Source organism: Ginsengibacter sp. (assembly GCF_057362405.1).
Window position 1 is genome coordinate 1 of sequence record NZ_JBMQQG010000067.1, and the last position, 57,671, is coordinate 57,671.

A 57,671-nucleotide genomic window follows, 5' to 3' on the forward strand; every position below is an offset into this window, starting at 1 on the left:
GGTGAAGGCGGTCCTGAATCGATTATCGTCTCACGGCCAACCATAGACGTATGGGGCAGCAGGGTTAGAACGAAGCTGGATTATAACCCTGAAGATCTTCTCCGGGCATGGAACTTATTTGTAAAGGCAATACCGGAATTGCAGGCGAGCGATGGCTTTCAATATGACCTTGTTGACATAACACGGCAAGTACTTGCCAATTATGCAACCCCCCTTCAACAGAAATGGGTACTGGCATATTTGCAACATGATACCGTTAGTTACGATGAGTATACCAATAAATTTCTTGATTTAATGAACGACATGGATGAATTACTAAATACCCGGAAAGACTTTTTGCTGGGTAAATGGATAGAGGATGCACGGTCAAACGGTATTACCGAAAGTGAAAAGGACTTATATGAATTGAACGCAAGGGATATCGTAACACTCTGGGGCGATAAAGAAAGCGGGCTTCATGAATACAGCAACCGCCAATGGGCGGGATTAATTAAAGGGTTTTACAAACCGCGCTGGGAAGAGTTTTTTGTTTATATGAGACAAAAGATGATTAATGGCGACAGAATGGAAACTGCCGATTTTGAAAAATCAATTAAAGAATGGGAATGGCAATGGGTAAATGCACATGACGTTTATTCAGCAACACCTGCAGGTAATACAATTGAAGTAGTTAATAAGATATTTGAAAAATATGAACCTGAAATACGCGGGGAAAATAAATAGCGGTGGAGGAACAGGAAGTCTTATATCAGGAGCCAATTACTTATCAAAATAAAGTAACTTAAAAATCGGATAACATAACACAGTACCTGTATTGCAAATATTGAATCTGCAATAATTTTTTAAAAAATATAAACTTAAATGATGAAGTGCACCACGGGAATTCAACGAATTATATTATCATTTCGATCAAAAGAATTACTCAGGTTATTTGCAGTCATTACTACATTTATTCCATTTTCATCAAATGCACAGACCTCACCAGTCCCTGTTGGGCCCGTGCCTGATGCCAGGCAAATTGAGTGGTACCACCGGGAAATAATTGCTTTTTTTCATTTCGGCATGAACACATTTACAGACGTTAATGAAGGTAATGGCAGGGCGGGCACACAATACTTTAATCCATCGGCATTAGATTGTAATCAATGGGTTCACGTATTAAAAAATGCCGGAATCACTACCGCTATTTTTGTCGCAAAACACGCTGATGGCTTTTGCAACTGGCCTTCGGCTCATACTGATTATTCCGTAAAAAATTGTCCGTGGAAAAATGGCAAGGGTGATGTTGTTAAGGAATTTACAGATGCCTGCAAGTTGGCGGGAATTAAAGCAGGCTTATATCTCGGCCCTTATGACCGACATGACTTCAGGTACGGCACACCAGCTTACAGCGATTATTACGCCAACCAACTATCAGAACTTTTACGAAACTATGGTCCCGTTTGGGAGATATGGTGGGACGGAGCTGGCGCTGATCAATTGCCGGAAACTTTTTACACCCGATGGGCGGACACGGTTCGAAAGCTACAGCCCAACTGTGTTATTTTCGGAACGAAGAACTCTTACAAATTTGCTGATTGCCGCTGGGTTGGAAACGAATCGGGAATAGCAGGTGATCCCTGTTGGTCAACTATTAATCCTTTATCAATCCGGGACGAGCCTGAACATATTTACGAACTGAATCATGGCGAAACTAACGGTACCGCTTACGTGCCGGCAGAAGTTGACGTATCCATTCGCCCAAGTTGGTTCTATCATGCGGATGAGGACTCGCAGGTAAAAAGTGTTAAAACTTTGTGGGATCTTTATTTTAATTCAGTTGGACATAATAGTGTTTTACTGTTGAATTTTCCGCCAAACAAACAGGGATTAGTTTCTCCAATCGATGCCCGCAGAACTGATAGCCTGCGTAAATTGATTGATGGTACATTTGAAAATAATCTTGCGGGCGGCGCTACCATAAAGTCGCTGCATCCCCGCGGACCAAATTATAAACTTTCCAATTTGGTAGACAAATCTGAAAAAACGTATTATGCTACCAGGGACGCTTTTACAACTGATACGATAACATTTAACCTTGGTGCAGTAAAAACTTTTGATGTGCTGATGTTACAGGAAGTGATAGAACTTGGTCATCGCACTACCGGTTGGTCTGTTGATTATTCACCGAATGGCAAAACCTGGATTCCAATTAAAGAAGCGACGGGGAAACAATCTATCGGTTATAAATGGCTCGTGAAATTTGCGCCGGTTTCGGCCAGGAAGATACGGCTAAGGATTACTAACGGTAAAGCATGTGTGGCGATTCATACATTTGGTATTTATAAACAACCGGCTTTTTTTTAAGTCGCTGGCCCGTTGGGTACATTGGTGCTTGCCATTTGTTATATGTCGCTTTGCTGGTTGGTAGGTTTCAGGTTAGATAAAGAAGATTTATCCTAAAATTTAAGACGAGCTTCGTCCCCTCTGCTGAGCCTGTCGAATGACAGTGATGGGGGTTGGAATGAAATTATGAAAATAGCCATCGCGATATTTATTTCCAGCATTTTCATTTGCAATGATGTTAACGCACAGGAGTATGATGTATTATCTTATGTAAACCCCTTTATTGGCACATCTACCAGTGACGTATATACGAAATGGGGTAATGAGGGAGGTTGTTATCCCGGTGCTGTGGCTCCTTCAGGTTTTATTCAATTAACGCCGCAGACAAGAAACAATGGCTATGACTATAAGGATAGTTCAATTCTTTATTTTAGTTGCCTCAATCATTCAAGCGGATTTCCCGGTGGTTCTTCCGGGGATTTGTACCTGATGCCGCTGAATGAGCCAGATCAACCAAAGCCTTTGCTTACCAGCCGGCCCTTTAGTCATAAAGATGAAAATGCTGAACCCGGTTACTATCGTGTTGCTCTAAACGATGATCATACATTGGTTGAGGCGACGACATCAATTTATAATGGAATTTTCAGGATTACTTTTCCAAAGGGTGTAGTGCCGAAAATATTTATTGGTGATGCGGGACTCATAACATTTCACGCCAACAACTGCTTATTTGGAACGAAAAATGATGCAGTAATAAAATTCAATCGATCGTATAACAGTATACAACAACTAACGGAAGGGGTTATCCTAACGTTTCCGGCAGCAGCTGCACGACCAACCGTACTGTTAATCCGCTTAAGCACATCACATATTGGAACAGCCAACTCTTTGAAAAATCTTAAGACAGAAAGCAAAAAGTCTTTCGATGAAATTAAAAACAGCACAAGAACCTTATGGAAAAAATATCTTTCAGTAGTTGATGTGGACGATTATAATATCATCAATAAACAAAAATTTTATACTGCATTATATCATTCATTATTGGTTCCATGGATTATCTCTGATGCTGACGGAAATTATAGAGGAGCCGACGGATTAATTCATAAGACAAAGGGGCATTACGAGTATGGGAAATTTTCTCCCTGGGATACTTACCGTTCCCTGCATCCAATGCTGAGTCTTTTATATCCTGAAAAGCAGGCAGATATTATGTTGTCTATAATGGACATTTACAATCAATCAGGCCATTTACCTACTGAATCTATGACGGGTAACCATACTATAGATATTCTTGTGGATGCGTATCTGAAAGGTTTTAAACTTATTGATAGTCTTGATCTATACCAGGCGATGAAGAAGCAAATTATTACGGGCCCATTTATTCAAAAGGATATGACGGGGTATCTTACTAACGGATACATTTCTTCGGCCCACCCGGAGTCTGTCACCAGAACTGTTGAATATGCTTATGATGATTGGGTTCTTGCTCAATTCGCTAAAAAAATTATGAATGATAAGTTAGATTATGATTCCCTGGAAGTTTTGAGTAATTCCTATAAAAATCTTTTCTACGCAGACAGCATGTTTTTGTTACCACGGGATGAAAATGAATTTTTGAAAAACCCGGGTACCATTGGTTATAAAGAAGGAGATAAGTGGGTCTATTCCTATTCTGTCCCTTTTGATGCAAGAGTCCTCGTAAATTATTTTGGCGGTGACGAACAGTTTGCCTCGCGGTTGAACAACGCTTTAAGCAATCAACAGATAATTTTCGATAATGAAACCGTTTTTCATGTGCCGTATCTTTTCAATTTTTCGCATCGTGAGGATCTTACCCAAAGATGGATAAGACGAATTATTGATAAAAGATTCTCCACTACTCCTGGAGGCCTTCCGGGCAATGATGATCTTGGCGCTACTTCAAGCTGGCTGGTATTAAGCGCATTGGGTATCTACCCGTTTTGCCCGGGAACGCCAGACTACACAATTGGTTCGCCACTATTTTCTTCGGTAACACTTCATCTTGCTAACAACAAAACATTTCGCATAAAAAGCCTGCATGCAGGTGCTGGCAATTATTATGTGCAGTCATTAAAATTGAATAATCAACCATTCAGGCGATTATCGATATCAGATGCTGCTGTTATGAAAGGTGGTGAAATGGTTTTTAAGATGACCGGTAATTCAACAAATGCATGGTTTGATAAAAAACTACCTGACGTGTTTAGTGAAACAAAGGAACATCCTGCATTTGAAATGTCAGATTATAAATTGTCAGCAAAGCAAGTATTTCCGAACGATAGTTTTTGGCTCCGCTTTTCTATAAAAAATAAAGGAGCGGCAGGAACTAAAGTTGTAAAGTTGATGATTGATGGCAACGAATATAATTTTAAAAATTGTTTTGTTAATAAAGATGCTGTTATTGTAGACTCTATAAAAATGAAATTATATAAGATTGGAACAACCGGGATAACTATAGATCGAGAAGTGGTTGCGCAGCTATTTGTTTTAAAACCTCCTTATCCATATCCGCTGCATCCCGACATTTCTTCTCTAACGGTAACGCCTATAGTAAAATTAGGTAATAGCGCAATTGTCTCTTTTTCAGCACAAAATATTGGCGGTGACAGGCGTACGTTTTTCATCCCGGTGCAACTAAATAAAAAGATTATTGCAACAGATACCGTGGAACTCTTGCCGGGAGAAATCAAAACGATAAGCAATACTATTCAATCAAAAAAAACCGGCTTGCAGGAAATTGAAATATTTAAAAATAACAGTAAGATTAAAATTTACAACAATTATAAAGATGCAGAAATTCTTCAGTTGCAGTTAGTTGCGCCAGGGATAAAAGACAATACAGTTGAGGATAGATCGGGATTTGGAAATAACGGTGCCGTCCACATTGACGAAAATGTTGCGCAAACGGATTCGTTGCTTTTAAATGAAAACTGTTATGTGGATGTTCCCAATTCTTACACTTTAGATCATATGGATTCGACTATCACCGTCATGGCTTGGATGTACCCTAAGTCGGTTTCAAATGGGTTAACCGACATAATTACCAAAGGTGACAATCACGTTTTACAATTGGTGAATGGCAAACAACTTACTTTTTTTGCAGGAGGCTGGGGCAGGGGTGCTTGCACGGTCGGCCTGCCAGGAGATTGGTTAAACCATTGGCATCATATTGCCGGCGTTTGCGACGGAAGAAACCTGGAGGTTTATATTGACGGAATGCTGAAAGGCGCCACTCACTTACAGGAAGCGGTCAATCTTTCCAATACCAATAAATGGATCATTGGGAGAAATGAAGAGTTTCCGATGCAACGGATTTTTACCGGATACATTAATCATGTAAAAATATTTGCCTTGCCCCTAAATCAAAATGAAATTGAAGCGGAGATGAAATGATGTAACCACGCATTCAATAACATTGTTATTTGGCTTATTAAATTGTTCTGCGTCTATTGCCGGGGAGGCTTATTTCTGCGGACTCTATTTCCCATGAGAATAAGCACTAGTAAAAATTTGCAAGGGGGCGATCTTAAAACCTGAGGGGTTGGAATAAATTCAGTTTCCAAAAAAAATCTCCAAAATATACCTTTCTGTATTGTCTTTCCGAATGAATGTTATACTTTCCGTTTGGAAGTTAAAATCTGCTTTTAGATTTTACATTTTTGTTGCTATGGATAGGAATACAACTACTCGTGGCTGTTAGTTACAGGTCGCCTGTCAAAAAAATAATCTCAGTATGAATTAATTTGCTTTATGAAGCTTATGCAAATGAATCAATCTCCTTTAGCGCTGGCCCGGCATCCATTATCAATTCTCGCAAGTTTTTACAATTATCCATTCAAACCAATATTTCATGAACAAATTATTTAAACTTATTTCACTTTCAATACCGTGTTTCCTATTCGTTCAACTGCACGCTCAAAATAAAACCAGGGTTAATTTCGACAAGGGCTGGAAATTTAAACTCGACAGTGTTCAATCCTACAACGAGCCGGGCATCAATGATGCAGACTGGCGAAAACTCAATCTTCCCCACGACTGGAGCATCGAAGGAACATTTAGTAAGGACAATCCTGCAACGCCGGGCGGAGGTGCATTGCCGGGAGGAATTGGCTGGTACAGAAAATCGTTTACTGTGCCCGTTAGTAAAAAAGATGATGTCGTTTTAATTGATTTTGATGGTGTTTATATGAATAGTGAAGTATGGATCAATGGTCATTATTTGGGCAACAGGCCCAGCGGTTATATTTCGTTTCAATATGATCTCACGCCGTACCTTAAGTATAGCACTGAAAAAAACGTGATTGCTGTAAAAGTTGACAACTCGAAACAACCCAATTCACGCTGGTACAGCGGATCGGGCATTTACAGAAATGTGTGGTTGACGACAGTAAATAAAGTGCATGTTGATCATTGGGGAACTTTCATTGCAACGCCAGAGGTTTCTAATCAATCAGCAACTATTGATATTTCTACCAATATCAAAAACCAGTATACAACTAATAAATCCGTCGTTGTAAATACAATTCTATTGGATGCAGCCAACAAACAGGTAGCAAAGGTTTCCTCACACTTAAATGTTGATGGAACAGGCGCATCTGCTAATGCTATGACTAATCCTGTAAAGCAAACTGCGTTAATCAGAAACCCCTCTCTATGGTCTATTGAAAGGCCTGTCCTTTATAAAGCAATTACTCAGTTGCAGGTCGATGGCAAAGTCGTAGATACTTACGAGACTGCATTTGGCATCCGTTACTTTAATTTCGATGTTAACAAGGGATTCTTTTTAAATGGAAAGCATGTAAAAATTGTTGGCGTTTGCGACCATCACGATCTCGGAACTTTAGGATCGGCCGTAAATACAAGAGCATTGCAGCGCCAGTTGGAACTATTAAAAGCAATGGGTTGCAATGGTATCCGCACTTCTCATAACCCGCCTGCGCCGGAGTTGTTGGATTTAGCAGACAGGATGGGTTTCGTAATAATGGATGAAGCATTTGATATGTGGGCCGAACAAAAAAATCCTTATGACTATCATTTGTATTGGAACGAATGGCACAAAAAAGATTTGCAGGACCAGGTGCTTCGGGATAGGAATCATCCATCTGTTTTTATCTGGAGCGTTGGGAATGAAATTGGAGAACAGGGCGGAGATGCGGCCAAAGGTGATACGTCAGGGCGTGTAATAGCGAGAGAACTGGTAGGCATTGTGAAGGCGTTAGACACTTCGAGAGAAATTGTAACCGCTAACAACAACACCGGGCCTCACAACAATATTGTTTTATCGGGTGCCTTCGATTTAGTCGGTTTTAATTATAACCACAATGCGTGGGAAAAGTTTCATGAAATATGGCCCGGCAAAAAAATGATTGTTACCGAAAGTACTTCGGCTCTTGAAACACGTGGCCATTATGATCTCCTGCCTTTCGATTCAATCCGTCGATGGCCTAAGAGATGGGATATTCCTTTTGAAAATCCAAATGGCGGTTACACAGTTTCGGCATACGATAATGTAAGTACCCCCTGGGGCTCCACACACGAAGAAAGTATAAAAGCTTTGCTTAAAAGTGATCACGTATCCGGCATGTATATTTGGACGGGCTTTGATTATTTGGGCGAGCCAACACCTTATTCTTGGCCCGCTCGCAGTTCTTACTTTGGTATCATTGACCTTGCAGGTTTTCCTAAAGACGTTTATTATTTATACCAAAGTGTATTTACAAAAAAACCTGTTTTACATATTTACCCACATTGGAATTGGAAGAAAGGTGATACGGTGGATGTGGTGGCTTACTATAATAATGCCGATAAAGTTGAACTTTATTTGAATGGAAAATCATTGGGAATAAAAAGTAAATCTGGCGACGATTTGCATGTGTTATGGCATGTGCCGTACGAGCCGGGAACACTGAAAGCAATATCCAGGAAAAATGGTAAAGTTGTTTTAACCAGCGAAGTGCGGACCGCAGGCAAAGCAGCTAAAATTATTTTGAAAGCCGACAGATCTTTGATACACGCAGATGGCAATGATCTTTCATTTATAACAGCAACGATAGTTGATAAAGATGGCGTAACGGTTCCCGATGCTGGTAACCTGGTGCATTTTAAAGTAAGTGGTGCAGGTTTTATTGCTGGAGTTGATAGCGGTGATCCGGTAAGTCATGAACCGTTTAAAGCTGACAAGCATACGGCATTAAACGGGCTTGCACTGGCAATCCTTCAATCAGATGGTAACAAGGGAAAGATAACGCTCACCGCATTTGCCGATGGTTTGACATCTTCAAGTATATTAATTGAAGCAAAATAAATGACCTTTATATTTTAATAGAAACATTACCGTTAAAAAAAAATTATTAAATCTTTAAAACCAAATTCATGCCTTCGAACTTTCTTGAAAAACTTTTAGTATTTGCTTTGTTGGTTTGGAGCAATTGCCTTTCAGCACAAATGCAGCCGCTCATTAACGAACCGGTTGACATTAGTCCTGAATTTAGAAATTTTGCCAACGTCTATTTCCTGGCAGATAGCCTGAATGATTTCAATCCGTCATCCGTCTCCGGTAACATTGAATTTCAACGCAACCGCTATGGTAGACGAATGGCGTTTGACAACGAATTGGCGTTCCTGCATCCGGACGGTGGTAATGTGTTTCCTGAAGCGGAATACCCGGTAAATCCCATTCTGCCATTTTCAATTCAATTTATATCTCCGCGTACATTGAGGCTTCGCGTAAAGTCAGCAACCGACATGAAAGAAGAAAAGGATAGTCTGATGCTTGTAAAAGATCCTGTTTCTGATAACGCCGATTGGAAATATTCAAAAATTGATGGTGGCTATCAATACACCAGTGCGTTTGGTTCTGTAAGAATTCTTGCCTATCCGTGGCACATTGAAATAAGAGATGCCGACGGAAAATTATTAACATCCACCTTCCATGCAAAAGACAATGCCGGAACCTATACTCCGGTAATGCCTTTTTCTTTCGTGGAAAGTTCCATTAATATGTCGAAGAGTTTTGCCGCTTCATTTACGCTTTCTCCCGACGAAAAAATATTCGGATGTGGTGAAAGTTTTACCAAATTGGATAAACGTGGGCAGAAGATTGTGTTATGGACAGACGATGCCAATGGTGTTCAAAACCCGACTATGTACAAGCCGATCCCTTTTTTTATGAGCAGCAACGGCTACGGTATGTTTATGCATACCACTACACCCATTACCTGCGACTTCGGCGTATCGTTTAATAGTGTTAACACCATGATGATTGGGGATGACCAACTCGATCTTTTCATTTTTTTAGGATCGCCTAAAGAGATATTAAATGAATACACGAACCTTACCGGGAAGTCACCAATGCCGCCACTTTGGAGCTTTGGTCTTTGGATGAGTCGTATTACGTACTCTTCTGAAAAACAGGTAAGAGATGTATCAGCCAAACTCATCGAAAACAGGATACCCTGCGATGTGATTCACCTGGATGTTGGCTGGTTTGAAACAGACTGGAGAACCGACTATAAATTTTCGACTACCCGTTTCAGTGATCCCGCCAAAATGATCAGTGATCTTAAGAAAGTTGGTCATAGAATTTCACTTTGGCAATTACCTTATTTTGTTCCAAAGAATCGTTTATATCCTGAAATAATGGGTAAGGGTTTGTATGTAAGGGATGCCAATGGTGATTCGCCTTACAAGGATGCGATACTTGATTTCTCTAATCCGGCAACAATAACATGGTACCAAAGTCAATTGGACACCTTATTGAAAATGGGTGTAAGCGCTATCAAAGTTGACTTCGGAGAAGCAGCGCCGCCGTATGGTTTATATCACTCCGGCAAGACCGGTTTTTACGAACACAATTTGTACCCGCTTCGCTACAATAAAACAGTTGCGGACATTACGAAAAAAGTGACTGGTGACAATATTATATGGGCAAGGTCCGCATGGGCGGGCAGCCAACGTTATCCTGTGCATTGGGGTGGCGACGCTGAAAATACGTCCAATGCTATGCTGGCAACATTGCACGGAGGTTTATCATTTGGGCTTTCCGGCTTTTCTTTCTGGAGCCACGACATGGGAGGTTTTGTTTTGAAGACACCGGAAGAATTGTACAGGAGATGGACGCCTTTTGGTTTCTTAACATCGCATACACGAAGTCATGGTGCACCGCCTAAAGAACCATGGGAATACAGTAAATCATTTTTAAATGAATACCGGCTAAGCGACGAAATGAAATATAAGTTGATGCCTTACGTATACGCACAAGCGAAGCAATGCACTGAGAAAGGATTACCCATGGTAAGGGCATTATTTGTGGAATATCCCGATGATCCAGGTGCATGGCAGGTAGAAGATGAATACTTATTTGGATCAGATATCCTGGTGGCGCCTTTTTTCCAGGACAGTGTTTATGAAAGAGATGTTTATTTGCCCGGTGGCAAGTGGATCAACTTTCAAAGCGGTGAAGTGTATAACAAGGGATGGAACCATATAAAAGGTGGAAAGATAGCCTGCGCAATATTGGTGAGGGATGGAGCAGCCATACCAAAAATAAGACTGGCGCAATCAACACAGGATATGGATTGGAAAAATATTGAATGGGTTGTTTATAGCACTGATAAAAAAGCTGCTACGGGGCTTATTTGTTTACCATCTGATAATGTGTTGCATGCAGTTTCCGTAGAGAATAACCGCCTTGCAAATGATCCTTACAGCGGTGCCGTAAAATGGAATATTCATTCCTATAAAAGCAAATAATTGAGTATGAGAAGGGTCTTATTAAATTTCTTTTCATTATTTCTGATCGTAAATATATTTACTAACGGCAAGCTGTATGCGCAGTATCAATACCCTTTTCAGAATCCAAGACTTGATGTCGAAAAAAGAATTGACAATATCATCTCTTTACTCACGCTTGATGAAAAAATATCCTGCCTTGGAACCAATCCGACTATTCCACGGTTGGGAATAAAAGGTTCAGGACAAATTGAAGGCTTGCATGGAGTTGCCTTAGGCGGGCCGGGCAATTGGGGAAGACGGAAGTTGGTTACCACCACTACTTTTCCTCAATCATATGGACTTGGTGAAACCTGGGATACTGCTTTAATAAGAAAGGTAGCAGCGACCGAAGCTTACGAAGCGAGATACATTTTTCAAAGTGAGAAATATAAAACGGGAGGTTTAGTAATCCGGGCGCCAAATGCAGATATTGGCCGCGATCCTCGCTGGGGCCGGACCGAAGAATGTTATGGTGAAGATGCCTGGTTCAATGGCTGCATGGTGCAGGCTTATGTGAAAGGATTGCAGGGGAACGATCCTAAATATTGGATGACTGCTTCGTTGATGAAGCACTTTTTGGCTAACAGCAATGAAGATAACCGCGTGCGGTCTTCTTCAGATTTTGATGAGCGTTTGTTTCGTGAATATTATTCGCTCCCTTTCAAAATGGGTATAGATGCTGGCTCGCGTGCTTTCATGGCATCGTATAATAGTTACAATGGCATACCGATGATGGTGAGTCCGGTGTTAAAAGATATTGCCGTAAAAGAATGGGGACAGAATGGAATTATATGCACTGACGGCGGGGCATTGGGCTTACTTTGGAAGGCACATAAATATTATCCGGACAGTGCGTGGGCGGCAGCAGCTGCGGTAAAAGCGGGTATCAATCAATTTCTTGACAGGTATCTTAATCCGATTAAAAGTGCCTTGCATGACGGACTTCTAAAAGAAAGTGAAATAGATGAAGTGATTCGCGGCGACTTCAGGGTAATGATAAAACTAGGTTTGTTGGATCCGCCTGAAATAGTTCCCTATGCGTCTATCAAAGATGGGGAAGAACCATGGCTTGGCTCAAAAAATAAAGAGTTTGTAAAAGATGTTACCCGGAAATCAATTGTGTTACTAAAGAATGAAAACAATTTTCTTCCTCTTGATAAAAATAAAATTAAGTCTGTTGCGGTAATTGGACCTTATGCCAACCAGGTTTTATTGGATTGGTATAGTGGCACACCACCATATGCTGTTTCACTTTTGCAGGGAATTAAAAATAAATTAGGCGATAATGTTGCTGTTCAATGGACAACGGGAAAAAATGAAGATAGTGTACAAGCATTGGCGGCTTCGTCCGACTATGTCATTATGGTTGTTGGTAACCATCCCTGGTGTAATGCCCCCTGGGATCAGTGCCCGGTGCCAAGTGATGGACGAGAAGATGTTGATAGAAAAACAATTTACCTCGAACAGGAAGATTTGATTAAAGAAGTTTATCGAATCAATCCTAAAACTATCGTCGTATTAATTGCTAATTTTCCTTATGCGATAACATGGACGAAACACAATATGCCCGCCATCATTCAATTGGCACACAACAGCCAGGAAGAAGGAACAGCAATAGCAGATGTGTTGTTTGGAGACTATAATCCGGGTGGCCGATTGACGCAAACATGGCCTCTGTCAATGGATCAACTTCCGCCTATGATGGACTATAATATTCGTGATGGCCGTACCTATATGTATTTTAAGGGCGAACCTTTATATCCGTTTGGCTATGGTTTAAGTTATACAACTTTTAAATATTCTAATTTTAAATTGAACAGTAAGGTTATAAAATCAAATGGAGAAGCACAAGTAACCTTTGATATAACCAATACGGGTACACGAACTGGTGATGAGGTAGCACAATTATATATACAACATTTGAATTCTGTCGTTGCCCGTCCAAAAAAAGAATTGAAAGCTTTTAAACGTATTACGTTACAGCCAGGCGAAAAGAAAACCATTCAGTTAAAATTTAAGGCTGCTGATTTAGAATACTGGGATGAAAATCTGCATCGTTATATACTGGAAAATGACCATATCAAAGTCATGTTAGGAACGTCTTCAGCCGATTTTAAGTTCCAGGACAATATGGTTGTCAGCGATTAGCAGGTCCATCGAAAAGATAACATTGCAAAATAATTTCTTTTCTTATTTTCACTGCCTGTTTTTTGTTTTCGAAACAAGCTTCCCTCAAAATTTTACGGCGAATAAATTGATAAATATTTTGCGATGAAAAAGATTATCGTGCTTTTTAATGGAATAAATGCTCCCTGGCATTTAACGACTTTTGCTTTAAATATTGCCAAGCAAAATGAGGCCGAAATACATGCCCTATTTTTAAAGGATGAGACAACGGGCTATATTTTTCCGAGCGACATAGCGTCGGTGCAACAAGAGCTTTCACCAAAAGAGGAGAGGCCCGACAACGATACACTGGAAGAAAAAAATATACAATTGTTCAAAACTTTCTGCGACGAAGAAAATGTTCAATGTTCTTTTGAGAAGGAAGTTTCTTTGAAAAGATTGATTGATTTAAGTTCGGAAGCAGGTTGCATCGTTACTGATTCGCGTGACGATTTCAGAAAATATTCTCTCAAAGATATCCTCGGGGAAGTTAAATGTCCAATATGCCTGATATCGGCCAATGCAACTAAGATTAAAGCCTCCATTCTCTTATACGATGGAAGCGATGATGCTTTGCTCGCGATTAAAACCTATAGTAACCTTTTTCCGAAATTTTGTAAGAAAAAAGCTTACCTGGTGACTATTAATGAAAAGGAAAAAATAAAAAAGAAGCACCGGGCAGCGGTTTCTCAAAAACTTGAAAAAAGATTTTCTGATCTTGAAGTGATCTCACTTACAGGAAAGCTTGAAAAGAAACTACTTGAATTTCTCGACGATCATACAGAAAATGCGATGGTAGTTATGGGTGCTTATGGGCGCAGTGCTATTTCCCTTTTATTTAAACCCAGCCTTTCGAATGTAGTGCTTAACCAAACGAGAACTTCATTGTTTATAACGCATGGTTAACCGGGAGTTGTGATAATCTATATACCTAACTTTTACCTGCGTTAATTCTAATGTCAGCCATATCAATGGAAGAATGGCTTTCATTGTAGACGCAGGTTCCGTTTTGTATAATCAATACCTGTGGAGATTCATGTCGAACATGGAAATCGTGGGCGATCCTGTTGGAAATATTTCTGTGGTTGATAATGTCGAGAAAATAGAAATCGATCCCTTCCGGAGATTCATTTCTGTCAAGCCTGTTTCGAGCCATACTGCTGACAGCACAGCGGGTGCTGTGTTTAAATATCACTTGTGGTGTATGCGAGGATTTTTTTTTTATATCTTCAAGTTGCTCCTCATTAAGTAATGGAATCCAGTTCATCGAGAAAAAATCGGTGCAATATTTTAAAATCAGTGGATGATATTTTGTGTCATCGGGCATCCCGTTCTACGCGAACTACTGCACGATGCAAAGCTTACTACAATTGCACCTGCCAAAGCAAAAACGATAATCAATTTTTTCATAACGATAATTTAGGTTAAAACTTTATTTTGCACCCGTTTGCAAACTTAAATCTAACTTTTTTAAGTTGCTAATCAAAAAAACGAATTATATTTCAATCTATTGTTAAAGTCGCTTAAAAACATTTTTTACCATTCATGCGCATCCATTTTATAGCGATTGGCGGTAGCGTTATGCACCAGCTTGCAATTGCGCTTCATCGCAAAGGTTACCAGGTAACGGGCAGCGATGATGAAATTTTTGAACCCGCATCAACAAATCTTGAAAAAGAAGGAATTATGCCGGTTCAAGCAGGCTGGCATCCCGAAAATATTGGGCCTGGTATTGATGCCGTCATTCTTGGGATGCACGCCAAAGATGATAACCCCGAAATAAAAAAGGCGAGAGAAATAGGGCTGGAAATATTTTCATTTCCGGAATATATTTATAAAGAAAGCAAGAATAAAAAAAGGGTGGCAATTGGAGGCAGTCATGGCAAAACTACTACCACCGCTATGATTATGCATGTACTCCGGGATTCTGAAACTGATTTTGATTACATGGTGGGTGCCCGGTTGGATGGATTTGATCAAAGTGTGCAAATTACCGAAGCACCACTAATCGTATGTGAAGCTGATGAGTACCCCGCAAGTGTTATAGAAAAACGTCCAAAGTTTCATTTTCTTTTTCCACATATAGCAGTAATAACCGGCATCGCATGGGATCATATTAATGTATTTCCGACATTTGAGTTTTACCTTGAGCAGTTTAAAATTTTTATTAATAAAATTGAGAAGGAAGGCGTTTTAATCTATAATGAAACTGATAGCGTTTTAAAAAAATTAGTTGATGAAAATAAGAGGAATGATGTAAGATATCTGCCTTATCATTTGCCAGGCCATACAATTGAAGAGGGTATTACAAGTGTAATGATTGGAAAAGAGATAGCCCAATTAAAAATTTTTGGAAACCATAATCTTTTAAATTTGCAGGCGGCTTACAATGTTTGTAAAGAACTTGGTATAAATGATGTTGATTTTGCAAAGGCAATTGCCGGATTTACGGGAGCGGCAAAAAGGCTTGAAATACTTGTTCAAAATAAAGAGTATAATATTTATCGGGATTTTGCCCATGCACCGAGTAAGGTAACGGCAAGCATAAACGCAGTTAAGCAACAATTTCCCCGGAGAAAACTGGTGGCCATATTGGAATTACATACCTTCAGCAGCCTTAACGCAGATTTTATGCACGAGTATGCGGGAGCTATGGATAATGCCGACGAAGCAATTGTCTTTTACAGCAGGCATGCTTTAGAACTAAAACGGATGCCGATGCTTGATCCACAAATTGTGAAGGCCGGATTTAATAAAGCAAACCTTGAAGTGATAACTGTAAAAGAAGAACTTGAGAAGAAACTAAGTAGCATTAACGCGAAAAATGTCAATTTTCTTTTTATGAGCAGCGGCAACTTCGACGGAATCGATATTCTGCAGCTTATTGAGAAAACATAACCGGCACTGGATTTGGAGTATCAGTTGCCCTATCAATTATTTTAAACCATTAATTCTAAATTAAAATTCCATAATGTCCTTACAACTAAAACGCCCCCTCGTTTTTATTGACCTCGAAACAACGGGTATGAATCTTTCTACTGATAGAATCGTAGAAATAGCTATTATTAAAGTATTTCCGGATGGAACAAAAACTGTAAAACAGAAATTGTTAAATCCGCAGATGCCGATTCCTAAGAACAGCAGCGACATACATGGTATTACAGATGATAAAATAAAAGATGCCCCTACTTTTAAACAAGTTGCTAATGAGCTAAAACAATTCATCGACGACGCTGATTTTTCAGGTTACAATTCCAACCGTTTTGATATTCCCTTGTTGATGGAGGAATTTCTGAGAGCCGGGCTGGAGATAGATATGACAAACAGAAGATTGGTTGACGTTCAACATATTTTTCACATGATGGAAAAGCGTACCCTTGGCGCGGCATATAAATTTTATTGCGAAAAGGAATTAGAAGATGCCCACTCTGCAGAGGCAGATGCAAGCGCAACCTGGGAGATATTACAGGCCCAAATTACCAGATATCAACATTTAGGAAATACTTTAGATACTATTCTGCAATTTACAGGCGAAGAAAAAATTGTGGATTTCGCAAGGCGGTTTGTGATGGATAATGGAATAGAAGTGTTTAACTTTGGAAAACATAAGGGTCGCCCCGTTTCTGAGGTGCTGAGAGCTGAACCTCAATATTATGACTGGATGATGAAGGGCGATTTCCCGTTGCATACCAAACAAAAGCTTACCGAAATATTGAATCGTACCTTGCTGAAAAAATGATATTTAAACCTTTTTAAAATATTTTTTAAGATTAATTGTAATTTCATTTTAAATTCTATACCTCTTTTTTGGAAAAACTTCTTATTATACCAACTTACAACGAAAAAGATAATGTTGCTTCTATAATTGAAACAGTATTTGCCCTTCAGCAAAATTTTCATATTCTTATTATCGATGATAACTCTCCGGACGGTACTGCGTCAATTGTAAAAGGGCTTTTTTCAAAATACGAAGGCAGTTTATTTCTTGAGGAGCGTGAAGGTAAACTGGGACTCGGCACAGCTTATATATTTGGCTTTCGTTGGGCGCTCGCAAGAGGATATCAGTATATTTTTGAAATGGATTGCGATTTCTCTCATAACCCCGCTGATTTGGATAAACTTTATCGTGCATGCAAAACGGGAGGTGCTGACGTAGCAGTAGGTTCCCGATATGTAAAAGGAGGCAAAGTAAAAAACTGGCCATCCATAAGAGTAAATTTGTCTAAGGGGGCCTCTGTCTATACAAGGTTTATTACTTTAATGCCCGTAAAAGACCCTACCGCCGGGTTTGTATGTTATACAAGCAATGTACTAGAGACTATTAATTTAGATAAAATCAGTTTCGTCGGGTATGCGTTCCAGATAGAAATGAAGTTCGCTTCCTGGAAACTTGGCTTTAAGATTAAGGAGGTGCCCATAACATTTATTGATAGAAAATACGGTGTTTCCAAAATGAACAAAGGCATCGTCAAAGAAGGCATTTTTGGAGTGCTAAAGCTTAAATGGATGAGCATGTTTAAGAACTACAGAAGGAGGGTTAAAAATATTCCTGAAAATAGCCCTTACCAAAGCCAGCAAGTGTTGGTGGAAGGAAAATGATTCCTTTTAAGAGATTACTTCACACACTTTTCACTATTTCATTTTTTTTGCGGCAAGCATTTATTTATATGAAGGATGAAACTGCTGTAAAGTTTCCCTAAGGTATTCCCTGTTAAGATGTGTGTAAATTTCTGTTGTCGTAATGCTCTCATGGCCCAGCATTTCCTGCACGGCTCTCAGGTCTGCACCACCTTCCACGAGGTGCGTGGCAAATGAATGCCGAAATGTGTGTGGCGATATCGTTTTTGTTATACCGGCCTGTTTTGCTGCATTTTTTATGATCATAAAAATCATTACCCGTGACAGTTTCCTTCCCCTGCGGTTAAGAAAAAGAATATCCTCGTTGCCGGGTATAACTGGAACGTGTACACGAATATTTTGCCGGTAAATATTAATGTATTTTATAGCGGGAGTTCCTACCGGAACTAGTCTTTCTTTATCTCCCTTTCCAATGATCCTGATATAACCTACATCGAAATACAAACATGATAAACGAAGGTTAACCAGTTCGCTCACCCTCAGCCCGCAACTGTAGAGCGTTTCAATGATTGCTTTATTCCTGGCGCCTTCATTGGTACTTACATCAATGCAGTCACTTATCGATTCTATTTCGCTAAAGGTTAAAACATCGGGCAGGTGTTTAATGAGTTTCGGGGTTTCTAATAAAGCGGTTGGATCTGTCTTTGACAGCTGCTCCTGCAGGCAGTATTTATAAAAATTTCTAAGTCCTGAAATAATTCTTGATTGCGAAGAAGGCGTCATTCCTAATTCGCTAATCCATTGTAAAAATTTTTCCAGGTGTTGTAATTTCACTTCGCCGGGTTTTATGTCTGCATTGCCGAAAGCGAGGTATTGGGTAAACTTATCAATATCATGTATATAAGCCTCCACCGAATTTTCTGATAAAGATTTTTCCAGTTGCAGGTATGCCTTGAATCCTTTTTTATAGATGTGCCACATTATAAATTACGGGCTTTAATGGATATGTGAAATTAAAATAAAATATGCGCTACTTTTATATTTTAACCAAAGCCCAACAACACATTTGTAAGTCCATCTAACCTTTATTTTTGCATGCAGCGAATTAGTCTCCGGAAACTTAAAAGAAACTTTGAGAAGAATAGAAGATCCTTTCGATACTTCATTACCAGGTTAGAAAATAAACCTCCTGCAAACCTTGAAACGCTTGCAGCGCAAAAGGATAAAGAAGTATGGGAGGAGATTGACTGCCTGAGCTGTGCTAATTGTTGTAAAGTGATGAGTCCAACTTATACATTCGCAGATATTAAAAGAATCGCGGCACATCTTGGTATGCGACCAAAAGATTTTAAAGAGAAGTGGTTGTATTTTGATAAGAAAGGTAAAGACTGGATGAACACATCCCGCCCCTGCCAGTTTCTCGATTTAAAAACAAATATGTGCACGATCTATGAGGTCCGCCCTGCAGACTGCGCCGGATTTCCGCATTTAGTTAAAAAGCCACTAAAGGATTATATGCACGTGCATAAACAAAACATAGAATATTGCCCTGCAACGATGTTGTTTGTTGAAAAGATGTTTGCGGCAATAAAGGGCTAATGGTTCGAAGTATTATTTAGTTTTCTTAATGCATCAAATGATATGTTGAGCAGTTCATAATTATTTGCGTCCGGTAAACTAAAGTGCCACCATTCCGTGTCAAGACTTATAAAGCCATATTGTTCCATGATAGTTTTTAAAAAATTGCGGTTTTGTAAAACAATTGCCGGTAACGCCTTAAAATCCTGGTGGGCACTATCGCTAAAATTATCGAAACCAGTTCCCATGTCGACTTCTTTTTTTGTACGAAGATTTATTAATGTGAGGTCCACCGAAGTTCCGCGATTATGCCCGCTGCCATTAGCGGGATCTGCCGCGTAGCGACTGTCTTTCACGACTTCCCACATCGCTTCCGTAACGGAATATGGCCTGTATGCATCAAATATTTTTAACGCCAGGTTTTTATCTTTCAAAGCAATAACTACTTTTTTTAAAGCGTTTACCGCTGCAAGTCGCAGGTAACTCGTTGCCAGAGGTGGATATAGCCGGCGATGCATGAAATTGTTTTTGGTAGCATACCGAAGATCAAAAATCAAAGATGGTATGGCTTTCTTTATATCGACCATTTTTTTATTGGAATCATTTGCAATTTCAGTTTGCAGTATTTTTACATTATTGACAACATTTAATCCATACTTGTTAGTAATTTCTGATTGTGCTATAATGTAAACAGTCGCGAAATGGGATATTATCCAAATCATTAATATCTTCTTCGAAGATTTAATTATTTTATAAATAACATATTTTAGTTTTACCATATTCTGAAAACATTTACCTTTTAAATAAACCTGGCCGTAACATGCTTCGCAAACCAAATGTAGTTTATGTTTTTTTTATCCTAATTATCTTATCCTGTGCATTTAGTTGCAAAAGCAAGCATGCAGCAGTTAAAAAGGAGATCGTAAAAGTTCCCGAGGAAATGGATGATCAGATAACAGATAATATCAAGGCTGTATTGCAATATGCAAATGATAACAATGGTAAAATAAGCGATTCTATCAGCTTATATCTTCCGGCAGTAGTAACATCATTTTACGATAAAAATGATTTTCATAACATCTGGAGCCGGAAAGAAAAATGGAACCCACTCGCTGATTCGATGTTTGATTTTATTGCACATTCCAAATATTACGGCCTTTACCCGGAAGATTATCATTTGAAAGAATTAACTGGCTTAAGAAAAAAGTTAATTGACGACACACTGGCAAAAACAGACGCCATAGTTTGGACAAAGGCAGACGTCCTGTTAACCGACGCCTTTATGAAAACATCGAAAGATTTAAAAGAAGGGAGACTGGTGCCTGATAGTGTATCCATTACGAAGAAACCAAACTTTATAGATTCATTTTTCGTAGTAAATTTAAATGAAGCCCGTAAAAATAATTCCATTACCGGGCTTTTTGATTCTATGCAACCGGTTAATTTTCGCTACCAGGCGCTCAAAAATCTGGTCAGGGATTTCGTTGATAGCATGGATACCACACCTCACCAGTTTATCGTTTATCCTCAGAAAGATTCTCAGTTACTTATTAAGAATATTCAAACAAGGCTGGTAGAAGAAGGTATGGCTGATTCGGTAGAAGAATTTCCCGATTCTATTATGTTCAGTAACGATTTAAAAAAATACCAGTCTGCACATAAACTTAAAAAGGATGGAAGAATAGGCCTGAAGGTCGTTGGCTCATTGAATAATTTTGATGTTGAAAAATTTAAAAGAATTGCAATTACGCTTGACCGTTATAAGTTAATGCCCGATAGTTTGCCGGTACGGTATATTTGGGTAAATATTCCATCTTATTACATGGAGTTGTGGGATCATGATACACTGGTGCTGCGTTCCAAAGTAGTAGTTGGCAAACCGGCAACACCTACACCGACATTGACTTCCGCAATCTCTGATATGGTTACGTATCCGCAATGGACCATACCTGAAAGTATCATCAAGAAAGATATCCTGCCGGGATTAAAAAAAGATCCCGGTTATCTTGCCCGCAAGGGATTTAATCTCGTCGATGATGACGGAGAGGTTGTCGATCCTTATACAATAAAATGGGCAAAATATACTTCAGGAATTCCCTGGAAAATTATGCAGGGTAGCGGAGACGACAATGCATTGGGCGTGTTGAAATTTAATTTTAATAATCCTTACAGTGTTTACATGCATGATACTAATGAACGCTACCTGTTTCAAAATTCTGAAAGGGATTTAAGTCATGGATGTGTTCGGGTTCAAAAATGGGAAGATCTTGCTTTTTATATCGCCAGGAATGACAGTTTAAATAAAACGAAAGATCAACGACTCGCTTATAATGTTGATTCAATTAAAACATGGCTCGCTAATAAGGATAGGAAGCGAATAATTGTGAAAAACAGGTTGCGGCTTTTTATCGAATATTTCTCTTGCGAAGCAAGAGACGATAAAATTATTTTCTATCCGGACATTTATAATGATGATGAGGAACTTGCTGAAAAATATTTTGCAAATAAATAGGTGATAATTACGTTATAGGTATTAATCAATATTCTGTAGAAGATTACTTCAGTATTCATTAATATGAAAAAGATAATTCCCTTCATATTGCCTGCGCTAGTTTTTTCCGTTAATTTATGTGCCCAAAAAAAAGAGGGTAACAAACATAGAGCTTCAAAAGAAAACACCAGCCATGTAAAAAGTAAAACCAAATACGGCACTGCCAGTTACTATGCAAAAAAATTCAATGGCCGCCAAACTGCAAACGGAGAAATTTATAGTTCGGAAAAATACACCGCTGCCTGTAATATATTGCCAATGGGCACGTGGATAAAGGTTACCAATCTGCACAATGATAAAACCGTAGTTGTAAAAATCAATGACCGGATGAATTCGAAAAATAAACGGCTTGTTGATTTGTCAAAAATCGCAGCGGAAGACCTGGCTTTTTCAGGAAGGGGCCTAACACGAGTAAAAGTGGAAGTGATAAAAAATTATCACCTATAACCATTTTTTGCTCAGGTTTGTTGGTTCCGAAAACACTAAGAACTGTTCCGTTAATTAATTTTATGCTTTGCTGCTAACAGTTTATTTTTGTTAGCAAGCAAACAAAATTGATTATGAAGAAAATCTATTTTTTATTTATTAGTCTCTCCATTTTTGCAACATCATTTGGCCAGGAAACAACTCATAAGAAACAAGCGCTCGGTCTTAGTTTTTTCCTGAGCGATTTCAAAACTGCTGCTAACATCAGGTCTAATGGTTTAGTAAGCGTCTTCAGAGACAAAAGCTTTTTCAAGCCTTCCACGATGAATCCGGGCCTCGCGATAAATTATCTTTCGGGACTCAGCAAGCATATGGATTTTATTGCAACTCTAGGTGGATCTTTCCTGGATTATCCTATTGATGGTCAGCCAGCCTTTAATGCAAACTATTTTCTTTTAGAATCCAATGCAAGTGTTAATTTAAAATTGTTGAGTGATAAATATTGGGTGGTTCCTTTTGTTGACCTTGGCGTTGGAGGAAGCATATACCAAAAACATGCAGCTGCTTTCATGCCATTGGGTGTTGGGTTGCAAGTAAACTTTTTAGATGATGCATTTTTAATAATTAATTCGCAATACAGGGTACCCGTTACTGAAAATGCCAGCTATCACTTTTATCATAGCATTGGTATATCTGGAAATATAGCTCCTAAAAAAATGGCAGCACCACCTAAAGAAGTTGAAGTTCCCGTTGTTCTTGATCGGGATGGAGACGGAGTTGTTGATAGTGTAGATGCCTGCCCGGATCAGGCAGGCCTTGTTTCGTTGCAGGGCTGCCCTGACCGCGATGGTGACGGCATTGCAGATAAAGATGATAAATGCCCTGATGTCGCAGGAATCGCAAAATATAACGGTTGCCCCATACCCGATACGGATAATGATGGCATAAACGATGAAGAAGACAAATGTCCTACTGTGGCTGGCGTGGCTCGCTACCAGGGATGTCCTGTTCCTGATACGGATGGAGACGGCGTAAATGATGAAGAAGATAAATGTCCTAAAGAAGCTGGTCCTGCCAGCAACTTCGGATGCCCTGTAATTGATGTGGTTGTAGTCGAAAAAGTGAATAAGGCCGCACAGAATATTTTCTTTGCAACCGGCAGTTCAAAACTGTTGGCAAAATCAAACGCATCGTTGAAGGATGTGGCACAAATTTTAAAAGACAATCCCACCTACAAAATAGATGTTGATGGCTATACAGATATTACGGGTTCTGCAGATAAGAACCAGGTCTTATCAGAGAACAGGGCCAACGCGGTAAAGGATTATTTAGTTACTAACGGTGTCGATGAAACGAGGATCACAGCAACCGGTCATGGCATTAACGATCCAATTGCAGATAACAAAACTGCTGCCGGGCGGGCAAAGAATAGGAGAGTAGAAATGAAACTAAGAAATTATTAGTCTTTAAAAAGTATTAAAAATTGAAACCCTGTCTTCGGCCAGGGTTTTTTATTTGATGGAACGAAATTTTATGCAATCACTTTTCTGATCGCTATTAATTTAATTAATAAATTCTCCAGCAAGTCGAGCTTCAACATATTGGCGCCATCACTTAATGCACAGGAAGGATCAGGATGTGTTTCAATAAATAATCCATCAGCGCCTGTTGCAATAGCAGCTTTGGCAATAGTTTCAATCATTTGCGGATTGCCACCGGTAACACCACTGCTTTGGTTGGGCTGTTGCAAACTATGCGTACAATCCATCACTACAGGTACTCCATGATTTTTCATAATAGGAATATTTCTATAGTCAACTACAAGGTCGGTATAACCAAATGAATTCCCTCTTTCAGTTAAAATCACTTTATTATTTCCGGCCTTTATTATTTTGTTTGATGCAAATTTCATGGCTTCGCCGCTAACAAATTGCCCTTTTTTTACGTTCACCACTTTCCCGGTTTTGGCAGCAGCAATCAACAAATCCGTTTGCCGGCAAAGAAAAGCAGGTATCTGTAAAATATCTACATATTGTGCGGCTATTGCTGCTTCTTCAGCAGTATGAATATCTGTTGTAATGGGGATTGCAAATTTTTCATTTACTTTTTTCAATAATTGCATCGCTTCTGTATCACCAATTCCGGTAAATGAATCACCACTGGTGCGGTTCGCCTTGCGATACGAAGCTTTAAATGTATATGGTATACGAAGCCTTCTACATATATCAAAAACTTTTTCAGCGACTTCCATTATTAAAGTTTCGCTTTCCACCACACACGGTCCCGCTATTAAGAAGAAATTGTTTTGATCATATTGCTGCCCCGAAAAAAGTTTTGTAAGAAAATCGTCCATGATTTCAATTTAATGTGCAAAGTTATTTTAAAGTGACTATAACGTTAGCAAATAATATGAATCAATTACTCTTTCATTTATATGTAAAAAAGTAAATTGTAAATGCTAAATTTTCCTTACAAAAAATAATACCTCATTTTTTTTGCTTTAGTTTGCCTCTCAAATATTTTTAATGACCCGTAAAAAAATTTTAGTTGCTGATGATAATGCCGGGATTGTAGACGTAATGAAAATGGTTTTTGAAACGGAAGGATTCGATGTAATTGCAACAATGAATGGGAATAACATTTTAAAACTTTGCGAAGAAAAACCCGATATTATTTTTTTGGATGTTTGGATGTCAGGAGTTGATGGAAACGACATCTGTAAACAAATAAAAGCAGATGACGGGTTTAACCATATTCCCGTAATTATTTTTTCAGCAAGCAGAAAAATAAAGCAAATAGCGATTGATTGCGGCGCCGACGACTTCATATCAAAACCCTTCGAATTAAAAACGCTGCTCAGCATAACTCACAAATACATTACGTCGGGAGAAACGATTCAGGGTGTCCAATAATTTCCTGATAAAATAATCATGCTGATCATTTTTATAGTGTTACCGTAATACTCAAACTGGTCAGTATTAAAACTTAGCACATAGTTCCACAATTTATTAAGCCATTGCTGGTTGTTTGCGTCGATCGTTGCGGCAACAGCAAACGACGCAATAAAACTCATCGCTTCATAATAACGATTCTTAATATCGTCACCAGCCAAAGTATATCCTGCAGAAATATTGTCGGGGTTATTTTGGGTGGTTTCTCTAATCCACTTATTTATTTTTCCTATAAATTCTTTTGAACGCTTATCGCCGGTCGTTATAAAATCTGTTGCAATGCGCCAGGGTACTCTGCAGGCGTTATAATTATAAGCGCCGTCGTATTTTGATTCAAGATAATGAGGCCTTGCCGCACCCGGTTTTCGTTTAATATGTTCAATAAAATCTGGCACCAACCCTGCATCAGGGCTATACTCGTCCTGCAGCAATTTGAAAAGCGCATAATTTTTATCAACCACTTTAATCCAGAAATTATCTTTAGTTGCTTTTGCAAATGCTTTGAAATGGGCCGGCATAAAATCAGAAGATCTTGTGTCATAATAATCCTCGCTTTCCGGTTCAACTGCATCGCTTAATAAAACAGAAAAAGTTTCATGATTAATTTCAAATTTCTTTATATCAGCAATCATTAATTGTGCTTCTTTCAAATAGTTGACGTTGCCTTTACTTCCCCATTGTTCGTTGGCAAGTAATAAAGAATAGGCAATATCCATATCGCCATCTGTGGCTGAAGTGCCATCAATGTCTGCAAAGTTTTTTGCTTGAGCCCATGCCATAAGGTAAGGGCTTTTTTTGCTCGGATGTAGTTTATAATATTGATACAATCCATCATAAATCTTCTGCGCAGCAGTATCATATCCCGCCATGAGTGCTACTATTATCATTCCGTAACCCTGGCCTTCTGAAACGCATACATTATTATCAACGGTACCTTCTACCCAAATGTAATATTGCCCCGCACCGGCATCATTATGCACGTAGCGATCTTTCCATTTTTTATAAAACGAGCGTACACTATCATCCATCTGTTGTTGCAGAACCTGGTTGGGTTTTATAACACCCGGGTTGTAGTTTACATGTTGAGGAAATGGTTTTAATACTTGCTGTGCTGTTGATATTTTATTTATCAAAATAAATGCAATAAAGAGGATGATTATTTTTTTAGATGAAAGCATTTTGACGAACGAGCGCCAATTTAATAATTATTTAAGTGCAGCTTTGTTAATATTAATCGGTTAAGATTTGAGGTGGAAGTAAATAATTGGATTGTTGTATAAGCGGAGCAAAATATGTAACTGTAAGCAAGCTTCAGATTTTTACCTAATACTATAAATGGTCGCCTGCCAAGTTTTACGAAAGTGGAAAGGATGATCCGATGGCTATCGGATTTGGGTTTTTGAAACATCGGATGGCTTAATAATCTGGTGCTATAGTTATAGGCTGATGTTGGTAATTGCTTTGCTACAAAACCATCCTAACGAACACCAAACGTCGGCGGAACTTCCTCTATTTTAGAGAACAGTAATTTTGAAAATACATTTTCAAGCTTTAAGGACAGCGTCAAAAGAAAACTACCAAAGGCCGGAAACAATCCCGGCCTTATGATATCTTTTTTAATTAGATGATTTTTTCATGTCAGGAGCTTCCGGTGTAATATATCCGAATAATCCGTCTGCCTCATCTTTAGGACCAGCAGCAAAAAATAACCAGTCAGGGTTTACGCTTGTGGCCGTAACAGGGGCAAAGGATAGCGCCCATAAGCCGTCGATTACGATGGGCTTACCCTGGCTGCGAAGTGGTCCGAGTAAAAATCCATTTTCATCGTATGCATTAATGCGGCCGTCGCCAAAATTGCCTACAAGAATGATAGTACCAGAAATGTTTGGAGAAGTCCAAAAGCTTGAAGGAGTCGCCGCAATACCCCAGGGAGCATTTAACGCTCCATGCGATGTAAAGCGCTTTACTAAAGAGCCATCAGGCTTGTAAATATCAATTATTCCTGTACCAGGACCATGAGCTTCATCAATGTCTTGTCCCAGCTTGGCATATACAACATATATCCAGCCATTAATGGCCTGAACGTTAAAAGGTGCATAATCGGACGGAATTGCAGGATCCCAAAATGGCTTGTTTACCGCATTCCATAAAGTATCGTACACCTCCACCTTTTTTCCGATAAAATTGGCCACATATAAAAATGGAACACCTCCATCGGTAGCCAAGGTAACTCCCTTATAAACAGCGCCGGCATTATATTTAGCAACTTCCGCTGCATTGCCTGCATTCCACCCGGAAATTACACCATCTTCCCCTACAAAAATAAACCGGGCGGGATTACCGTTAGAAAGTCTAAAACCGGTGGTGCTATTGAATGCCTGCCCCGTAGGGGCACCGCCTGTTGCGGCATTGTTGGCAGGTATCGTTACGGGCGGCCTTAATGTGGCACCCGCTGCATTATAAATCATGCTTAGCCCGGCCCCATTAGACGAAACCCATGCCGGGCCTGATGGAGCAAAGGATATGCCCCATGCATTACGGAGGTTTGGATCAACTGAAACTGCTCCATAGCTGCTGTTATTAGCAACAAGATTTACCTGCTGAAAATCGTTTGCAAAGGGAGGAAGGCGATGAGGTTTTTTACATGCTTGCAAAGTAATTAACATCAATAAAAACGTGCCGGCAATCGTAAAAAACAGGTTACTTTTTTTTTGAAAAGTCTTTTGCATAAAAATAGATTTAGGATAAAAAATTTAGAAAGAATTGGGATACATGTAAATAAGTCTGCCTGATTTATAGCGATCAGTTATAAATCTATTTTCTCCAGGGTAGGGAAGTAACTTCATAGTGGGCCCGGTTAAAGAATCGCAGCTGCAAAGAAAAAAGTTGCCTGGGATTTCAACTTTTTTTTAAAAGAATTTAATTATAGCACAAACTGGTGAGGGGCTTTTGTTCATATTAGGAACACGCTAAAAACCGGGAAGGGAAACTTCCTTAAGACTGCTACTCAATAAAACTTGCAAACCTTTTGCGAATTGTTAGTTGATTAACCGGGGTAAAAAGTAGATGATTGCAAAATAAAACATAGCGCCGATAAGCAAAGCCGCAACTATTTTGAGGTAGGTCTTTTTTACAAATCGCAAAATTTTTGATCGTTTGCTCCGGTGTTTGTGTTGACTTGCATTTACCCTGCTTCTGTAAGTTTTTCGTTGGTACTGCCTGTAATAAAACGGGACTTTATTATCTGCTTCCATATTTTATTTCAGTTAATTAAACTATCCCGCTTATAGTTTTTATGATCCTTTAATTAAACCGGTTTTCGCTAAATGGGGAAAACTTACAACTATATAAGTTTCTGCAAAAGTAAAGGAATCATGAAAAAGTAATGTAGTGATATATCTTTTTCGAAACAATTTGCCAAACCACGATTGCGGAAGGAAATTAAACAGCTACTCTTCTAATGCTGGACATTGCAGGATGCGTTGTTATAGGATCAGTTACCTGCCAGGTTTTATACGAAGCACGTGATGTAAATAATAAAGAGCGGCAAAAGGGATTCGAACCCTCGGCCCTTAGCTTGGGAAGCTAATGCTCTACCAACTGAGCTACTGCCGCTTAGAGAATTAAAATTAATTTTTTTTGAATTAAAAATGAAATACCCGGGCTTCCCTTCCGGCAAAAATTCCTGGCAAGCCAAATGATTTTCTTCTTCTCTTCGTTTTCCGGTAAACAGATCCACCGTTCGGACAGTAATCCACCGGCTTCGTCCAGATCCATGTGAAAATATTCTGGCAAATACACTATGTTTAAGATGACAATTGAAACTCACTGTTAGACTTACTGTTTTTAAACTAATAATAAGAAATGATAAAGCGAATATTTTTAAGTATAGGCATTGTGTGTCTTTTCTTCACTACCCCGCAGCGAATTGAAGCACAATCCGTGGTGCGTGGCCTGATAAAAGATGTGAATGAAAAAGCTGTTGAATTTGCGAATATACTTTTACTAAAGTCTACCGACTCATCATTAGTTAAAGGAATGATTACAGATGCTGCCGGAAAATATTCATTTGAAAATATAAGGAGTGGCCGGTATCTTCTTTCTGCAACTTATACCGGAATGAGCCAGGAGTTTTCGCCGGTATTCGAAATTGCCGGGGATAAAAAAGATATTGAGATGGTTACGATCCACTTGCAGACTGCCGAAGTAAAGTTAAACGCGGTGAAAGTGGATGCTAAAAAACCAATGTTTGAACAGAAGATAGACAGGATGATAATTAACGTGAAAAATAGCATTACGAGTGCCGGAGGAACAGCGTTGGATGTGTTGGAAAAATCTCCCGGAGTTACTGTGAACAGGCAAAATAATACGATTGCGGTAAACGGAAAGAATGGTGTAGTAGTCATGATCAATGGAAAAATTTCCTATATGCCGATGGACGCTTTGGTTCAGTTGCTGGCAGGCATAAGCGCAGGCAATATTGAAAAGATTGAACTCATTACCACACCTCCTGCAAAATATGATGCGGAAGGAAATGCCGGTTATATAAATATTGTCTTGATTAATAATCCGAATGCCGGAGCTAATGGCTCCTACTTTCTTACGGCTGGCTATGGTAAAAAAGAACTGGGAGGCGCCGGTATTAATTTCAACTACAGAACTGCCAAAATAAATCTATATGGTAATTATAATTTTGATTATAACCATTCCATTCAAGCAGGCACAGGTTTTACCCAGATAACCAAATCAGGGAACATTATTGCCAACAATTCATTCTCCAACCGGGATGCTATACGGCAAGTGCATAATATCAGAGTCGGTTTGGATTACCAGGTTGACTCATCAACTATTATAGGTGCGCTGGTAAGCGGATACGATAACCATTGGAAAATGGTTGCGCTTAATGGAGCAACAGTTGCGCAAAATGGAATTTTGGATACAACTATTAACACAGTTGATAACGAAATAAATCATTGGCAGAATATTATGACCAATCTTAATTTTCAACATACATTTAAGCCGGGCAAGGTTCTTTACTTTGATGCTAATTATATTTATTACAAGGATTATAACCCTAATACCTACTCGAACGCTTACTATAAGGGCACGAACCAATTTCTTTATAACGAGGATATAATTAGCGGGAAAACTACTCCTATTAATATAAAGGTATTATCCACCGATTATACTACGCCAATCGGAAAAAAAATTACAATGGAAGCAGGGGCAAAAGTTTCTTTATCAAAATTCACTAATGATGTATATGTGCAGAATTTAAAACAGGGCTCATGGGTTACAGATCCGGAACTTTCCGCCAACTATTTATTGAAAGAATCCATTGGAGCTGCTTACACTTCATTCACCATGGATGTAAACAGCAAAATAACAATGAAGGGTGGATTGCGTTATGAATATACGCAGTCCAATCTTGGTACCGCAACAGCTATCAATATAGTAAACAGGAAGTACGGTGAATTATTTCCCACGTTTTACATTTCAAAAAAGATGAATGATGATAACAGCATCAACTTTTCATATAGTCGGAGAATAACACGTCCCACGTTTAACGACCTGGCGCCTTTTACCATTTTCTTTGACCCAAAAACATTTTTTACCGGCAACCCCGCATTGCAACCTGCCATTGCCAATACTTTGCAGGCGAGCTACATTTTCAAAAATTACATTTTCACCTTAAGCTATACGCACGAAGACAATACCATTGAAAGCTTTCAAACACAGAGAATAGATACGATAAATAATATGTTGTACCTATCTGCAAGAAACTTCAAATATGAGCAATTTGCTACAGCAAGTTTTTCCCTTCCTTTTACGGTGACTAAATGGTGGAGCATGCAAAACAATATTAATTTCGACTGGAAACAAGTTAATACTGTATACAATGACGCACCAGTTCAGTTGGCAGTCTTTGACTATAGTATTAACTCTACGCAGCATTTCAATTTGCCCAAAGATTTTTCTATTGAACTAACCGGTTTTTATATGTCACCAAGTTATTTTGGAACGGCTAAGTTGAAACCTCTTTACCAGGTAGATGCAGGGTTACAAAAGAAATTCAGTAATAAAAAAGATAACCTGCGATTTACTGCAAACGATATGTTTAATACAGGTAGCAATTATAGGTTTGTTGATGATTTACCCATTGCGGGCACCATCCTAAGGGGTAGTTTAAATTTTGGCATGGTTGCTTATAAACTAACGTACACGCATAACTTCGGCAACAGATCTTTAAAGGGAAAGAGAGACCGCTCTACCGGGGCCGAAGATGAGTTGAACCGGGTGCATAATTAAATTGGATTTTTTTTTGGGAGATTGACTTGTTTGACACAGAATTGACCAATCGAAAATAACCTCTGCTCTTTCGAATATTGAACTAACATTTTGGTTCCTTCTAATAATAAAAAATAACAGCTCATGAGAAATTTCATGTTTACGATTGCCCTTTCTATTCTTCCTTTTGCGAACGTTTTATTTGCGCAGAATACTTCCATGGAACACATGGGAATGGATCATAAAAATGCCACATCAAAAAAAACGGGCAAAACCGTCTACCCCGTTACCGGTAAAATACGCACCTATTATATTGCGGCAGATGAAGTTGCCTGGGATTATGTGCCCGGAAATACAGATGCTATGACCGGTAAGCCATTTGAGGGCGTAGAAAAGTTATTAACTGAAAGAGGGCCTACCCGAATCGGGAAAGTGTATATAAAGGCAATATACCGGGAATATACAGACTCCACCTTCACCAAATTAAAGCCACGCAATCCCGAAGAGGAATACCTTGGGATTCTTGGCCCGATCCTGCGTGCAGAAGTGGGAGATGTATTTCACATTGTATTTAAGAACAACGCGACCAAACCTTATAGCATGCACCCGCATGGCGTTTTTTATGAAAAGCCATCAGAGGGCACCGTTTATAATAAGGACAATGGGGAAGATTCCCACGATGGAAACGTGGTGCCGCCCGGAGGTAGGTATACTTATGTCTGGGAGATACCCGAAAGAGCCGGCCCAGGTCCGAATGATGCGAGTTCGGTTGTATGGTTTTATCACTCTCACGTTAATGAACCCAAAGATGTTAATGCCGGATTGATAGGTGCCATGATCATAACGGCCAAAGGAAAAGCAAAACCGGATGGCACTCCAAAGGATGTAGACAGGGAATTTATTTCATTATATACCATTTTTGACGAAAACAGCAGTTGGTACCTGGATCAAAATGTGAGAACGTATTGTGGCATCACCAATCGGGATAGTATGAATAAACTGGAGTCAGAGGTACTAAGACCAGATAGTATTTTGTCGCTTACCAAAGCAAACAAAGCTTCTTCGTTTCTTCCGGTAGGTTTTGGCGGCACAAATTTCCGGTTTGCCATCAATGGCTTCAGTTTTGGAAGCATGCCAATGATGACCATGAAAAAAGGAGAAAAGGTTAGGTGGTACCTCCTTGCCCTGGGGAATGCATTCAATTTCCATACACCGCATTGGCACGGTAACGTGGTAATGTACAATGGGCAAAGAACGGATGTTATTGCATTAAGCCCGGCACAAATGGCGGTGGCAGATATGGTTCCTGATAATGTGGGTATGTGGATGTATCATTGCCATGTTGACGATCATATGGAAGCAGGTATGATGGCAATGTACCAGGTGTTGGAATAGTTGGTTGATATGCAGACTAAAATTATATCAGATTTTACCAACTATTTTTAGGTATTATTCCCAACAAACAATTCGTTTTCATTGACTGAAGATCTTTCTTTACGGCCATCTTTATTGTAAATAGTTAATACTTTTTCAATTGCATTTTTTCCTTCTTTTCCAAGTTGTATTGAATAATTATTTACATACAAATCAATGTGTTTTTTCATCACCTCGGGTTCCAGTTCCTGCGAATGCATTTTTACATAATCGGTTATAAGCGGATAATTCTTAAATGCAAATTCGATACTCTCTTTTATAAGCGAATCTACCTGTATCAATATTTTTTCATCTATGTTTCTTTTTCCAACAATGCCACCTAACGGTATTGGATAACCGGTTTTTTCTTCCCAGAAGTTACCCAGGTCAACTACTTTCTGCAAGCCTTTCTCAAAATACGTAAACCTGTTTTCATGAATAATAACACCCAAACGATTTTTACCGGAATTCAAAACAAAATTTTCTATTTCATCATATCTTTTAAATACTTTGTTTTTTGCATTAGGGAATGCCTGTGAAAAAAGCAAGTGAGCCGTTGTGTTCTCGCCGGGAATAGCGATTGTACAGTTATTTACTTCATCAAACGATATCTTTTCATTAGAAATTAGAAGTGGCCCAACTCCTTTGCCCAAGGCACTTCCGCTGTTAAACACTTTATAATTTTTGAGAATAAGATGTAACACGCCATAACTCACTTTTGTAAAATCCAGTCGATTGTTAATGGCAAGTTCATTCAGCGTCTCAACATCTTCAAGCCTCACATCGAACTGCAGTCCCTGCGTGTCAATCTTATTATTTACCAGCGCATCAAAAATAAAAGTATCGTTTGGGCATGGGGAAAACCCAAGTGTATAAAGCATATTTAAATAAAATTTGTAAGTAAAGATTTTAATTCAACATTCAGGTTCGTAATAGCTTCCTTCATAGCCCATTTGCTTTTATCCCTTTCACCAACCATATTGGAAATACCGCGAAGCTGTAAAAAACCAACATTCTGCAGCAGGCATACATAATGTAATGCGGCGCCTTCCATACTTTCAATGCCGGGATTGAATTTATCAAACAGTTCGTTTACCTGTCCGGCGTCGTCAGTTATTTTGTTAACCGTAATTGCCGTTGCTAATGTAAGTGTTGCCTTCGAAAGATATTCATGCTGATTCACCAGCCAGCCATCGGTAAAAGGGAACTCATTTTTGTTAATAAAACCTGCATCGAACAGGGTGTTAAAATTTCCTTTCTCATAAATGCCTACATCAGCAAAACAATCTTTATTTACTAACACTACCTTTCCTTTTTTTATACCTCCTGAAAAAGTGCCTGCAATGCCGGCCTGTATTACAAGATCATAATTCTTTTGACATAGTCTTTTTGTGAGATGAAATATTGTTGCAGGAACACCTATCCCGGTTATTAATACATCATACGCTTTATTCTCTTCTATAAAAAGTTCTAACTCAAATTCTGTCGCGGCGGATACCAATACATTCATCCTGCAAATTTCGTGGTTACCGGGCGTATTTTAATTTTCTGAGGCTACCTTTGCAAAAATATTTTTAAGTGTAATGGTTTATTTAACGAGAATTGAACATTTTAATGCTGCTCATAAACTGTATAACCCCGATTGGGATAGAGAAAGGAACGAGATTGTGTTTGGTAAGTGCGCCAACGAAAACTGGCATGGGCATAATTACGAACTATATGTTACTATTAAGGGAAAAGTAACAGAAGAGACGGGCTTCTTGTTCGATGTGAAAATTCTGAGTCTCTTAATAAAGCAATTTATATTGGATAAACTGGATCATAAAAATTTAAATGTTGATGTTGAATTTATGAAAGGGCAAATGTGCTCAACCGAAAATCTTGCAAAGGCAATATGGAACCAATTGCAACCGCGATTACCCCAGCAGGTGGAATTACATTGTATTAAACTATATGAAACGCCGCGAATTTATGTGGAGTATTTTGGTCATTAACCTATAAAAATTATTGAATGGAAAATAAAGTGTCAGTTTACAGGAGAGAACATTTTAATGCAGCACATCGCCTGAACAACGCTGCCTGGGATGAAGCTAAAAATGAGAAAATATTTGGAAAATGTAACAATCCATCTTATCACGGCCATAACTATGAGATAACAGTTAAGGTAACGGGTGTTCCTAATGCTGAGACAGGGTTTGTTATAGATTTAAAAATGCTCAGCGACATTATTAATGAAAATGTTCTCGAAAGGTTTGACCATAAAAATCTGAACCTTGATGTAAAAGAGTTTGCGGAATTGAACCCTACGGCAGAAAATATTGTTATAGTCATTTATAATATTTTGAGACCTAAAATTGACAAGGATCTCGATTTACAAGTACGCCTATACGAAACACCGAGAAACTTTGCGGAATATCCTGCATGTTAATTTTAACTTTAAATTTTATTTATAGATGGCTTACAAAAAAATTGAACAATACGATGACACGGCAACGATAGAGTTGGGTAAAAATTACAAAGAAGTAATAAAGTTAATTGGGGAAGATCCCGAACGCGAAGGACTACTCAAAACTCCGGAAAGAATCGCGAAGGCGATGCAGTTTGCAACACAAGGTTATAACCTGGACGCATATGCGATTCTGAATTCTGCTAAGTTTCATGAGGAGATAAGTGAAATGATTATTGTGAAGGATATTGAATTGTATAGCATGTGCGAACATCACATGCTGCCGTTTTTTGGCAAGGCTCACATTGCGTACATTCCTAACGGATGGATAACGGGATTAAGTAAGCTGGCAAGAGTTGTGGATGTGTTTTCTCGAAGATTGCAGGTGCAGGAACGGCTTACCACACAAATACTTGACGCGATAAAAGATAGCCTGAATCCGTTAGGTGTAGCCGTTGTTATTGAAGCAACGCATCTTTGTATGATGATGCGTGGTGTTCAGAAACAAAATTCAGTTACTACTACGTCTGCTTTTTCAGGGGAGTTTGCAAAGCAGTCTACAAGAAATGAATTCATTAACCTGATACAGGCTGATCTTATTAAAAGAAGATAAATAGAATATATTATGGCACACGCTTTTGTGTTTCCCGGTCAGGGCTCGCAATTTATTGGAATGGGAAAGAATTTATATGACGAAGATGAGCAGGCGCAACTCTTATTCGACAAGGCAAACGAAATTTTGGGTTTCCCGATTTCCGATGTAATGTTTTTTGGAACTGCAGAAGAACTAAAACAAACGAACGTAACGCAACCTGCCGTTTTCCTTCATTCTGTTATTGCTTTTAAGACGCTCGCAAATAATAAACCGGATATGGTTGCAGGTCATTCGCTTGGCGAATTTTCCGCATTGGTTGCCAATGAATGTTTAAGTTTTGAAGATGCCCTTAAACTGGTATCTGTAAGGGCAGAAGCCATGCAGAAAGCTTGTGAAATTAATCCTTCAACAATGGCGGCAATACTGGCGCTTGATGATAAACGGGTTGAAGAAATATGCGCCTCGATAACAAACGAAATTGTAGTAGCTGCCAATTATAATTGCCCCGGCCAGGTTGTTATATCGGGCTCCATAAAAGGAATTGAGGAGGCCTGTAAATTATTAAAGGAAGCTGGAGCCAAAAGAACACTTATCCTTCCGGTTGGCGGCGCTTTTCATTCTCCATTGATGCAGCCCGCCAAAGAAGAACTATCTAAAGCAATTGAAGATACCATTTTTAATTTGCCAATATGCCCTGTATACCAAAATGTAGTGGCAAAAGCGGTTACTGATCCGGCAGAAATAAAAACCAACTTAATTTCACAACTAACCGGCCCCGTTAGATGGACACAGACAATTGAAAAAATGATTGCAGACGGTGCTAACCATTTTACCGAAGCAGGTCCTGGTAAAGTACTACAGGGATTGATTCAAAAAATTAATAAAGAAGTTCAGGTAGATGGAATTGGATAATTCTGGATGCGCAACAAAATCCGTAAATTTGAACTAATTAAAATAAACATTATGTCTGCGCTAAAAGAACAGGTTCTTGAGATGGTTGCATCGATAAACAATGAGCAGCTACTTGAATTGGTGAAAGCTGATATTGAGTATTTCAATGATAAAAGTATGGACATTATAGATGAACTTAATAACACAGACAGGGAAGAACTAATGAACTTATTAAACGAGCCTGATGAAAAAGATGCAATGACCGAAGACGAATACAAAGCAGCGACTGCAAAATGGCGTACCAATAATTTACAAGAAAAGATTCAATTACAAACTGGTCAAGCTGCTTGAATACCTTGAGGAAGAATGGAACGAAAAGACTGCCGTTGAATTTTTAAATAAATTGGATAAGCGAATTGAAACCTGCGAGAACATCCGTTTATCGGTAAAGCCTCTATCGCGAAGCCGGAAGTAAGGGCCATTTTGATTACAAAACACAATAGACTTTATTATAAGTTTAGCCAAAACAGGATAATTATTCTCAACATGTACGATACGAGGAGAAATCCTAAGAAAAATCCTTACAGCTAAAATCCGATAATCAAAAGTTAATGATAAAAATGGCAGCTATTCGACAAATAACGTTCTCTCGGCCATGCTGATTTTCAAATAACCGGCCCTGTTAGATGGACACAAACAGTTGAACAAATGATTGAAGACCGCGCTAATCATTTTACAGAAGCATGTTCTGGAAAAGTTTGGTAGGGATTGATTCAAAAAATTAATAAAGAAGTTCAAGTTGATGGCATAGGGTAATTATAGATTTATGCCGTAAAAAGATTCTTATCATGATGACAAAGGATTTTATCTTTTCGGCTGCGACAAAGATTTTAATACTCACACCGATTTCTTATATGAGGACCTTGACGACGCTTTAGAAGATGCTAAAAGACTTCACCAAATTGAAGACATTACATGAACGCAAATAAGTTGGTGACAAAATATTAACTCTGAGTTGAGGGCGAAGTTGTTACAGCAAAAACTCATAAATTAGTAAAGCAAAGCAACCCATCCTTTTTTATTTCGCATATTGAATATTGTTTAGAATAATTATTCCACAATATTTCTTTATTTTCAGGCATACTAAAGTTTACCAAAATGCCGAATCCGTTATTTCGTAAAAAGAGTGTGCCTGCAATTTTAAAAGAAGCGGCGGAAGGATTGACCGATGCTCACGGCCATCATGAAGACTTAAAGAAAGTATTAACGGTAAGAGACCTTACATTTTTTGGAATAGCTGCGGTTATTGGTACAGGCGTGTTTACAGCTATTGGTACCGCCAGCTTTCATGGCGGGCCTGCCGTTACATTGTTATTTGCACTTACTGCTGTGGCATGTGGCTTTGCCGCTTTTTGTTACGCAGAGTTTGCGTCTACGGTTCCGGTATCGGGTAGCGCCTACACGTATTCTTATGTAGCCTTTGGTGAATTGTTTGCCTGGATAATTGGCTGGGATCTTTTAATGGAATATGCAATCGGGAATATCGCAGTTGCCATTTCATGGAGCCAGTATTTTGTTCGCGTACTCGAAGGGTTTCATATACACATTCCCACCTGGATGACGATAGACTATTTCACAGCACATAAAGGTTATGATGAAGTTTTTAAAGCAGTACAGGCACACGGCGCAAACGTGATTTCAACTCTCGATCAAAATCTTACCAATGCCTATCATACCTGGCTAACGGCTCCAACCATTGGTGGCTTTAGAATTATTATGAATATTCCAGCCTTATGCATTGTAATATTTATAACATACATAGTATACATTGGAATACGCGAATCGAGAACCGCCAACAATGTGTTTGTTATGATAAAACTTGCTGTAATTCTTTTGGTGATAGTTGCCGGAGCATTTTATGTGAATCCTGTTAACTGGCATCCGTTTATGCCAAACGGATTTTCGGGTGTGCTAAGCGGTGTGTCTGCTGTGTTCTTTGCCTACATTGGTTTTGATGCCATCTCCACTACTGCGGAAGAGTGTAAAAATCCCCAGCGCGATTTGCCTAAGGCTATGTTTAATATTTTAATTATTTGTACCATTTTATACATCGTACTGGTAATAGTTCTCACGGGTATGACGAATTACACCAAGCTTAATGTTGCTGATCCATTGGCTTTTGTTTTTCAAAATCAAAATTCAAAAGTATCTAATTGGCTTGCCGGAATTATTTCAGTAAGTGCAGTTTTTGTTATTGCGTCTGTGCTGCTTGTTTATCAGTTAGGCCAGCCACGCATCTGGATGAGTATGAGCCGCGATGGGTTATTGCCAAAAATTTTCTCACGCATTCATCCCAAATACAGAACGCCATCTTTTTCAACCATACTAACGGGAATTGTTGTGGGCGTACCTGCTTTATTTTTGAATTTAGATGTTGTTATTGCACTAACCAGCATCGGTACTTTGTTTGCATTTGTTTTGGTATGCGGCGGCATATTGGTTTTACAGAAAAGCCCTAACCGGCCGGAATCGAAATTCAGGGTGCCGCAGATAAGCGGAAAATATATTATACCGGCATTGTTTATAGTTTCAACTTCATTGGTATTAATATATGCACCCGAACACTTTGCAGGCTTAATAAAAAAAGAGGGGTTGCCAATGCTGATATTCTGGATCGTTGCCACTACCATTTCAATATTATCATTTACTAAAGATTTTTCTTTAATACCTGTATTGGGCCTGCTGAGTTGTTTTTATTTAATGGCGCAGGAAAGTCATACCAACTGGTATCGTTTTTTGATTTGGCTTGTTATCGGGTTGGTTATTTATTTTTTGTATGGCAGGCATAATAGCAAATTGAGAGAGGAAGCCCCCGACAACAAAGGGGAGGTTCATGGTTAGGTTTCTGATACCTCATAACTGATACCTCATACCTATCTTTGCATAAATGAAATACCAGATAGGTGATAAAGTTTTAGTGCTGCATTCCAATGAAGAAGGAGAAGTGGTAGACATCATTAATGATAAAATGGTATTGATAGATGTTGATGGAGTGCGCTTTCCTGTGTATATGGACCAGATTGACTTTCCTTATTTTAAAATGTTCGCGGAAAAGAAATATTTTGATGAACGTAATCCTTCCAATAAAAAAGGCAAAGTTTATATCGATAGCATTAAGAAAGAAAAAGCAACTCCTAAACACAAAGCAAGTGAAGGCGTGTGGCTTTCATTCTTTCCTTTGTTTGATAAAAATGTTTTTGATGATGATGTTGTTGAAAGCTTTAAGCTATATCTCATTAACCAAACTGATGAACCTTATGATTTCGTTTACCGCATTAATTTTGCAGGTTCGCCCGATTTTGAATTGAAGAATCAATTATTTTCCTTGTCTGATTTTTATATTCATGATATTCCATTCGAGCAAATGAATGACTCGCCAAAATTCACTTTTGAATTTTCATTAATTAAACCAGATAAAAAGAAAGCGCCTTATTTTGAAACCTCTTTAAAGATAAAGGCAAAACAACTGTTTCAAAAAATAGAAGAAATAAAGTTAAAGAATGAGCCCTCCTTCTCATTTCTTCTTTTTGATAAATATCCTGATAAAATGGAAGAGGTTATTCCTGAGTATAACAACATGCAAGGATTGCTTTATGACGCATCCAAAGTAAAACAAAACCTCGAACCTGCCCGATCAGTAATTGATCTTCATATTGAGAAGTTATCAGATGACTGGAGAAGACTTTCCAACTTCGAAATACTTACGCTGCAACTAAAAGCATTTGAGAAATACTATAACCTCGCGTTGGCGCATCATCAGCCCAATTTAATAGTAATACACGGCATAGGAACCGGTAAACTGCGTGAAGAGATTCATGAAATTCTAAAAACGAAAAAGGAAGTGAAGAGTTTTGTAAATCAGTATCATCACAATTTTGGTTTTGGCGCTACGGAGATCTTCTTTCAATATTAGAGGCCCCCTGAATCCCCCGGAGGGGGACTTTGCAAACTGAAGGTTCATTACTCCTGAATTAATTATCCGTTCATAAAATTAGAAGCTGCTTAATTCCCCTTTAGGGGATTTAAGGGTATCTTCGCGCCACTGCAAACCGGGCTATCGCTGTTATCGAAAGATAGCGGAGGAAAGTCCGGACAGCAAAGAGCAACACACCGGTTAATGGCCGGACCCGATCCTGATCGGGAAGAAAGTGCCACAGAAAATTACCGTCCGCCTTTGGTGGATAAGGGTGAAAACGTGAGGTAAGAGCTCACGGGAACTGTTGGTAACAATAGTTTTGGGTAAACCTTGTGTGCTGCAATGCCACGTATATCCCGATTTGCCTTGATGCAAAGTAAGCGGCTCGTTTATATTTCTGCAATTGCAGAATATCGGGAAGGGTAGGCAGCAAGATTGTTGCAGTAATGTAACAGCCAGATAAATGATAGCCATCCGTTCTTTGCTTGTCGAAGGACGGAAACAGAATCCGGCTTACAGGTTTGCAGTAAATGAATTGAAGGGGAGAAGCAGTTGGCTTCTCCCTTTTTATTAAGATTACACATTGGGTGACTCGAAAACACTCACCTGTGGCACGTCAAAAACACATCATCATTAATTTTTAGTTTGATTATTGACTACAAACGAGCATATTTAGGATATTATGATCAAACTGGCATCCTATTAAAGTTCCCATCCGTTTAGTTTCATTAATGGCGGAACAAAAATTAATTTTATATCTAACTAAAACTTTATTAATAAATAAAACGTAGTTTAATCATAAATTTTTCTTTAACGCTTAATAGTACCTGATGAAAATATGTATACATTGGGTTTTTGTTTTTTCATTATTCTTTGTGTCTCAGCAAATGCTTGCCCAGAAGCTGGCAGTGGTGCCTTATGTATCAGGCACTATTGCTCCCATAGATATTCAAAATTGCGGCGACGACAGATTATTTGTAGTGGAAAGAGGTGGGCGAATTAGAATCATAAATACTGATGGTACTCTACGGACCACACCATTTCTTGACATTACTTCCAAAATATCTTCAGCAACCGAAGGTGAAGAGGGCTTGCTGGGACTGGCTTTTAGTCCTAATTATAAAACGGACGGTAAATTTTATGTCGATTACACAGGTCGTCTTTCAGGTCAATTAACCACTTTCGTTGAAGAATATAAAGTAAGTGCAGCCGATTCGAATATAGCTGATCCATTGTCTGCACTAACACTGCTTACGCAATTGCAACCTTTTACCAATCACAATGGCGGTAATGTAATGTTTGGCAAAGACGGTTATTTGTACATTAACCTTGGAGATGGCGGGAGCGGCGGAGATCCTTATAAGAACGGACAAAACAAAAAAACATTTCTTGCGAAAATATTGCGGATTGATATTAATAATTCTTCGTCTACCCAACCTTATGTTATTCCTCCTTCCAATCCATTTTATAATGACACAACAAACGGTATTAAAAAAGAAATTTGGGCTTATGGCGTTCGTAATCCGTTTAGAAGTAGTGTTGACAGGCTTACGGGAGATCTTTTAATTGCCGATGTAGGCCAGGGTAAAGTTGAAGAAATTGACTTTCAAAAAGCCAATGATCCTGGCGGAAGAAATTATGGATGGAACATTGTTGAAGGCGATTCGTGCTATAACCCTGCAACAGGATGTAATAAAACCGGTATTACAATGCCCATCTATGAATACTTTCATAACGGAGGCGGAGCAGCAATAATAGGGGGATATGTTTGCCGCAGTGCACAGTCAAAATCTTTATGGGGGCAATATATATTTACTGATGAGGTTCTGAAATTTGTAGATGGATTCTATTTGCAAAATGGTGTTGTCTCTGGCAATGTCAATCACTTCATTACGGCAGCCAAAGCAACTGGTAATCCCGTTTCAATTGGTCAGGATAAATATGGCGATCAGTACATTATTTTTTACGGCAACGGAACAGTTTATAAACTCCAGGACACGAGTTATCTTAAAAGACCAAAAGCATATTTTACCCCTGAAACACTTGGCAGTAACTCATTTTTATTGGAGGGCCTGCAAGGGAAGAGTTTAACATATCAATGGCTGAAAGATAGTGTCGTTATTCCGGGGGCAACGTCGCCCGATTATACAACATCAGATATTGGCAGTTATACTTTGGAAGTAACCAATAGCCTTGGCTTTAAGGATACTTCAGATGCTTTCCTGTTAGGCTCATCGCTTAACCTTACATTGTTTACAGCACAAAAGATATCCGGAGGCTTAGTAGCATTAAACTGGCAAACCGCTTCGGAGTTGAATATTGCGGGCTATACTATTCAAAGAAGGAAGAATAATGAAACAGATTTTTCCGATATCGGTTTTGCAGAAAGTAAATCAATAGATGGTTTTTCCAACAGAACTACTGATTACGTTTTTATTGATTCTTCAGCTTTAAACTATACAAAAATATTTTATCGTTTGGAAATTGTACATGCTGACGGATCATTTACTTATTCAAATATTGTATTCGTAAGTGCAGACGAAACTAAGAATGGTTTCATTATTTTTCCCAATCCTGCCAAAGGCCAGGTGCAAATTTATTTGAATGAGTTTACGCAACCTGTAGCAATGGTTTTATATGATAATGCAGGTAATAGAATAATGCAACAGACGATCAATCAGCAAAGCGAAATAATAAAACTTCCTGCTTCCAAAGGTGTTTACATCATCCAATTGAGTAACACAGACGGAAGCAATAAAGTAAGGAAAAAATTAGTAGTACAGTAGAAGAATTTCTTTAGCTGCGGTTTTCCTCCGTTAGTACATATCAATTTGCAATCCATTTTTTTTAATACAGATTGTATTAGTTTATAATTTGATGGCAAAGTATTTGTTGCTCTTTTATAGCCGGGTAAAACCTAAATTTTTAGCTATGAAATTATTCCTACAAACCTCTCTCGCGACCATTTTCTCTTTTTCAATTTCACTCCACACAGAAGCTCAAAAACTTGCGGTTATTCCATATGTTTCCGGAATAACTTCGCCGATAGATATAAAAAATTGCGGAGATGACAGGTTATTTATTGCTGACAGAACCGGCCTTATACGGGTTATAGATGCTGACGGCTCTCTGCGATCCACTCCCTTCCTGGATATTACTTCCAAAATTTCTTCAACTACAAGTGAAGAAGGTTTATTAGGAATTGTGTTTAGCCCTAATTATAAAAGCGATGGTAAATTTTATGTTGATTATACTACCAACATCGAATCTCAATTGACAACGGTTGTTGAAGAATACACAGTAAGTAGCGCAGATTCAAATGTTGCAGATGTTTCTTCCGCATTACCGATACTTACTCAATCTCAGCCAACTTCAATCCATAAAGGCGGCAATTTGATGTTTGGTAAAGATGGTTATCTGTATATTAATTTTGGTGATGGGGGGAGCGAAGGCGATCCCAACGGGAACGCACAAAATAAGGCTACTTTTCTAGGAAAGATATTAAGAATTGACGTTAGCAATTCTACAATTGGGCAACCTTATGTTATTCCTTCTTCTAACCCTTTTTATAGTGATGCAACACCTGGAATTAAAAAGGAAATATGGATTTATGGAGTCCGCAACCCATGGCGAAGCAGTGTCGACAGGTTGACAGGAGATATTTTTATTGCAGATGTGGGACAGGATAAAATTGAAGAGGTCAATTTCCAAAAAGTAAATGATGCGGGAGGAGAAAACTACGGGTGGAATATTGTAGAGGGAGATTCATGTTATAATCCATCATCAGGATGCGATAAAACGGGGATTACAGTACCCATCTATGAATACTTTCATAATGGTTCGTCGGCAGCCGTAACAGGTGGGTATGTTTATCGCAGCGCTAGCTCAAAATCACTGTGGGGCCAATATATTTTCGGTGATTACATACTGCAATTTATAGATGCGTTTTCACTCGATAACGGTACAGTTTCCGGCAATGTACACGAATTGATTTCCCCGGCAGAAGCTACAGGTAATCCAATATCATTTGGCGAAGATCGAGATGGAGATCAATATGTTGTTTTTTACGGGGACGGCACGATTTATAAACTGGAAGATACCAGCTATCTTCGCCGGCCCAAGGCATATTTTACACCAATAAACCAAGGCGGCAACTCTTATTTATTTCAAGGTTTGCAGGGAAAAAATATCACCTATCAATGGTTGAATAACAATGTGGTTATACCCGACGCTACATCATTCGACTACATCACCTCTGCTGATGGAAACTATAGTCTTGTAACTACTAACGATTTAGGCTTTAGTGATACCTCCAATACTTTTGCACTGGGCTCTTTGCCTTTAAACTTAATTTCATTTACGGCTCAAAAAACACCTTCCGGCAAAACATTGCTTCAATGGAAAACTGCTTCAGAACAAAATATAGCGGGCTATACTGTTTTAAGAAGACAAAATAATCAACCTGATTTTTCAAACATTGGGTTTGTTAACAGCAAATCAATTAATGGTTCTTCAGGTTCTGAACTGGATTATGGATTTACTGATTCTTTTCCATTGAACAATGCAAAATTATTCTACAGATTACAGATAGAAAATGTTGATGGCTCATATACTTTTTCTCCCATACGTACGATAACGCCGGCAATCAGCAGAATAAGTTATTCCATTTATCCCAACCCTGCAAAGGCACAAGCGATAGTTTATGTTCCTGATCTTAACCGGGCAGTGCTAATGAACATATATAACAGCGCAGGCCAAAAAGTGAAAGAGCAACTACTGAACCAGGAAACAACAACTATAAATCTTGCAGGTCTTAAAGGTGTGTATATAGTACAGTTGAGTAATACAGACGGAAGTAGTCTGGTAAGAAAAAAATTGGTGGTACAGTAAAAAAATCGCGTAGCAATTGGCCATGCAAACGTAGCAACCATTATATTTTATAATGCATCTTTAGATGTAATTACAATAAGGACAGATGGGATCTGTATGGATATTTCTTCTTATATGATTTAACCAATATTCCCTTTAAGAACTTTCATTTGCCATATAGCTGCATTACTATATCTTTGCCGCCTAAAAAAAGTTCTTTTAGAAATGCTAAGCAGAAGAATTATTAGGGTAAAAGTGATGCAGGCGCTATATAGCATTGAATCGATGAATAATGAAACCCGCCCCGGCGAAGCTCTGCAGATATTAAAACAAAATATCGACCAGGCGCGGCATTTATTTACGTACCTCGTATATTTTATAATTGAAGTGGCCAGGTTTGCTGAGAAGGATGCCGTTCAAAAAGCCCAAAAACATTTACCCTCTTTAAAGGACCTGAATATAAATACAAGAATCGCAGGCAACGAAATAGTTTGGGCCATTCTTGATAACAATTCATTTCAAAAATCATTGGAGCATTTCAAAATAAAATATTTAATAGATGAGGAATTGGTGAGAAAATTATATCATACATTAATTTCTTCCGCTGAATATAAAGAATATACAGAGCTTACATCCAGGGAGAAAAAATCTGAGAAAAAAATACTCGAATTTATTTTCGGCACGCTGATGCTTCCCGAAGAAAACTTTATAAGTGATGTGGAAGAAAAATTTATTCATTGGGATGACGACGCGGACATGATGATCGTGCTTATGAATGGATTATTGCAAAAGCCGTCGACATTTGATTTTGGAGAAATGGTAAGCAAAGAAAAGATGGAGTTTGCAGTAGAATTGATGGAATGTGTAATCGATAAGAAAGATTTCTGCCTGGAAATGATTAAGCCGAAATTAAAAAACTGGGATGCTGAAAGAATTGCAGCGCTTGATATGATTCTAATGCAAATGGGCGTATGTGAATTTTTATATTTTGAAACGATTCCTCCGAAAGTTACTATTAACGAATACATTGACCTGGCTAAAGAATACAGTACAGAACAAAGCGGGCATTTCGTAAATGGAATACTGGATAACATTCATAAGGAACTAATTACGCAGAATAAAATAAATAAGAAGAATTTTAAAAACAGTACTTTATAATACCTTTGCAAAAAAATAAAAGTAAATGAATAAACTGTTCGCCTGCCTTAGTATAGCATTTATCTTTTTTTCATGCGATATCAGGCATTCAGGAAACAAAGCAGATGCGCTTCTAGCGAAAGGTGGTACTGTATATGCCGATTCAACAACTGTTCAACTCATTGATTCCGCTTATAATTTCGGAAGCGTTACTGATGGTGATAAAGTGGAATATAGTTATCGTTTTCGCAATACCGGGAAAAATCCTTTGATAATTTCATCTGCAATTGCAAGCTGCGGCTGCACGGTTCCCGAAAAACCCGAAGAGCCTATTAAGCCTGGAGAAACCGGATTTTTAAAGGTGGTATTCAATAGCAAGGGACGCGTAGGCGACGTACATAAAACAATTACCGTTAGTTCAAATGCGTACCCGAAGTTTCCCGAACTAGAATTAACGGGACAGGTAGTTTCTGCGGATAAATAATTTCTAATTAAAAACACACAAACAAAACAATTAATATGAATGTAGCAACGGTTTTTTTAATGTTAGGACAAGGTGGTTCAGGTGGTGCTGGTGGTTTCCAGTTTGTATTCTTAGGCCTTATGATTCTTGTATTCTGGATGTTTATGATAAGGCCACAGGCAAAGAAAGCAAAACAACAAAAGCAGTTTCTTGCCAACCTGCAGAAAGGTGATAAAATAGTAACAATTGCCGGTATCCATGGTACCGTAAACAAGATAAATGATGATGGAACGATGATGCTGGAAATTAATCCCGGCAGTTATATCAAAATTGAAAAAAGTTCTATAAGTATGGAGTGGACGGCTAATATCAATAAGCCTGTAGCGCCCATAAAATAGTGTTCGAAGTATAATGTGTGATGTGCGGTGTTATATTCGCCAACATCGTACATCACACATCAAATATCGTACATACCTTAGGCACTAACTACCCATAGCGTTATAGTAGTCTATTGCTTTCAGAAAGTCAGATGCTTTTTTCACTTTCAGTTTATTCTCTTTCACAAAAGCTTCCACCTGTTTTTTCTTATCAGAAGTTAAATCTTCAAGGGTTGAAGAATTAAATTTTATTGGAGTAGCAACTTTGTTTATCAAAGCATACTGGGTGGTATGTAATGTATATTTTCTCGTGTTGTTTACAATACCATTTGAGTAATTTTCTCCTTCCGGCTTTTTTTCGTACTCCTGGAATATTGTTATTTTGCCCGTGTCCAGAAGTTCTACGAAATGATCAGATTGCGGATCAATATTATTTCTAAAAATCATTACAGAATTGGGATTGTCGGAATTGCCATTATCATAAATTCTTACTTCCCGAACGTTATCATCAAATTCGTAAATAGAATCATTCACTGCGTAAAGAAATAAATGTCTTTGCGCATCCAGGTTCATTTTTTCGATAGGATATTTTTCGCCGTCTTTTAAAGTTACTTCACCTTTTTTCCAATTGTCAAACACCATTGGATTCCCTTCAACATCGTTATCGGCTTTTGCCGTAAACTGCTGGCCTTGAAAAGGAGCTTGTAAAATGTTAGGAGATAAGTTGGTTTGACAAAAGGCAAACGAGACCAGGCTGAACGAAAAAATGGTAAGGATTAATTTAAGCATGATTTTTTTTAATTATAAAATGAAGAATTTTGTGCGTTATTGCAAAAATATTTAGGGCAGGTAATTTAAGTCCAAAATAAAATGGGAATAATCTTAATTAGCGGAATTTATTTCATTATAGTAGCCAACTGCTTTCAAAAAATCAGGCTCATTTTTTACCTTAAGGTGGTTCGTTTTTACGAAAGCAATAACCTCATCTTTTTTATCGGCAGTTAAGTCCGCGAGAGCGGATGAGCCTAATTTAATGGGCACTGAATGGCCATCGATTATAGAAAAATAATTAGGATGTAGTACGTATTTTCTTGTGTTTTTGACAATGCCATTGGAATAATTCTCGCCTTCAGGTTTTTTAGTGTATTCACAAAAGATAGTTAATTTCCCTTTGGTAAGAACCTGGACGAAATTTGCGGCATCGGGATTTATATCGGTTCTAAAAATCATATCTGAAGTTGGGTCAGTACTATGATTTTCGCCATAAATTCTTACAACTCTTATATTATTTGAAAATTCATAAAGAGAATCATTTACGACATAAACAAACTGGCCCCGCGATGCATCAAGGTTAATTTTTTCTATCGGATATTTTTCCCCGTTTTTTAATGTAACTTCTCCCTTTTTCCAGTCTTCAAACAAGAATGGATTTCCCTCAACATCGGTTGTATTATCGCTAATCTTAAAATTTTGCCCTTTGAAAGGATCAGCCAAAATATTTGCCATGCCGGCAGGATTCAAATGCTCAGACAAGATCCCGTTTGTTGCTCCTGAAGGCCTCGTTATTGCAGCGCCGTTCTGAGAAAATGCAGGAGAAATAATCGTTGCTAATAGTACTGAGGCGAGTGTTTTAAGCATGAAATTTTCTTTTGAGTAGTAAAGATAACGAATAATGGTTTTTATAGAGCAATTCCGACACTGGAATAAATTGTTATTTTTATGATATATAAAATGATAAAAATTGGATTAACCGGTGGAATCGGAAGCGGTAAAAGTACCGTTGCTCAAATTTTTGAAGTAATTGGTATTCCTGTGTATTTTGCTGATGCAGCTTCCAAAAGACTAATGAATGAAGACGGTGAATTAAAGAAGAAAATCAAAAGCGCTTTTGGGGAAGAAAGTTATACAAATGGTGTGCTTAATCGCAAATACCTATCGGATATTGTTTTTAAGGATCCTGAGAAAACAAAACTGCTAAATTCCCTGGTGCATCCTGCTACTATTATTGATGCGGCGAAATGGATGCAAATGCAAACAAGTTCGTATGTAATTAAAGAAGCCGCATTAATTTTTGAAAGCGGTTCTAATAAAGATCTTGACTACGTTATCGGTGTAAAATCCCCGGCGGAACTTAGAATAAAAAGAGCTATGGTTCGTGATAATATTTCGGCAGCTCAGGTGCATGCACGCATAGACAGGCAAATGGATGAAGACGAAAAGATGCGTTTATGCGACTACGTAATATTAAATGACGAACATCAAATGCTTATACCGCAGGTACTAGCTTTACACGAAACTTTCCTGAAACTTGCGAAAAAAAAATAACCCGTGTTGCTTTCAAACACGGGTTAGAAAATTTATTGAATAGAACTAAGCTATTTGCTCAAGTCCCTTCTTAATTCTTTTTAATCCTTCTTCTATATTCTTCATGTTATTTGCAAAAGAAATTCTTATGCAGGAAGGTTCACCAAACGCATCACCACTAACGGTTGATACATGCGCAGTGTTTAAAAGATACATACAAAGATCGCTGGCATTATTGATCACCTCGCTACCCGCCTTCTTGCCATAATAACTTTTCACTTCAGGGAAAATATAAAAGGCTCCATCGGGCTCCGTATATTTTATGCCAGGTATGTCTTTTAATAGCTCCATTACACGTTGCTTACGCAATTTGAATTCCTTTACCATTTCGTAAGTTGACGCTAAAGGAGAATCCAATGCGGTGATAGCAGCCCGCTGGGCAATGGAGTTGGTGCCACTTGTGAATTGTCCTTGTATCTTTTCGCAGGCTTTTGCTATTTCAGCAGGAGCAGCAATATATCCTAATCTCCATCCCGTCATTGCAAAACCTTTGCTCAATCCATTTACGATTATGATGCGGTTTTTCAAATCATCAAACTGTGCGATGCTTTGGTGTCCACCACCGCCATCATAAGCATAATCAATGTATTCATAAATCTCGTCACTTATGATAGATATTGACGGGTATTTTCTAAAAACATTGGCAAGCGCCTCCAATTCATCTTTCGTATATACGGCACCGGTAGGGTTACATGGCGACGAGAAAATAAATAATTTTGTTTTAGGTGTTATCGAGGCTTCCAATTGTTCGGCTGTTAGCTTAAAGCCCGTATCCATGGACGTATGTATAAATACAACTTTCCCCCGTCCAAATCTTGCAATTTCCGAATAAGAAACCCAATAAGGAGTGGGTATAATAATTTCATCTTCATCGTCGAGGATGCTGAGCATAACGTTGGCAATACTTTGCTTAGCTCCGGTACTTACCACAATTTGTTGCGGTGTATAAGTAAGATTGTTATCACGAAGTAGTTTTCTGCAGATAGCTTCTCTAAGTTCAAGATACCCGGGAACAGGGGTATAATGACTCCAGTTTTCATCTATAGCTTTTTTAGCAGCCTCTTTAATGTGATCAGGTGTATTAAAATCGGGTTCTCCTACACTCAGGTCTACCACATCAATTCCTTGCGCTCTCAATTCCCGGCCGAGCTTAGCCATTTTCAGTGTTTCAGGTTCATTAAATCTTAATAAGTTCGAAGAAAGTTGCATGATTTATTTTTTAAAAAATTTTTGCAAAAATAAGAGTTTGCTATTTTGCAAAGCAAATCATTATTTATCATAAATTATTTTGAAAGAAGAAAGGTCGGGTTGCCTGATCCTTTTTCTTTTTAGTTCATGGTTGTAAATTATCTGTCCAAGATTTTTCATAAATGGAAAACCGATAGTATCATATTCATATTTATCATCATTCAAGATACCATTGGTATTGCAATTGATGGCTGCCGATAAAAAGAATTCTATATTTCGTTCAAAGTCTGCGATGTAGGCCACGTCAACGAGTTGCCCATATGCATCGCCCACTTTGTTGAAAATTCTCACCGTTTTTGGCAATGGCTCTTGGCGCGAACCATACAATAAAAATTTTACATAAGCATCAGGAACAGTATCGTAAGAAGGATAAACTGTTTCCGAGGGATATTGGGACATATATTGACGCACAAAGTCATAGTCGTCTTTTGTGAGGTTAAACTGTTGTTTTGCGGGGACACAGCACGGAAAAATAACATTTCTTAATATTTGATGGAGATCTTCGAGGCTTAATCTATTCTTTTTTGAAAAATTCATTGGTCCGGGAATAAGTTCACCATTGCTATAATAAGCCTGACCTAATGAGTCGTGCCTTTCTTCATACACATCAGTGTTATAAGTTAGAGGCTGGCTGTATAATATATTATTATTGCTATCCAGAAATTTTACCGGGTTGGTACGCCTGTTTTCATCTTCCGATAAAAAAATGTCGAGCCGGTGTAGAATTTGTGCATCTTCATATCCTTTATTGTGAAGTTGTTCATTAATGTAGTGTTGTTCTAAAAATTCATACAGACGATTAAATGCTTCATTATCACTAACCAGGAAAATTCTTTTTATATAGTTTTCTATAGTTGGTCTTCCATCAACTGTTTGGGGATCGTTGAACGTAGCGGTTTGCCCACTATAAGCAGCTTCCGTAACCATTGTGGTGTTTCTTGTAATTCCTGTATTCTTTAGTTCATTCAACCTTTGCAAAGCAAGCAACGCAACGGGAAGTTTAACTGTCGAAGCAGGATAAAAGTATTTTGAAGAGTCGACATTGAAACAGTAGTCTTTAAAGGAAGGTATGTTATCTTTATCGCGGTTGATTTCAGTATATATTATTTGCACATTCCATGCTTTTTTATTAGCTAAAGCACTGTCAAATAATTGAGGATATGCTTTCAAAAGATTCACCAAAAATGAATCGGTTTTGGAATTGTCTTTTGGTGGAATTGTTTTATTCACACTTGTGTCATTTATTTTTGTCGAAACAGAATCAATCACTTTTGTCGGACCAGGGCTCTGAATTTTTTTTGACGAACCACAGGCACACAGTAAAATCAGCATCATTATAGCTAGCAGTCGACCCTTTATTTCCATGTTAAATGAGTTCTTTCAAAAGTAAATAAATTCACATATTAAGAATGGTTCTTGTATTTTGAAAATCCTTCCGGCTTCATGTAAAATCATGGGATGTTTTAACTTCAAAACCCTATCTTTGCAAACTTCTAAAAATTAAGATATGAAACTGAAAGGATTGGTGTGGTTTTTTGCCATTACGCTTATTCTCATCTCTATTTACCAGCTTTCTTTTACCTGGGTTGTTAATAGTTACGAGGCAAAGGTTAAGCAGAAAGCTGAGAAAATTGTAAAAATGACCCATCCCGGTATTAGCGCCGATGAAAGAGATGACCTGGTTACGCACCAATTAACAAGAATGCTTGATAGTGCAAAAGACGCTAAAATTTACCCTGTATTTGGTACCTCCTATTTGAAATGCAAAGAGAATGAGTTAAACCTTGGCCTGGATCTGCAGGGTGGAATGAACGTTACCCTAAATGTAGATTTGGAAGGAGTTATTAAATCATTAAGTAACAATCCTAAAGACCCGCAGCTTTTAAATGCTTTGAATGGAGCAAATGCGCAAAAAGCTAAAAGCGATCTTGATTATATCTCTTTATTCGGGCAGGTTTTCAAACAACAGAATCCTTCTGCTAATCTTTCATCATTATTTGCAGGAGTTGGCAAAACGATTAAGATAGGTGATAATGATCAGCAGGTGCTGGATCAATTGGAGACTATTTCAAAAAATGCTATTAATCAAACTTATAAAATTTTATCAAATCGTGTTGATCAGTTTGGTGTTGCTCAAACCTCTACTAATCTTGAGGTAAACAAAGGAATTATCACAGTTGAACTTCCCGGTGTGCAGGACGCTACCAGGGTTAGAAAACTGCTGCAGGCTTCGGCGCATTTACAATTTTGGGAAGTATATAATATTGATGAATTAAAAAATAGTATCGAAAATGCAGATAAAGCATTGGCGCAGTATTTAAATGGTACAAAATCGGATACTACTAAAAACGCAAATGATACTACCGCAAACAAAACCGACACTTCAAAACTAAATGCTAACGATCATCCGCTGGCAGATGTTATTCATTTTATAGGGCCACAACAGGATAAAACCGGAAAGCCTCAGTATTCTCCACAAATTGCAACTATTGAAGAAAAGGATACAGCAAAGGTTAATGAATATCTTAACCTCGATGTTGTAAAAAATAATTTTCCTGCAAACCTTAAATTTTTATATGGCCTTGAAGAGAAAGACGAAAAAACGGGACGGAGATATTTTCAGTTGTATGCGATTAAAACTATACCCGGCTCTGATAAAGCAAAGCTCGAAGGAGAAGGTGTAGAAGATGCGTCTGCGGATTATGATGAGCACGGAAGACCAGCTATTAAAATGCAGATGACGCCAACGGGTACACGCACTTGGGCAAAGATGACGACCGACAATGTGAACAAGCCTATCGCCATTGTATTGGATGATGTAGTATATAGTGCACCAAATGTAATCAGTCCTATTGAGGGTGGCAACTCAGAGATCAGCGGAAATTTTAGTGTACAGGAAGCGCAGGATCTTGCTAACATTTTAAAAATTGGTAAGATAGATGCGCCTGCAAAAATCGTTTCCGAACAAATTGTTGGCCCAACTCTTGGAAAAGAAGCGGTGCAAGGTGGGGCAAAAGCATTCGCCATTTCTTTTTTAGTGATTTTTATTTTGATGTTGGTCTATTACAATACGGCAGGATGGGTAGCTAACATCGCTTTAATATTAAACTTATTATTTACCATCGGTGTGCTAAGTGCTTTGGGCGCTTCGCTTACTGCGGCAGGTATTGCAGGCCTTGTTCTTACTATTGGTATGGCGGTAGATACTAACGTAATTATTTTTGAAAGAATTAAAGAAGAACTTACGAGGGGTAAGAATTATCAACAAGCAGTTAATGATGGATACAGGCGTTCACTTGCTCCTGTAATTGACGCTCACGTCACTACATTTTTAACTGCAGCAATACTTTTTTATTTTGGTTTAGGGCCGGTAAAAGGATTTGCCACCACACAAATGCTTGGTATTTCTCTATCACTTTTCTGCGGTATATTATTATCAAGATTGGTGACAGATGTGTGGATGAATAAGAAGAGGCATTTCCAATATTTTACAGGTATTTCTAAAAAGATTTTTAAGCACGCAAGCTTTAAATTTATTGAATACAGGAAGTATGCATACATGCTTTCGGTTGTAGTTTTAATTCTTGGTGTTGGTTCGTTCTTTAACGGATTTAAACAAGGTGTTGAATTTAAAGGAGGCAGAAGTTATACGGTTGAATTTCCTCATGATGTTAAGAATAGTGATGTTACTAATAGCCTTCGTGATGCCTTTGAAGGGGACTATCCGGAAATAAAAACCGTTGGAGATAACAGGCATTTAAGTATTACCACTTCTTATAAAATAGGGGAAGAAAATGCAGACAGTGCCGTTCTTAGCCGATTATTCCTGGGGTTAAAATCAAAATTATCTCCGGGTCTTACTTACCAGCAATTTGTAAAGAATGATATACAAGGTTCGCAGGTTGTGCAGCCCGTAATTTCGAAAGAATTAAGAAATGGGGCAATTAAGGCTACCTTATTTGCATTGATTGCGATTATACTGTACATCTTTATTCGTTTCCGCGATTGGAGATATTCAATGGGCACAATCATTGCCTTGTTGCACGACGTATTTGTAGCGCTCGCCGTATTTTCATTTTTCAAGAATATCGTGCCTTTCCCGTTAGAAATTGACCAGCACTTTATTGCGGCGATACTTACGGTCATAGGTTTCTCGATGAATGATACTGTTATCGTATTCGACAGGATCAGGGAATATAGCCGCCACATGAAAGGCGCTGATAAACCTACGATTATCAACCGTGCCGTTAATGATACCTTAAGCCGAACTATTATGACATCGGCTACTGTATTTCTTACCTTGCTTATCCTGTTTATTTTTGGCGGAGAAGTTACAAGGGGATTTGCATTCGCAATGTTGATTGGTGTTATTACGGGTACCTACTCATCCATTTTTGTTGCTGCTCCTATACTGGTTGATTTTGCAAAAGACAGGCCATTAGGCGAAGCGGATCATGCAACTGAAAAACAAAAGAAAGTAGACGCTGCAAAATTGGCTAAAGCGAAATAATAATCTTTTATAAAAATAGTCAGAGCCTGTTAGCTAATTACTGACAGGCTTTTTTGTTGGGCTTAAGCCAGCAGGTATTTTGAAACGAATACATAATACAGTTACTTTGGTAAGAAAGGACTCATTTAATTAATTAAAATAACTACTCAGCAATGTTCGTAAACGCTATAGAAGAAGTAGCACAATTCACCAGGCCTATACACACAATCGCGAGAAATTATGGTGAGACTTTTGTTAACCCGGGTGCTGCTACTTTGTTTTTTGTAAATGAACATGGATGTGCTATTACTTGTAAACATATTGTTGATTTAATCGGAAACAGGCAGTCAATTAATGATAAGTATCAAAAATTTCTACAGGCAAAAAGCCAGGTGGGAAAGAATAATAAGTATAACCAAAGAATAAAGGCTTTGGAAGAAGAGTATAATTACAAGGAAGATACTATCATTCAACTGAAAGAAATTTTTGTTGGTGTTACCGGCGAACCAACTATTAATTATCGATGGATTAATCACCCGAAATACGATGTATCTATTTTGATTTTTGAAAATTTTAAAAACCCTTTATATCAATCTCATGCAAAATTTGCAAAAGATTCTTCTACGCTGAAACAAGGTAAATTCCTTTGCAGGCTTGGATTTCCTTTTCCGGAATTTACCAACTTTCAATATAATACTATAGCAGATGATATTGAGTGGACTACTACCGGCAAAGCTGAAACGCCGAGATTTCCTATTGAAGGAATGTTGACAAGACACATCATGCATGACAATGAAATTTCAGGAATTGAATTAAGCACTCCCGGTTTAAGACGACAAAGCGGTGGACCTTTGTTTGACCAGGATGGTATTGTCTGCGGAATGCAATCGGGCACCAATCACCTGCATTTGGGATTCGATATGAAAAATTTTGAACACAAAGCAAATGGACGTACTATAAAAGTCACCAATCAGCCTTTCCTTCATGTTGGGCATTGTGTGCATGTAGATATCATTAAGAAATTTCTAAAAGATAACAACATAGTCTTCTACGAGAAATAGTGAATTTATTTGTGATTTTTACAAATATGAATGAGGCATGGAAATTATTGACGTTATGGAGTCCTTACTCTACGTTGTTAAAATAACTTCTGTCATAAACACCCGGCGCCGCATGTGCACCTTCAACAAAATCAAAATTCACATACCGGATACCTTTCAATTCGGTTAGCGAATATGTTGCAGATGCCATAAACATTTCAGCGCCAGTGCTGCCGATTCTTTCCGTAAGCATTTCACTGTTGGGTATGTGAACATAAATAGTATCGTGCGATATTTTTACATATTCAATATCGATAGAGTCGTAATTATTGTTTATTAATTGAACCATGGTTTGCACTGACATGGTATCAATTCCCGGTTCAATTGGTTTTCGCATTCTTAAACCGTTACTATCGTCGGCATGCCATAATAAAGTTTCATTTTTAACATGAAGAAGTGAATCCGTGTCGAAAGAATCAGAATAATCATAAACAGTATCCGTTGTTACAACTTCAGGCGATTCACTTTTCTCGTTATTTCCGGAGTTACAACTGAAGATGGCTGTGATTGCAACGGCTAAGAAAATTTGCAATGCAGGTTTCATGCTGTTAAATATATAGCTATTTTTTTTAGAAAGGATAGCCTATTGCTAAATTTAAAACAAGATTCTGCCTTCTCCATTTCTTGTTTGCAAAATCAATTTGATT

The 57,671-nt window shown here is 38.4% G+C and carries 46 protein-coding genes, 1 tRNA gene and 1 other RNA gene (1 of these 48 running past the window's edge); 33 read left to right on the plus strand and 15 right to left on the minus strand.

Annotated elements, in window-relative coordinates; all coding sequences use genetic code 11:
- The 7 genes from ACO1O5_RS05910 to ACO1O5_RS05940 form a co-directional block, all read left to right on the plus strand.
- Positions 1-723 (plus strand): alpha-N-acetylglucosaminidase C-terminal domain-containing protein (locus tag ACO1O5_RS05910; protein ID WP_486268914.1); only part of this gene is annotated, 723 nt, incomplete at its 5' end.
- Positions 724-861: 138 nt separating this feature from the next.
- Entirely contained in the window at positions 862-2,346 is a 1,485-nt protein-coding gene (locus ACO1O5_RS05915) for an alpha-L-fucosidase (protein ID WP_486268915.1), read from the plus strand.
- 165 nt (positions 2,347-2,511) lie between these two features.
- The gene (locus ACO1O5_RS05920; protein WP_486268916.1) at positions 2,512-5,739 is read left to right on the plus strand and encodes a GH92 family glycosyl hydrolase; all 3,228 of its coding nucleotides are present in this window, start codon (positions 2,512-2,514) and stop codon (positions 5,737-5,739) included.
- 457 nt (positions 5,740-6,196) lie between these two features.
- Positions 6,197-8,650, plus strand: a complete 2,454-nt coding sequence (galB, locus tag ACO1O5_RS05925; protein ID WP_486268917.1) for a beta-galactosidase GalB — start codon at positions 6,197-6,199, stop codon at positions 8,648-8,650.
- Positions 8,651-8,718: 68 nt separating this feature from the next.
- On the plus strand, positions 8,719-11,097 hold the full coding sequence (locus ACO1O5_RS05930; protein ID WP_486268918.1) for a glycoside hydrolase family 31 protein: 2,379 nt from the start codon (positions 8,719-8,721) through the stop codon (positions 11,095-11,097).
- Between the two features lie 6 nt (positions 11,098-11,103).
- Positions 11,104-13,266, plus strand: a complete 2,163-nt coding sequence (locus tag ACO1O5_RS05935; RefSeq protein ID WP_486268919.1) for a glycoside hydrolase family 3 C-terminal domain-containing protein — start codon at positions 11,104-11,106, stop codon at positions 13,264-13,266.
- Between the two features lie 123 nt (positions 13,267-13,389).
- Complete coding sequence (locus ACO1O5_RS05940) at positions 13,390-14,190, plus strand: hypothetical protein (protein ID WP_486268920.1); 801 nt, start codon at positions 13,390-13,392, stop codon at positions 14,188-14,190.
- A 25-nt stretch (positions 14,191-14,215) separates the two neighbouring features.
- On the opposite strand, the gene ytxJ is transcribed toward ACO1O5_RS05940, so the two are convergent.
- Positions 14,216-14,551: a bacillithiol system redox-active protein YtxJ gene (ytxJ, locus tag ACO1O5_RS05945; protein ID WP_486268921.1), complete on the minus strand. Its 336-nt coding sequence runs from the start codon at positions 14,549-14,551 to the stop codon at positions 14,216-14,218.
- 278 nt (positions 14,552-14,829) lie between these two features.
- Here ytxJ and ACO1O5_RS05950 point away from each other — a divergent pair, with 278 nt between their 5' ends.
- The 3 genes from ACO1O5_RS05950 (at position 14,830) to ACO1O5_RS05960 (ending at position 17,883) form a co-directional block, all read left to right on the plus strand.
- Positions 14,830-16,182 (plus strand): UDP-N-acetylmuramate--L-alanine ligase, encoded by a 1,353-nt coding sequence (locus ACO1O5_RS05950; RefSeq protein ID WP_486268922.1) that lies wholly within the window; start codon positions 14,830-14,832, stop codon positions 16,180-16,182.
- Between the two features lie 73 nt (positions 16,183-16,255).
- Positions 16,256-17,023: an exonuclease domain-containing protein gene (locus ACO1O5_RS05955; RefSeq protein ID WP_486268923.1), complete on the plus strand. Its 768-nt coding sequence runs from the start codon at positions 16,256-16,258 to the stop codon at positions 17,021-17,023.
- Between the two features lie 68 nt (positions 17,024-17,091).
- Positions 17,092-17,883, plus strand: a complete 792-nt coding sequence (locus ACO1O5_RS05960; protein WP_486268924.1) for a polyprenol monophosphomannose synthase — start codon at positions 17,092-17,094, stop codon at positions 17,881-17,883.
- 60 nt (positions 17,884-17,943) lie between these two features.
- On the opposite strand, the gene xerD is transcribed toward ACO1O5_RS05960, so the two are convergent.
- Positions 17,944-18,843: a site-specific tyrosine recombinase XerD gene (xerD, locus tag ACO1O5_RS05965; RefSeq protein WP_486268925.1), complete on the minus strand. Its 900-nt coding sequence runs from the start codon at positions 18,841-18,843 to the stop codon at positions 17,944-17,946.
- A gap of 114 nt (positions 18,844-18,957) precedes the next feature.
- On the opposite strand from xerD, the gene ACO1O5_RS05970 reads away from it, so the two are divergent.
- The gene (locus tag ACO1O5_RS05970) at positions 18,958-19,461 is read left to right on the plus strand and encodes a YkgJ family cysteine cluster protein (protein WP_486268926.1); all 504 of its coding nucleotides are present in this window, start codon (positions 18,958-18,960) and stop codon (positions 19,459-19,461) included.
- Here the strand turns inward: ACO1O5_RS05970 and ACO1O5_RS05975 are convergent.
- Positions 19,458-20,162, minus strand: coding sequence for a M15 family metallopeptidase (locus tag ACO1O5_RS05975; RefSeq protein ID WP_486268927.1), 705 nt, complete (start codon positions 20,160-20,162; stop codon positions 19,458-19,460). The genes ACO1O5_RS05970 and ACO1O5_RS05975 overlap by 4 nt on opposite strands.
- 98 nt (positions 20,163-20,260) lie before the next feature.
- Here ACO1O5_RS05975 and ACO1O5_RS05980 point away from each other — a divergent pair, with 98 nt between their 5' ends.
- The 3 genes from ACO1O5_RS05980 to ACO1O5_RS05990 all read left to right on the plus strand — a co-directional run bounded on the left by ACO1O5_RS05980 (position 20,261) and on the right by ACO1O5_RS05990 (position 23,880).
- On the plus strand, positions 20,261-21,952 hold the full coding sequence (locus ACO1O5_RS05980; RefSeq protein WP_486268928.1) for a L,D-transpeptidase family protein: 1,692 nt from the start codon (positions 20,261-20,263) through the stop codon (positions 21,950-21,952).
- 63 nt (positions 21,953-22,015) lie between these two features.
- On the plus strand, positions 22,016-22,438 hold the full coding sequence (locus ACO1O5_RS05985; protein ID WP_486268929.1) for a septal ring lytic transglycosylase RlpA family protein: 423 nt from the start codon (positions 22,016-22,018) through the stop codon (positions 22,436-22,438).
- A gap of 113 nt (positions 22,439-22,551) precedes the next feature.
- Positions 22,552-23,880 (plus strand): OmpA family protein, encoded by a 1,329-nt coding sequence (locus ACO1O5_RS05990; RefSeq protein ID WP_486268930.1) that lies wholly within the window; start codon positions 22,552-22,554, stop codon positions 23,878-23,880.
- Between the two features lie 68 nt (positions 23,881-23,948).
- Here ACO1O5_RS05990 and kdsA read toward each other — a convergent pair whose 3' ends face one another.
- Positions 23,949-24,770: a 3-deoxy-8-phosphooctulonate synthase gene (gene kdsA / locus ACO1O5_RS05995; RefSeq protein WP_486268931.1), complete on the minus strand. Its 822-nt coding sequence runs from the start codon at positions 24,768-24,770 to the stop codon at positions 23,949-23,951.
- A gap of 172 nt (positions 24,771-24,942) precedes the next feature.
- Between kdsA and ACO1O5_RS06000 the strand changes: the two genes are divergently transcribed.
- Positions 24,943-25,329 carry a response regulator gene (locus ACO1O5_RS06000; protein WP_486268932.1) on the plus strand — a complete coding sequence of 129 codons (387 nt, stop codon included), beginning with the start codon at positions 24,943-24,945 and terminating at the stop codon, positions 25,327-25,329.
- Here the strand turns inward: ACO1O5_RS06000 and ACO1O5_RS06005 are convergent.
- From ACO1O5_RS06005 to ACO1O5_RS06015, 3 genes are all read right to left on the minus strand, one after another.
- A complete protein-coding gene (locus ACO1O5_RS06005) occupies positions 25,314-26,546 on the minus strand; it encodes a family 8 glycosyl hydrolase (protein WP_486268933.1) in 1,233 nt (410 codons plus the stop codon). The two genes, ACO1O5_RS06000 and ACO1O5_RS06005, sit on opposite strands and share 16 nt — an antisense overlap.
- A gap of 438 nt (positions 26,547-26,984) precedes the next feature.
- Positions 26,985-28,097, minus strand: a complete 1,113-nt coding sequence (locus ACO1O5_RS06010) for a TIGR03118 family protein (protein WP_486268934.1) — start codon at positions 28,095-28,097, stop codon at positions 26,985-26,987.
- 813 nt (positions 28,098-28,910) lie between these two features.
- Positions 28,911-28,983: transfer RNA gene (locus ACO1O5_RS06015), tRNA-Gly, on the minus strand.
- 249 nt (positions 28,984-29,232) lie between these two features.
- On the opposite strand from ACO1O5_RS06015, the gene ACO1O5_RS06020 reads away from it, so the two are divergent.
- Positions 29,233-31,677 carry a TonB-dependent receptor domain-containing protein gene (locus ACO1O5_RS06020; RefSeq protein WP_486268935.1) on the plus strand — a complete coding sequence of 815 codons (2,445 nt, stop codon included), beginning with the start codon at positions 29,233-29,235 and terminating at the stop codon, positions 31,675-31,677.
- 123 nt (positions 31,678-31,800) lie between these two features.
- Positions 31,801-33,051 (plus strand): multicopper oxidase domain-containing protein, encoded by a 1,251-nt coding sequence (locus ACO1O5_RS06025; protein WP_486268936.1) that lies wholly within the window; start codon positions 31,801-31,803, stop codon positions 33,049-33,051.
- A gap of 47 nt (positions 33,052-33,098) precedes the next feature.
- On the opposite strand, the gene ACO1O5_RS06030 is transcribed toward ACO1O5_RS06025, so the two are convergent.
- Positions 33,099-33,950, minus strand: coding sequence for a 1,4-dihydroxy-6-naphtoate synthase (locus ACO1O5_RS06030; protein WP_486268937.1), 852 nt, complete (start codon positions 33,948-33,950; stop codon positions 33,099-33,101).
- Between the two features lie 2 nt (positions 33,951-33,952).
- Positions 33,953-34,579 (minus strand): futalosine hydrolase, encoded by a 627-nt coding sequence (mqnB, locus tag ACO1O5_RS06035; RefSeq protein ID WP_486268938.1) that lies wholly within the window; start codon positions 34,577-34,579, stop codon positions 33,953-33,955.
- A 73-nt stretch (positions 34,580-34,652) separates the two neighbouring features.
- Between mqnB and ACO1O5_RS06040 the strand changes: the two genes are divergently transcribed.
- From ACO1O5_RS06040 to yajC, 13 genes are all read left to right on the plus strand, one after another.
- Complete coding sequence (locus ACO1O5_RS06040; RefSeq protein ID WP_486268939.1) at positions 34,653-35,063, plus strand: 6-pyruvoyl trahydropterin synthase family protein; 411 nt, start codon at positions 34,653-34,655, stop codon at positions 35,061-35,063.
- A gap of 17 nt (positions 35,064-35,080) precedes the next feature.
- Entirely contained in the window at positions 35,081-35,497 is a 417-nt protein-coding gene (locus tag ACO1O5_RS06045) for a 6-pyruvoyl trahydropterin synthase family protein (protein ID WP_486268940.1), read from the plus strand.
- A gap of 25 nt (positions 35,498-35,522) precedes the next feature.
- Positions 35,523-36,128, plus strand: coding sequence for a GTP cyclohydrolase I FolE (folE, locus tag ACO1O5_RS06050; protein WP_486268941.1), 606 nt, complete (start codon positions 35,523-35,525; stop codon positions 36,126-36,128).
- 12 nt (positions 36,129-36,140) lie between these two features.
- Positions 36,141-37,022 carry an ACP S-malonyltransferase gene (gene fabD, locus ACO1O5_RS06055; RefSeq protein WP_486268942.1) on the plus strand — a complete coding sequence of 294 codons (882 nt, stop codon included), beginning with the start codon at positions 36,141-36,143 and terminating at the stop codon, positions 37,020-37,022.
- Positions 37,023-37,073: 51 nt separating this feature from the next.
- The gene (locus ACO1O5_RS06060) at positions 37,074-37,352 is read left to right on the plus strand and encodes a hypothetical protein (RefSeq protein ID WP_486268943.1); all 279 of its coding nucleotides are present in this window, start codon (positions 37,074-37,076) and stop codon (positions 37,350-37,352) included.
- Positions 37,353-38,159: 807 nt separating this feature from the next.
- Entirely contained in the window at positions 38,160-39,902 is a 1,743-nt protein-coding gene (locus ACO1O5_RS06065) for an amino acid permease (protein WP_486268944.1), read from the plus strand.
- A 46-nt stretch (positions 39,903-39,948) separates the two neighbouring features.
- Complete coding sequence (locus tag ACO1O5_RS06070; protein ID WP_486268945.1) at positions 39,949-40,974, plus strand: Smr/MutS family protein; 1,026 nt, start codon at positions 39,949-39,951, stop codon at positions 40,972-40,974.
- Positions 40,975-41,102: 128 nt separating this feature from the next.
- An RNA gene (gene rnpB, locus ACO1O5_RS06075) (RNase P RNA component class A) lies at positions 41,103-41,509 on the plus strand.
- A 298-nt stretch (positions 41,510-41,807) separates the two neighbouring features.
- Positions 41,808-43,763: a PQQ-dependent sugar dehydrogenase gene (locus ACO1O5_RS06080; RefSeq protein ID WP_486268946.1), complete on the plus strand. Its 1,956-nt coding sequence runs from the start codon at positions 41,808-41,810 to the stop codon at positions 43,761-43,763.
- A 145-nt stretch (positions 43,764-43,908) separates the two neighbouring features.
- A complete protein-coding gene (locus ACO1O5_RS06085; RefSeq protein ID WP_486268947.1) occupies positions 43,909-45,867 on the plus strand; it encodes a PQQ-dependent sugar dehydrogenase in 1,959 nt (652 codons plus the stop codon).
- 204 nt (positions 45,868-46,071) lie between these two features.
- Positions 46,072-47,004 carry a transcription antitermination factor NusB gene (nusB, locus tag ACO1O5_RS06090; RefSeq protein WP_486268948.1) on the plus strand — a complete coding sequence of 311 codons (933 nt, stop codon included), beginning with the start codon at positions 46,072-46,074 and terminating at the stop codon, positions 47,002-47,004.
- 25 nt (positions 47,005-47,029) lie between these two features.
- A complete protein-coding gene (locus ACO1O5_RS06095) occupies positions 47,030-47,467 on the plus strand; it encodes a DUF1573 domain-containing protein (protein WP_486268949.1) in 438 nt (145 codons plus the stop codon).
- A gap of 35 nt (positions 47,468-47,502) precedes the next feature.
- On the plus strand, positions 47,503-47,844 hold the full coding sequence (gene yajC / locus ACO1O5_RS06100) for a preprotein translocase subunit YajC (protein WP_486268950.1): 342 nt from the start codon (positions 47,503-47,505) through the stop codon (positions 47,842-47,844).
- Between the two features lie 84 nt (positions 47,845-47,928).
- Here the strand turns inward: yajC and ACO1O5_RS06105 are convergent, their stop codons facing one another.
- Together ACO1O5_RS06105 and ACO1O5_RS06110 are read right to left on the minus strand one after the other, a co-directional pair.
- On the minus strand, positions 47,929-48,612 hold the full coding sequence (locus tag ACO1O5_RS06105; RefSeq protein ID WP_486268951.1) for a hypothetical protein: 684 nt from the start codon (positions 48,610-48,612) through the stop codon (positions 47,929-47,931).
- Between the two features lie 93 nt (positions 48,613-48,705).
- Positions 48,706-49,461 carry a hypothetical protein gene (locus ACO1O5_RS06110; RefSeq protein WP_486268952.1) on the minus strand — a complete coding sequence of 252 codons (756 nt, stop codon included), beginning with the start codon at positions 49,459-49,461 and terminating at the stop codon, positions 48,706-48,708.
- Between the two features lie 81 nt (positions 49,462-49,542).
- Between ACO1O5_RS06110 and coaE the strand changes: the two genes are divergently transcribed.
- A complete protein-coding gene (gene coaE, locus ACO1O5_RS06115) occupies positions 49,543-50,148 on the plus strand; it encodes a dephospho-CoA kinase (protein ID WP_486268953.1) in 606 nt (201 codons plus the stop codon).
- 45 nt (positions 50,149-50,193) lie between these two features.
- On the opposite strand, the gene ACO1O5_RS06120 is transcribed toward coaE, so the two are convergent.
- Together ACO1O5_RS06120 and ACO1O5_RS06125 are read right to left on the minus strand one after the other, a co-directional pair.
- On the minus strand, positions 50,194-51,396 hold the full coding sequence (locus ACO1O5_RS06120) for a pyridoxal phosphate-dependent aminotransferase (protein WP_486268954.1): 1,203 nt from the start codon (positions 51,394-51,396) through the stop codon (positions 50,194-50,196).
- A gap of 60 nt (positions 51,397-51,456) precedes the next feature.
- On the minus strand, positions 51,457-52,800 hold the full coding sequence (locus tag ACO1O5_RS06125) for a serine hydrolase (protein ID WP_486268955.1): 1,344 nt from the start codon (positions 52,798-52,800) through the stop codon (positions 51,457-51,459).
- Between the two features lie 142 nt (positions 52,801-52,942).
- Between ACO1O5_RS06125 and secDF the strand changes: the two genes are divergently transcribed.
- The gene (secDF, locus tag ACO1O5_RS06130) at positions 52,943-55,945 is read left to right on the plus strand and encodes a protein translocase subunit SecDF (protein ID WP_486268956.1); all 3,003 of its coding nucleotides are present in this window, start codon (positions 52,943-52,945) and stop codon (positions 55,943-55,945) included.
- Between the two features lie 152 nt (positions 55,946-56,097).
- The gene (locus ACO1O5_RS06135; RefSeq protein ID WP_486268957.1) at positions 56,098-56,985 is read left to right on the plus strand and encodes a hypothetical protein; all 888 of its coding nucleotides are present in this window, start codon (positions 56,098-56,100) and stop codon (positions 56,983-56,985) included.
- A 64-nt stretch (positions 56,986-57,049) separates the two neighbouring features.
- Here the strand turns inward: ACO1O5_RS06135 and ACO1O5_RS06140 are convergent, their stop codons facing one another.
- Complete coding sequence (locus tag ACO1O5_RS06140) at positions 57,050-57,568, minus strand: hypothetical protein (RefSeq protein ID WP_486268958.1); 519 nt, start codon at positions 57,566-57,568, stop codon at positions 57,050-57,052.
- 25 nt (positions 57,569-57,593) lie between these two features.
- Positions 57,594-57,671, minus strand: partial view of a translocation and assembly module lipoprotein TamL gene (gene tamL / locus ACO1O5_RS06145; RefSeq protein ID WP_486268959.1) — the 3' portion only. 2,232 nt of this gene lie beyond the right edge of the window; 78 of the gene's 2,310 nt are visible here — the last part of the coding sequence; its start codon lies beyond the right edge, outside the window; its stop codon occupies positions 57,594-57,596.

What these genes read in the sequence shown, in the direction of transcription:
- ACO1O5_RS05915 (WP_486268915.1), top strand. Translation starts at nt 862, where the DNA reads ATGATGAAGTGCACCACGGGAATTCAACGAATTATATTATCATTTCGA.
- ACO1O5_RS05920 (WP_486268916.1), top strand. Translation starts at nt 2,512, where the DNA reads ATGAAAATAGCCATCGCGATATTTATTTCCAGCATTTTCATTTGCAAT.
- galB (WP_486268917.1), top strand. Translation starts at nt 6,197, where the DNA reads ATGAACAAATTATTTAAACTTATTTCACTTTCAATACCGTGTTTCCTA.
- ACO1O5_RS05930 (WP_486268918.1), top strand. Translation starts at nt 8,719, where the DNA reads ATGCCTTCGAACTTTCTTGAAAAACTTTTAGTATTTGCTTTGTTGGTT.
- ACO1O5_RS05935 (WP_486268919.1), top strand. Translation starts at nt 11,104, where the DNA reads ATGAGAAGGGTCTTATTAAATTTCTTTTCATTATTTCTGATCGTAAAT.
- ACO1O5_RS05940 (WP_486268920.1), top strand. Translation starts at nt 13,390, where the DNA reads ATGAAAAAGATTATCGTGCTTTTTAATGGAATAAATGCTCCCTGGCAT.
- ytxJ (WP_486268921.1), bottom strand. Translation starts at nt 14,551, where the DNA reads ATGAACTGGATTCCATTACTTAATGAGGAGCAACTTGAAGATATAAAA.
- ACO1O5_RS05950 (WP_486268922.1), top strand. Translation starts at nt 14,830, where the DNA reads ATGCGCATCCATTTTATAGCGATTGGCGGTAGCGTTATGCACCAGCTT.
- ACO1O5_RS05955 (WP_486268923.1), top strand. Translation starts at nt 16,256, where the DNA reads ATGTCCTTACAACTAAAACGCCCCCTCGTTTTTATTGACCTCGAAACA.
- xerD (WP_486268925.1), bottom strand. Translation starts at nt 18,843, where the DNA reads ATGTGGCACATCTATAAAAAAGGATTCAAGGCATACCTGCAACTGGAA.
- ACO1O5_RS05970 (WP_486268926.1), top strand. Translation starts at nt 18,958, where the DNA reads ATGCAGCGAATTAGTCTCCGGAAACTTAAAAGAAACTTTGAGAAGAAT.
- ACO1O5_RS05975 (WP_486268927.1), bottom strand. Translation starts at nt 20,162, where the DNA reads ATGATTTGGATAATATCCCATTTCGCGACTGTTTACATTATAGCACAA.
- ACO1O5_RS05980 (WP_486268928.1), top strand. Translation starts at nt 20,261, where the DNA reads ATGCTTCGCAAACCAAATGTAGTTTATGTTTTTTTTATCCTAATTATC.
- ACO1O5_RS05985 (WP_486268929.1), top strand. Translation starts at nt 22,016, where the DNA reads ATGAAAAAGATAATTCCCTTCATATTGCCTGCGCTAGTTTTTTCCGTT.
- ACO1O5_RS05990 (WP_486268930.1), top strand. Translation starts at nt 22,552, where the DNA reads ATGAAGAAAATCTATTTTTTATTTATTAGTCTCTCCATTTTTGCAACA.
- kdsA (WP_486268931.1), bottom strand. Translation starts at nt 24,770, where the DNA reads ATGGACGATTTTCTTACAAAACTTTTTTCGGGGCAGCAATATGATCAA.
- ACO1O5_RS06000 (WP_486268932.1), top strand. Translation starts at nt 24,943, where the DNA reads ATGACCCGTAAAAAAATTTTAGTTGCTGATGATAATGCCGGGATTGTA.
- ACO1O5_RS06005 (WP_486268933.1), bottom strand. Translation starts at nt 26,546, where the DNA reads ATGCTTTCATCTAAAAAAATAATCATCCTCTTTATTGCATTTATTTTG.
- ACO1O5_RS06010 (WP_486268934.1), bottom strand. Translation starts at nt 28,097, where the DNA reads ATGCAAAAGACTTTTCAAAAAAAAAGTAACCTGTTTTTTACGATTGCC.
- ACO1O5_RS06020 (WP_486268935.1), top strand. Translation starts at nt 29,233, where the DNA reads ATGATAAAGCGAATATTTTTAAGTATAGGCATTGTGTGTCTTTTCTTC.
- ACO1O5_RS06025 (WP_486268936.1), top strand. Translation starts at nt 31,801, where the DNA reads ATGAGAAATTTCATGTTTACGATTGCCCTTTCTATTCTTCCTTTTGCG.
- ACO1O5_RS06030 (WP_486268937.1), bottom strand. Translation starts at nt 33,950, where the DNA reads ATGCTTTATACACTTGGGTTTTCCCCATGCCCAAACGATACTTTTATT.
- mqnB (WP_486268938.1), bottom strand. Translation starts at nt 34,579, where the DNA reads ATGAATGTATTGGTATCCGCCGCGACAGAATTTGAGTTAGAACTTTTT.
- ACO1O5_RS06040 (WP_486268939.1), top strand. Translation starts at nt 34,653, where the DNA reads ATGGTTTATTTAACGAGAATTGAACATTTTAATGCTGCTCATAAACTG.
- ACO1O5_RS06045 (WP_486268940.1), top strand. Translation starts at nt 35,081, where the DNA reads ATGGAAAATAAAGTGTCAGTTTACAGGAGAGAACATTTTAATGCAGCA.
- folE (WP_486268941.1), top strand. Translation starts at nt 35,523, where the DNA reads ATGGCTTACAAAAAAATTGAACAATACGATGACACGGCAACGATAGAG.
- fabD (WP_486268942.1), top strand. Translation starts at nt 36,141, where the DNA reads ATGGCACACGCTTTTGTGTTTCCCGGTCAGGGCTCGCAATTTATTGGA.
- ACO1O5_RS06060 (WP_486268943.1), top strand. Translation starts at nt 37,074, where the DNA reads ATGTCTGCGCTAAAAGAACAGGTTCTTGAGATGGTTGCATCGATAAAC.
- ACO1O5_RS06065 (WP_486268944.1), top strand. Translation starts at nt 38,160, where the DNA reads ATGCCGAATCCGTTATTTCGTAAAAAGAGTGTGCCTGCAATTTTAAAA.
- ACO1O5_RS06070 (WP_486268945.1), top strand. Translation starts at nt 39,949, where the DNA reads ATGAAATACCAGATAGGTGATAAAGTTTTAGTGCTGCATTCCAATGAA.
- ACO1O5_RS06080 (WP_486268946.1), top strand. Translation starts at nt 41,808, where the DNA reads ATGAAAATATGTATACATTGGGTTTTTGTTTTTTCATTATTCTTTGTG.
- ACO1O5_RS06085 (WP_486268947.1), top strand. Translation starts at nt 43,909, where the DNA reads ATGAAATTATTCCTACAAACCTCTCTCGCGACCATTTTCTCTTTTTCA.
- nusB (WP_486268948.1), top strand. Translation starts at nt 46,072, where the DNA reads ATGCTAAGCAGAAGAATTATTAGGGTAAAAGTGATGCAGGCGCTATAT.
- ACO1O5_RS06095 (WP_486268949.1), top strand. Translation starts at nt 47,030, where the DNA reads ATGAATAAACTGTTCGCCTGCCTTAGTATAGCATTTATCTTTTTTTCA.
- yajC (WP_486268950.1), top strand. Translation starts at nt 47,503, where the DNA reads ATGAATGTAGCAACGGTTTTTTTAATGTTAGGACAAGGTGGTTCAGGT.
- ACO1O5_RS06105 (WP_486268951.1), bottom strand. Translation starts at nt 48,612, where the DNA reads ATGCTTAAATTAATCCTTACCATTTTTTCGTTCAGCCTGGTCTCGTTT.
- ACO1O5_RS06110 (WP_486268952.1), bottom strand. Translation starts at nt 49,461, where the DNA reads ATGCTTAAAACACTCGCCTCAGTACTATTAGCAACGATTATTTCTCCT.
- coaE (WP_486268953.1), top strand. Translation starts at nt 49,543, where the DNA reads ATGATATATAAAATGATAAAAATTGGATTAACCGGTGGAATCGGAAGC.
- ACO1O5_RS06120 (WP_486268954.1), bottom strand. Translation starts at nt 51,396, where the DNA reads ATGCAACTTTCTTCGAACTTATTAAGATTTAATGAACCTGAAACACTG.
- ACO1O5_RS06125 (WP_486268955.1), bottom strand. Translation starts at nt 52,800, where the DNA reads ATGGAAATAAAGGGTCGACTGCTAGCTATAATGATGCTGATTTTACTG.
- secDF (WP_486268956.1), top strand. Translation starts at nt 52,943, where the DNA reads ATGAAACTGAAAGGATTGGTGTGGTTTTTTGCCATTACGCTTATTCTC.
- ACO1O5_RS06135 (WP_486268957.1), top strand. Translation starts at nt 56,098, where the DNA reads ATGTTCGTAAACGCTATAGAAGAAGTAGCACAATTCACCAGGCCTATA.
- ACO1O5_RS06140 (WP_486268958.1), bottom strand. Translation starts at nt 57,568, where the DNA reads ATGAAACCTGCATTGCAAATTTTCTTAGCCGTTGCAATCACAGCCATC.